Source organism: Clostridium sardiniense (assembly GCF_050584765.1).
GTDB classification, from domain to species: domain Bacteria; phylum Bacillota; class Clostridia; order Clostridiales; family Clostridiaceae; genus Clostridium; species Clostridium sardiniense_A.
Genome location: NZ_JBNOOR010000005.1, coordinates 1 through 57,671, shown reverse-complemented (window position 1 = coordinate 57,671; position 57,671 = coordinate 1). Strand labels below are relative to the sequence as shown.

52 protein-coding genes, 2 tRNA genes, 1 rRNA gene, 1 other RNA gene and 1 riboswitch (1 of these 57 running past the window's edge) are annotated in these 57,671 nt (G+C 29.3%); of the genes, 43 read left to right on the top strand and 13 right to left on the bottom strand.

Going from position 1 to position 57,671, the window contains the following annotated elements:
- The 3 genes from ACQPUW_RS16110 to ACQPUW_RS16100 form a co-directional block, all read left to right on the top strand.
- A protein-coding gene (locus ACQPUW_RS16110) for a sigma 54-interacting transcriptional regulator (protein WP_430838486.1) crosses the window boundary here: on the top strand, positions 1–364 show its 3' portion. It extends 2,426 nt beyond the left edge of the window; the window shows 364 of its 2,790 coding nt (coding positions 2,427–2,790); the start codon falls outside the window, past its left edge; the stop codon is at positions 362–364.
- Between the two features lie 213 nt (positions 365–577).
- Positions 578–1,099, top strand: a complete 522-nt coding sequence (locus tag ACQPUW_RS16105) for a mannose/fructose/sorbose PTS transporter subunit IIB (RefSeq protein WP_430838485.1) — start codon at positions 578–580, stop codon at positions 1,097–1,099.
- Between the two features lie 272 nt (positions 1,100–1,371).
- Positions 1,372–1,473, top strand: a riboswitch (purine riboswitch).
- Between the two features lie 28 nt (positions 1,474–1,501).
- Positions 1,502–2,899 carry an NAD(P)/FAD-dependent oxidoreductase gene (locus tag ACQPUW_RS16100; protein WP_430838484.1) on the top strand — a complete coding sequence of 466 codons (1,398 nt, stop codon included), beginning with the start codon at positions 1,502–1,504 and terminating at the stop codon, positions 2,897–2,899.
- Positions 2,900–3,621: 722 nt separating this feature from the next.
- Here ACQPUW_RS16100 and ACQPUW_RS16095 read toward each other — a convergent pair.
- Positions 3,622–4,416 carry a histidinol-phosphatase HisJ family protein gene (locus ACQPUW_RS16095; RefSeq protein ID WP_430838483.1) on the bottom strand — a complete coding sequence of 265 codons (795 nt, stop codon included), beginning with the start codon at positions 4,414–4,416 and terminating at the stop codon, positions 3,622–3,624.
- 187 nt (positions 4,417–4,603) lie between these two features.
- Complete coding sequence (msrA, locus tag ACQPUW_RS16090; RefSeq protein ID WP_430838482.1) at positions 4,604–5,077, bottom strand: peptide-methionine (S)-S-oxide reductase MsrA; 474 nt, start codon at positions 5,075–5,077, stop codon at positions 4,604–4,606.
- A 162-nt stretch (positions 5,078–5,239) separates the two neighbouring features.
- Here msrA and ACQPUW_RS16085 point away from each other — a divergent pair, with 162 nt between their 5' ends.
- Positions 5,240–6,748, top strand: coding sequence for a YfcC family protein (locus ACQPUW_RS16085; RefSeq protein ID WP_430838481.1), 1,509 nt, complete (start codon positions 5,240–5,242; stop codon positions 6,746–6,748).
- A gap of 46 nt (positions 6,749–6,794) precedes the next feature.
- On the opposite strand, the gene ACQPUW_RS16080 is transcribed toward ACQPUW_RS16085, so the two are convergent.
- Together ACQPUW_RS16080 and ACQPUW_RS16075 are read right to left on the bottom strand one after the other, a co-directional pair.
- Complete coding sequence (locus tag ACQPUW_RS16080; RefSeq protein ID WP_430838501.1) at positions 6,795–7,646, bottom strand: DMT family transporter; 852 nt, start codon at positions 7,644–7,646, stop codon at positions 6,795–6,797.
- Positions 7,647–7,660: 14 nt separating this feature from the next.
- A complete protein-coding gene (locus ACQPUW_RS16075) occupies positions 7,661–8,386 on the bottom strand; it encodes a tRNA 2-thiocytidine biosynthesis TtcA family protein (RefSeq protein ID WP_430838500.1) in 726 nt (241 codons plus the stop codon).
- Positions 8,387–8,899: 513 nt separating this feature from the next.
- Here ACQPUW_RS16075 and ACQPUW_RS16070 point away from each other — a divergent pair.
- A complete protein-coding gene (locus ACQPUW_RS16070; protein WP_430838480.1) occupies positions 8,900–10,249 on the top strand; it encodes an MATE family efflux transporter in 1,350 nt (449 codons plus the stop codon).
- 184 nt (positions 10,250–10,433) lie between these two features.
- Here ACQPUW_RS16070 and ACQPUW_RS16065 read toward each other — a convergent pair whose 3' ends face one another.
- Both ACQPUW_RS16065 and ACQPUW_RS16060 read right to left on the bottom strand, forming a co-directional pair.
- Positions 10,434–11,204, bottom strand: coding sequence for a hypothetical protein (locus ACQPUW_RS16065; RefSeq protein ID WP_430838479.1), 771 nt, complete (start codon positions 11,202–11,204; stop codon positions 10,434–10,436).
- Between the two features lie 151 nt (positions 11,205–11,355).
- Positions 11,356–12,084, bottom strand: coding sequence for a lysophospholipid acyltransferase family protein (locus ACQPUW_RS16060; protein ID WP_430838478.1), 729 nt, complete (start codon positions 12,082–12,084; stop codon positions 11,356–11,358).
- Between the two features lie 138 nt (positions 12,085–12,222).
- Between ACQPUW_RS16060 and ACQPUW_RS16055 the strand changes: the two genes are divergently transcribed.
- The 6 genes from ACQPUW_RS16055 (at position 12,223) to ACQPUW_RS16030 (ending at position 18,619) form a co-directional block, all read left to right on the top strand.
- On the top strand, positions 12,223–13,002 hold the full coding sequence (locus tag ACQPUW_RS16055) for a staygreen family protein (protein ID WP_430838477.1): 780 nt from the start codon (positions 12,223–12,225) through the stop codon (positions 13,000–13,002).
- Between the two features lie 42 nt (positions 13,003–13,044).
- Positions 13,045–13,623: an alpha/beta hydrolase gene (locus tag ACQPUW_RS16050; protein ID WP_430838476.1), complete on the top strand. Its 579-nt coding sequence runs from the start codon at positions 13,045–13,047 to the stop codon at positions 13,621–13,623.
- A 111-nt stretch (positions 13,624–13,734) separates the two neighbouring features.
- Entirely contained in the window at positions 13,735–16,104 is a 2,370-nt protein-coding gene (locus tag ACQPUW_RS16045) for an HAD-IC family P-type ATPase (protein ID WP_430838475.1), read from the top strand.
- Positions 16,105–16,315: 211 nt separating this feature from the next.
- Positions 16,316–16,390: transfer RNA gene (locus ACQPUW_RS16040), tRNA-Arg, on the top strand.
- A gap of 308 nt (positions 16,391–16,698) precedes the next feature.
- Complete coding sequence (locus ACQPUW_RS16035; RefSeq protein WP_430838474.1) at positions 16,699–18,150, top strand: aminoacyl-histidine dipeptidase; 1,452 nt, start codon at positions 16,699–16,701, stop codon at positions 18,148–18,150.
- Positions 18,151–18,379: 229 nt separating this feature from the next.
- A complete protein-coding gene (locus tag ACQPUW_RS16030) occupies positions 18,380–18,619 on the top strand; it encodes a hypothetical protein (protein ID WP_430838473.1) in 240 nt (79 codons plus the stop codon).
- A 79-nt stretch (positions 18,620–18,698) separates the two neighbouring features.
- Here ACQPUW_RS16030 and ACQPUW_RS16025 read toward each other — a convergent pair whose 3' ends face one another.
- Positions 18,699–19,259 carry a hypothetical protein gene (locus ACQPUW_RS16025; RefSeq protein ID WP_430838472.1) on the bottom strand — a complete coding sequence of 187 codons (561 nt, stop codon included), beginning with the start codon at positions 19,257–19,259 and terminating at the stop codon, positions 18,699–18,701.
- 110 nt (positions 19,260–19,369) lie between these two features.
- Between ACQPUW_RS16025 and ACQPUW_RS16020 the strand changes: the two genes are divergently transcribed.
- From ACQPUW_RS16020 to ffs, 8 genes are all read left to right on the top strand, one after another.
- On the top strand, positions 19,370–19,750 hold the full coding sequence (locus ACQPUW_RS16020) for a hypothetical protein (protein WP_430838471.1): 381 nt from the start codon (positions 19,370–19,372) through the stop codon (positions 19,748–19,750).
- Between the two features lie 216 nt (positions 19,751–19,966).
- Positions 19,967–21,445: a 4-alpha-glucanotransferase gene (gene malQ / locus ACQPUW_RS16015; protein WP_430838470.1), complete on the top strand. Its 1,479-nt coding sequence runs from the start codon at positions 19,967–19,969 to the stop codon at positions 21,443–21,445.
- A 200-nt stretch (positions 21,446–21,645) separates the two neighbouring features.
- Entirely contained in the window at positions 21,646–22,896 is a 1,251-nt protein-coding gene (locus tag ACQPUW_RS16010) for a hemolysin family protein (RefSeq protein ID WP_430838499.1), read from the top strand.
- Between the two features lie 64 nt (positions 22,897–22,960).
- Positions 22,961–23,431 carry a nucleoside deaminase gene (locus ACQPUW_RS16005; protein WP_430838469.1) on the top strand — a complete coding sequence of 157 codons (471 nt, stop codon included), beginning with the start codon at positions 22,961–22,963 and terminating at the stop codon, positions 23,429–23,431.
- 27 nt (positions 23,432–23,458) lie between these two features.
- Positions 23,459–24,250: a prolipoprotein diacylglyceryl transferase gene (lgt, locus tag ACQPUW_RS16000; protein WP_430838498.1), complete on the top strand. Its 792-nt coding sequence runs from the start codon at positions 23,459–23,461 to the stop codon at positions 24,248–24,250.
- A gap of 74 nt (positions 24,251–24,324) precedes the next feature.
- Positions 24,325–24,540: a hypothetical protein gene (locus ACQPUW_RS15995; RefSeq protein WP_430838468.1), complete on the top strand. Its 216-nt coding sequence runs from the start codon at positions 24,325–24,327 to the stop codon at positions 24,538–24,540.
- A 288-nt stretch (positions 24,541–24,828) separates the two neighbouring features.
- A tRNA-Ser gene (locus ACQPUW_RS15990) sits at positions 24,829–24,918 on the top strand.
- 3 nt (positions 24,919–24,921) lie between these two features.
- An RNA gene (ffs, locus tag ACQPUW_RS15985) (signal recognition particle sRNA large type) lies at positions 24,922–25,186 on the top strand.
- A gap of 324 nt (positions 25,187–25,510) precedes the next feature.
- Here ffs and ACQPUW_RS15980 read toward each other — a convergent pair.
- The 3 genes from ACQPUW_RS15980 to ACQPUW_RS15970 form a co-directional block, all read right to left on the bottom strand.
- The gene (locus tag ACQPUW_RS15980; protein WP_430838467.1) at positions 25,511–26,002 is read right to left on the bottom strand and encodes a dihydrofolate reductase; all 492 of its coding nucleotides are present in this window, start codon (positions 26,000–26,002) and stop codon (positions 25,511–25,513) included.
- Complete coding sequence (locus ACQPUW_RS15975) at positions 26,002–26,793, bottom strand: thymidylate synthase (RefSeq protein ID WP_430838466.1); 792 nt, start codon at positions 26,791–26,793, stop codon at positions 26,002–26,004. Before ACQPUW_RS15975 ends, ACQPUW_RS15980 begins: the two co-directional genes overlap by 1 nt.
- Positions 26,794–26,892: 99 nt before the next feature.
- Positions 26,893–27,510, bottom strand: a complete 618-nt coding sequence (locus ACQPUW_RS15970) for a hypothetical protein (RefSeq protein WP_430838465.1) — start codon at positions 27,508–27,510, stop codon at positions 26,893–26,895.
- A 298-nt stretch (positions 27,511–27,808) separates the two neighbouring features.
- On the opposite strand from ACQPUW_RS15970, the gene dnaX reads away from it, so the two are divergent.
- The 5 genes from dnaX (at position 27,809) to ACQPUW_RS15945 (ending at position 31,460) form a co-directional block, all read left to right on the top strand.
- Positions 27,809–29,449 (top strand): DNA polymerase III subunit gamma/tau, encoded by a 1,641-nt coding sequence (dnaX, locus tag ACQPUW_RS15965; RefSeq protein ID WP_430838464.1) that lies wholly within the window; start codon positions 27,809–27,811, stop codon positions 29,447–29,449.
- Between the two features lie 148 nt (positions 29,450–29,597).
- Positions 29,598–29,936 (top strand): YbaB/EbfC family nucleoid-associated protein, encoded by a 339-nt coding sequence (locus tag ACQPUW_RS15960; RefSeq protein ID WP_204596165.1) that lies wholly within the window; start codon positions 29,598–29,600, stop codon positions 29,934–29,936.
- Between the two features lie 187 nt (positions 29,937–30,123).
- Complete coding sequence (recR, locus tag ACQPUW_RS15955) at positions 30,124–30,720, top strand: recombination mediator RecR (protein WP_204596162.1); 597 nt, start codon at positions 30,124–30,126, stop codon at positions 30,718–30,720.
- Between the two features lie 196 nt (positions 30,721–30,916).
- Complete coding sequence (locus ACQPUW_RS15950; protein WP_430838463.1) at positions 30,917–31,195, top strand: DUF2508 family protein; 279 nt, start codon at positions 30,917–30,919, stop codon at positions 31,193–31,195.
- Between the two features lie 13 nt (positions 31,196–31,208).
- Positions 31,209–31,460, top strand: coding sequence for a pro-sigmaK processing inhibitor BofA family protein (locus tag ACQPUW_RS15945; RefSeq protein ID WP_430838462.1), 252 nt, complete (start codon positions 31,209–31,211; stop codon positions 31,458–31,460).
- A 67-nt stretch (positions 31,461–31,527) separates the two neighbouring features.
- Here ACQPUW_RS15945 and glsA read toward each other — a convergent pair whose 3' ends face one another.
- A complete protein-coding gene (gene glsA / locus ACQPUW_RS15940; RefSeq protein ID WP_430838461.1) occupies positions 31,528–32,457 on the bottom strand; it encodes a glutaminase A in 930 nt (309 codons plus the stop codon).
- A gap of 520 nt (positions 32,458–32,977) precedes the next feature.
- Here glsA and ACQPUW_RS15935 point away from each other — a divergent pair.
- From ACQPUW_RS15935 to ACQPUW_RS15890, 10 genes are all read left to right on the top strand, one after another.
- A complete protein-coding gene (locus ACQPUW_RS15935) occupies positions 32,978–34,468 on the top strand; it encodes a phosphomannomutase/phosphoglucomutase (RefSeq protein ID WP_430838460.1) in 1,491 nt (496 codons plus the stop codon).
- Positions 34,469–34,771: 303 nt separating this feature from the next.
- Positions 34,772–35,686, top strand: coding sequence for an ABC transporter ATP-binding protein (locus ACQPUW_RS15930; RefSeq protein ID WP_430838458.1), 915 nt, complete (start codon positions 34,772–34,774; stop codon positions 35,684–35,686).
- Complete coding sequence (locus ACQPUW_RS15925; RefSeq protein ID WP_430838457.1) at positions 35,686–36,951, top strand: ABC transporter permease subunit; 1,266 nt, start codon at positions 35,686–35,688, stop codon at positions 36,949–36,951. The genes ACQPUW_RS15930 and ACQPUW_RS15925 overlap by 1 nt, the downstream gene beginning before the upstream one ends.
- A gap of 206 nt (positions 36,952–37,157) precedes the next feature.
- Positions 37,158–37,334: a hypothetical protein gene (locus ACQPUW_RS15920; RefSeq protein ID WP_430838456.1), complete on the top strand. Its 177-nt coding sequence runs from the start codon at positions 37,158–37,160 to the stop codon at positions 37,332–37,334.
- Positions 37,335–37,358: 24 nt separating this feature from the next.
- Positions 37,359–38,855: a carboxypeptidase M32 gene (locus ACQPUW_RS15915; RefSeq protein ID WP_430838455.1), complete on the top strand. Its 1,497-nt coding sequence runs from the start codon at positions 37,359–37,361 to the stop codon at positions 38,853–38,855.
- 657 nt (positions 38,856–39,512) lie between these two features.
- Positions 39,513–41,090: a glutamate:gamma-aminobutyrate antiporter gene (gene gadC / locus ACQPUW_RS15910; RefSeq protein WP_430838454.1), complete on the top strand. Its 1,578-nt coding sequence runs from the start codon at positions 39,513–39,515 to the stop codon at positions 41,088–41,090.
- Between the two features lie 124 nt (positions 41,091–41,214).
- Entirely contained in the window at positions 41,215–42,618 is a 1,404-nt protein-coding gene (locus tag ACQPUW_RS15905; protein ID WP_430838453.1) for a glutamate decarboxylase, read from the top strand.
- Positions 42,619–42,946: 328 nt separating this feature from the next.
- Positions 42,947–44,023 carry a pyridoxal-phosphate-dependent aminotransferase family protein gene (locus tag ACQPUW_RS15900; RefSeq protein ID WP_430838452.1) on the top strand — a complete coding sequence of 359 codons (1,077 nt, stop codon included), beginning with the start codon at positions 42,947–42,949 and terminating at the stop codon, positions 44,021–44,023.
- 22 nt (positions 44,024–44,045) lie between these two features.
- Positions 44,046–44,954 (top strand): D-2-hydroxyacid dehydrogenase, encoded by a 909-nt coding sequence (locus ACQPUW_RS15895; RefSeq protein ID WP_430838451.1) that lies wholly within the window; start codon positions 44,046–44,048, stop codon positions 44,952–44,954.
- Between the two features lie 79 nt (positions 44,955–45,033).
- Positions 45,034–46,275, top strand: coding sequence for a DUF1015 domain-containing protein (locus ACQPUW_RS15890; RefSeq protein WP_430838450.1), 1,242 nt, complete (start codon positions 45,034–45,036; stop codon positions 46,273–46,275).
- Positions 46,276–46,308: 33 nt separating this feature from the next.
- Here the strand turns inward: ACQPUW_RS15890 and ACQPUW_RS15885 are convergent, their stop codons facing one another.
- Entirely contained in the window at positions 46,309–47,004 is a 696-nt protein-coding gene (locus tag ACQPUW_RS15885) for a 5'-methylthioadenosine/adenosylhomocysteine nucleosidase (protein ID WP_430838449.1), read from the bottom strand.
- Positions 47,005–47,188: 184 nt separating this feature from the next.
- On the opposite strand from ACQPUW_RS15885, the gene ACQPUW_RS15880 reads away from it, so the two are divergent.
- The 5 genes from ACQPUW_RS15880 (at position 47,189) to ACQPUW_RS15860 (ending at position 53,291) form a co-directional block, all read left to right on the top strand.
- Positions 47,189–47,953 (top strand): tRNA threonylcarbamoyladenosine dehydratase, encoded by a 765-nt coding sequence (locus ACQPUW_RS15880; protein WP_430838448.1) that lies wholly within the window; start codon positions 47,189–47,191, stop codon positions 47,951–47,953.
- Positions 47,954–48,413: 460 nt separating this feature from the next.
- Entirely contained in the window at positions 48,414–49,346 is a 933-nt protein-coding gene (locus ACQPUW_RS15875; RefSeq protein ID WP_430838447.1) for a GNAT family N-acetyltransferase, read from the top strand.
- A 20-nt stretch (positions 49,347–49,366) separates the two neighbouring features.
- The gene (gene glcT, locus ACQPUW_RS15870) at positions 49,367–50,224 is read left to right on the top strand and encodes a glucose PTS transporter transcription antiterminator GlcT (RefSeq protein ID WP_430838446.1); all 858 of its coding nucleotides are present in this window, start codon (positions 49,367–49,369) and stop codon (positions 50,222–50,224) included.
- 149 nt (positions 50,225–50,373) lie between these two features.
- Positions 50,374–51,039, top strand: coding sequence for a class D sortase (locus ACQPUW_RS15865; RefSeq protein WP_430838445.1), 666 nt, complete (start codon positions 50,374–50,376; stop codon positions 51,037–51,039).
- A gap of 44 nt (positions 51,040–51,083) precedes the next feature.
- On the top strand, positions 51,084–53,291 hold the full coding sequence (locus tag ACQPUW_RS15860; protein ID WP_430838444.1) for an SdrD B-like domain-containing protein: 2,208 nt from the start codon (positions 51,084–51,086) through the stop codon (positions 53,289–53,291).
- 54 nt (positions 53,292–53,345) lie between these two features.
- Here ACQPUW_RS15860 and ACQPUW_RS15855 read toward each other — a convergent pair whose 3' ends face one another.
- The gene (locus ACQPUW_RS15855) at positions 53,346–53,837 is read right to left on the bottom strand and encodes a PTS sugar transporter subunit IIA (RefSeq protein WP_430838443.1); all 492 of its coding nucleotides are present in this window, start codon (positions 53,835–53,837) and stop codon (positions 53,346–53,348) included.
- A gap of 443 nt (positions 53,838–54,280) precedes the next feature.
- Here ACQPUW_RS15855 and nagE point away from each other — a divergent pair, with 443 nt between their 5' ends.
- The 4 genes from nagE to ACQPUW_RS15835 all read left to right on the top strand — a co-directional run.
- Entirely contained in the window at positions 54,281–55,702 is a 1,422-nt protein-coding gene (gene nagE, locus ACQPUW_RS15850; RefSeq protein WP_430838442.1) for an N-acetylglucosamine-specific PTS transporter subunit IIBC, read from the top strand.
- A gap of 218 nt (positions 55,703–55,920) precedes the next feature.
- Positions 55,921–56,529, top strand: coding sequence for a DedA family protein (locus tag ACQPUW_RS15845; protein WP_430838441.1), 609 nt, complete (start codon positions 55,921–55,923; stop codon positions 56,527–56,529).
- A 102-nt stretch (positions 56,530–56,631) separates the two neighbouring features.
- On the top strand, positions 56,632–57,162 hold the full coding sequence (locus ACQPUW_RS15840) for a hypothetical protein (protein ID WP_430838440.1): 531 nt from the start codon (positions 56,632–56,634) through the stop codon (positions 57,160–57,162).
- Positions 57,163–57,434: 272 nt separating this feature from the next.
- Positions 57,435–57,671, top strand: a 16S ribosomal RNA gene (locus tag ACQPUW_RS15835); the annotation flags it as partial.

The following is a 57,671-nucleotide window of genomic DNA, read 5'->3' as shown; positions in this document are numbered from 1 at the left end:
AGAAGAGAGTGTTCATGAAGATATTGTATTAAATAATTTATGTTACGATAGCTTAAAAGAAACTATTACTTATTTAAATCCAGATAAAATTATTAATCTTCTTTTAGAGTTTATAGAAATGTTAGAAGGTGAATTGAAGAGAGACTTTATTAATTCAATGAAACTTAGAATAGCCCTTCATACAGCTTGTGCATTAGAGAGAGTACTTCTTAAAGATGAATTAAAATATATAGATGATAGAGATAAATTTGATTATAATATAGTAAATAAAATTAGAAATGCTTGTTTAATATTCAAAGAATCATTAAATTTAGAGATAAGTGAAGACGAAATATATTACATTACAGAGATGGTATTATTATAGTATCAAAAAATATAAGAAGTATATTAAGATAGTATTAGAACTGTATCAGAAATATAAATAAGCGTATCAATGAGAAATTTGTACAAATTTTTTATAGCCAAATTATAAGGCTATAGTTAGTTTGTACAATTTTTTTGTTTTATAATAAACTTTGGCATGAGTTTTGCTACTAAAATATAGACATAAGAAGTATACTGAGGAGGATGACTTATAATGAAAATAGTTTTAGCAAGAATAGATGATAGATTAATACATGGACAAGTAGCTACAATTTGGAGTAAGCAAACAGGTTGTAATAGGATAATAGTTTGTAATGATGAGGTTGCAAATGATGAAATAAGAAAGACTTTATTAACACAAGTAGTACCTCCAGGAATAAAGGCGCACGTTGTTGACGTTGATAAAGCAGTAAGAGTATACAACGATCTTAAATATGCAAATGATAAGGTAATATTTCTTTTTACAAATCCAATAGATGTTTTAAGAATGGTAGATCAAGGTGTTGATATTAAGAGTGTCAATATTGGAGGAATGTCATTTAAATATGGTAAAAAACAAATTACAAATGCAGTGTCAGTAGATGAACAAGATATAGAAGCATTTAAGAAATTGCATGATAAAGGAATTGAATTAGAAATAAGAAAAATATCATCAGATTCAAAACAAGATATCATTCCATTATTAGAAAAATTACATATTAAAAATTCGAAGAAGGGTAATCGTCCAAACTCATAGACCTCTTATTGCATGTACAGTAATGTGACTTATATTAGGAGATATTACAACAGGCATTATGATAGATGGTTTCCTTGATTAGTTTTCAAAAAATGAAAGAACTCTCTATAAAGTAACACCAAACTTTATAGAGAGTTCTTTTATATAAGAATATAAGAAACACAATTGCTATATACGTATAATAATAAATATAATTAAAATAAAATTCGTAAAAAGTCTTGATTTTTTATCTAGAGTAGATTACAATTTCCATATAAGGGTTAATTAAAACAGAAAAATCGAACATTAAGACCTGTATAAATCTCTAATAAGGGGAGATGTTTCTACCGAGCTTCCGTAAAAAGCTCTTGGCTATAGGATCACTTAATATTATTTCGTTTATGATAAGGGAGATGTTTATTTATGAATTATGAAGTAATAATAGTGGGAGCAGGACCAGCAGGTATATTTACCGCTTTGGAATTAAATAAAAGAGAGCCAAATAAGAAAGTATTATTAATAGAAGCAGGAAGAAGTATAGATAAGAGAAGTTGTCCAAAAGAAAAGACAAATAAATGTGTTTCATGTAAGCCATATTGTCATATAACTACAGGATTCTCAGGGGCAGGGGCATTCTCAGATGGAAAACTATCACTTAACTATGAAGTTGGAGGAGATTTACCAGAGCTTATAGGGGGCAATTTAGTTCAGAAATACATAGATTACACAGATAAGATATATCTTGAATTTGGGGCAGATAATAGGGTAGAAGGATTGGATAATCCTGAAGCAGTAAAAGAAATTAGAAGAAAAGCTATTGAAGGAAATTTAAAACTTGTGGATTGTCCTATAAGACATTTAGGAACAGAAAAAGCACAAGAAATTTATTTAAAGATTCAAGAACATTTATTAGAAAAGGGAATAGAAATTAAGTTCAATACTTCAGTAAAAGACTTAATAATAGAAAATGGAAAAATTAAAGGGGTTAAGGTAACGGATTCAGTAACTAGAACTAAAGATGAAGATATCTTCTCAGACACAGTTGTTGTTGCAACAGGAAGAAAGGGTGCTGACTGGCTTAAGGATATGTGCATAGATCATGATATAGCACATAAAGCTGGAACTGTTGACATTGGGGTGCGTGTTGAGCTTAGAAACGAAGTTATGGAGAGTGTAAACAACGTTTTATATGAATCAAAACTTATAGGATATCCAGCGCCATTTAAGGATAAGGTAAGAACATTCTGCCAAAACCCTGGAGGTTTTGTATCACAAGAGAATTATGATAATAATATGGCGATAGTAAATGGGCATTCATACAAAGATAAGAAATCAAATAATACAAATCTTGCTATACTTAGCTCACACAACTTTGAAGAGCCTTTTAACCAGCCAATAGAGTATGGTAAAAAGGTTGCAGAACTTGTAAATATGCTTGGTAATGGTAGCATACTAGTTCAAAGATATGGAGATATGTTAGCAGGAAAGAGAACATGGCAAAAAGAGCTTGATAGATCAAATGTTAAGTATACATTACCAGATGCAGTAGCAGGAGATTTAACATCAGCTATACCATATAGAACAATGACTAATATAATAAACTTTATAGAGTCATTAAATGTAGTAGTTCCTGGTTTTGCAAGTGAAGAAACACTGCTATATGGACCAGAAATTAAATTCTACAGTAATAAAGTTATAATAGACGAGAATTTTAAAACAAACATTAATGGGTTATACTGTCTAGGAGATTCTAGTGGATGGACTAGAGGTCTTATGATGGCTTCAGCTATGGGAGTAATGATGGGAGAAAAATTAGCTTAAAAAGCTATAAAAGTTGGCAAATTATACATTATAAAAGATCTAGAAATTGGGGGATTTCTAGGTCTTTTTTTATATAAAAAATAAAGTATTAGAATTTACATATGATATTAATAAAGAAATAGATATTCCACTTGAAATGAAAAAGGTAATGAATAAATAAAAAAAGCTGTTTTAAATTTACTTATTAAGTAATTTTAAAGCAGCTTTTTTTATTAAGCATGTAATTTTAGGGATTAAATCTATATAAATTTATATTTAATAAAGGGGGCACAAAATTTATATATTCTTTTGTTCTGTAACCATGATTTAATGATAATACTATATACTTAGAGGTGCAAAATGTATAAAACTAAATATATTCAAATAAAGCTATGAAAAAACTTAATATTAATAATTTAAATGCATTTTAAGTGATAAAATTTCAATAAAAAGGGAAGTTTATTAAGAATCACAGCGGTGGATATTAGGTAAGTAAAAGCTTTGTTACATATTTTGAATTTGTTTGAAGAAAAAGTTATATATTTAAGGTTGCATATGCTAGATGAACGTAGATATAAAGCGAGTTTGGATAAAAATATACAATAGTAATTTTTGAATGAGAATAATAGTTTAGCAACATATGTAACATAAAAGATTTATAAGTGAAGTAAAAATTTACCATAAAATTTATTAAAAAATATCACTATAGAAAATAATTTCTATAGTGATATAAAAAGTAAGTATTATATCTTAATAAATTCCGGTTTCATTTTATCAAACTTACATATATAATTAAATCCAATATCTTTAACTGCATCATATGCAACATCTAATTTATGACCAATCTGATTTGTATTATGTGAATCAGAACCAATTGTTAGTATTTCTCCGCCAAGCTCTTTATATAGCCTTAAAATTGACGTAGATGGAGTTAAATCAGGTAAGTTATATCTAAAGCAAGAGGTATTAACCTCTATACCTTTTCCATCATGTATGGCTGTCTTGAGAATCTGTTCTAATATATCTTTAAAAATACTGTCATCTAAAATAGTATCAAAGTTTCCATAACGTTTTATTAAATCTAAGTGTCCTAATACTGAATAATCTTTATAGTTAGTAATTATACTTAATAATCTTTTATAATACTTTTCATAGGCCTCTTTTTGAGACTTTCCTTTATGGAAGTCTCCAGTAAATAGCTCAAGCCTATCTATTGAGTGAATTGATGCTATTACAAAATCAAATTCATGAGATTTAATATCCCTAGAACATTTATCTAAAATATGATTTTGAAGTCCCATTTCGATTCCTTTTTTTATAGAGATTGTATCTTTATATTTATTTGTATAGTACTCTAAATTATTGAAATACTTAGTATAGTCTACCTTTACGTTTGGATTACCAATTATGTCATAATCAACATGATCAGTAAAACAAATTTCTTTAAGACCAAAGTCTACTGATTTTTCTATCATATCTATCATTGGTGTTTTAGAATCAGCAGAAAAGTCACAATGCATATGGTAATCGTAGTACATAAAAAAGCTCCTTTATAATGTATAAAAAATTTATATTTCAATTAACTTATACAAGTATACCATAGATTTACAGTATAAAATAAATAAAAAAAGTTATAAAATAAATACCTAATACAGATAATAGTTATTATCTATACTAGGTATTTATATAATATATGAAAATTAAATTATTATATATAAAGTTAGGTTAATCTAATTTTATATGACAGTATCCATTAGGATTTTTCTTAAGATATTTTTGGTGATACTCTTCAGCTTTATAGTAGTTTTGTAATGGTTTAACCTCTGTGATGATTTTTTTGCTATATTTTTGTTGCTCTTCATTTATTACAGATTCGATTGTAGGTATATCAGAGGAATCTAAATAATATATACCTGTTCTATATTGGCTTCCTACATCGTTTCCTTGCCTATTAAGAACAGTTGGATCTATTATTTTAAAAAACTCATTTAATAATTCTTTTAAGGATAATATACTTTCATCATATGTAACTTTACATACTTCAGCAAAATAAGTATTTTTATAGCATACATCATCATAAGTTGGGTTTTCTGTTCTGCCATTTGCATAACCTACTTCTGTTTCAGTAACACCTTTAATTCTTGATAGAAATTCTTCTACTCCCCAGAAACATCCACCGGCTAAAACTATATTTTTCATAATGATATCACTCCCTTCAATTCTTTTTTATTATTATAATCTTAATGAATAAAAATTCAAGTAAATTCTTTTTCGTGTTCATGGTTTATTTAATATATTTTGCTATAATTGTAACAATTACATATATATATTAATTTTTATAAAAACTAAGGAGGAGTATTGATGAAGAAAAAGAAAAAATTAAGCTTTCCAACAGCCTTTACAGTTTTGTTTATTGTTTTAATATTATCAGCTGTATTAACTTACATAGTTCCAGCTGGTGCATATGCAAAGCTAAGTTATAATAAAGATGATAATAACTTTACAATAACCACACCTCATGGAGAAACAAGTACTGAGCCAGCGACTCAAGATACTCTAAATAAGCTCGGAATAAAGATTGGCTTAGATAAGTTCGTTGATGAGAGTATAAATAAGCCTATAGCTATTCCAGATACATATGAAAAAGTTGAGCAGAAGCCTCAAGGTATAGCTGAAATAATAGAAGCCCCAATACAAGGTACATATGACACAATAGATATAATAATGTTTATTCTAATAATAGGTGGGGTAATAGGTGTTTTAAATACAACAGGAGCATTTAATGCAGGTATTGCAAGTCTTTCAAAAGCTACTAAGGGTAAAGAATATTTACTAATTATATTATTAAATATTTTAATAGCACTTGGAGGAACAACTTTTGGTCTTGCAGAAGAAACCATAGCTCTGTATCCTATATTAATGCCAATATTCTTGGCGGCAGGATATGATGCTATAGTATGTATAGCTACTATATACATGGGTTCATCTATAGGAACTATGTTCTCAACAGTAAACCCATTTTCATCAGTTATAGCATCCAATTCAGCAGGTATTAACTTTACAGAAGGATTAGTATTTAGAGGAGTTGGATTAGTAATAGCTACTGTAATAACTCTTGTTTATATAGTTAAGTATGCTAATAAAGTAAAGAATGATCCAAGTAAATCACTTATATACGATCAAAAGCAAGAGATTGAAGGTAAATTCCTACATGAATCAGCAAAGGATGTACCTAAGTTTACATTTAGATTAAAATTAATGCTTATTATATTCGCATTAGCCTTTGTTGTAATGATATATGGTGTTTCAATGCGAGGATGGTGGTTCACAGAGATGACTGCACTATTCCTTGTTGTCGGTATAATACTTGGATTTATATCAGATTTGAATGAAAAAGAGTTTGTAAATAACTTTATAGCTGGTGCTGGGGATTTAGTTGGAGTTGCACTTGTAATTGGTGTTGCAAGATCCATAAACTTAATTCTTGAAAATGGAGAAATTTCAGATACATTACTTAATTTCTTCTCAGGATCAGTTAAGGGCATGAATGGATCAATATTTATAATATTAATGCTTGTAATATTTGTTATATTAGGATTCTTCATTCCATCATCTTCAGGTCTTGCTGTTTTAGCTATTCCTATTATGGCACCACTTGCAGATACTGTAGGACTTCCAAGAGACGTAATAGTAAGCTCATACCAATTTGGTCAAGGATTAATATCCTTTATAGCACCAACGGGGCTTATACTGGCCACATTAGCCATGATTGACGTAACCTATAATAAGTGGCTAAGGTTTATAATGCCTTTAATGATTATTATAACTGTATTTGCAGGAGCACTATTATTAGTTCAAGTACATTTTTAGGAGAAATATAAAAACTCATCATCTATATAGATGATGAGTTTTATTTTTAAGCTTTTTTATTTTTTACAATTATGTTTAAGAATGAGGCTAATATAATTACTATGTATCCTATTATTGATAAGATATCTGGAATTTCACTAAATAATATAAATCCATATATTGCAGCTATTATTAGACCTACATAATCAAACATTGATATTTCAGACGCTGGTGCATTTCTATAGGCAAGAGTTAAGAATACTTGTCCAAGAACAAAACAAAGACCAGCAAGTATCATATATATGATATTAGGTGTTGTAAGGCCATCTGTATCAATAAACATAAATGGAGCGCAAACTATTGTTGCAATTCCTGTAAAGGATAGTATAACAGTAAAGAAATCCTCCTTATCACCAATAACCCTAATCATAGTATATGCAAGACCTGCACAGGCAGCAGCTACTATTCCCATAAGTGATGGGATTATTGAAGAGTCAAAATGTGGTTTTATTACAAATAAACTACCACCAAAAGCTAAAAGTAAAAATATTAATTGCTTTCCTGTAATCTTTTCTTTTAGATAAAGAAATGAAAAAATAATTGCAAAGAAAGGACTTAATTTATTTAACATAGTTGCATCAGACAATAATAGATAATCTAAAGAAAAATAAAATGCGCATATAGATATAGTACCCATTATTCCTCTTAAAAATAGATATTTTCTATTGCCTTTATGACCCAAAAATGATGCCTTTCTCTTAAAAATAATTATACAAACAATTACTGTTGCTACAGCATTTGTTAGAAAAGTTTTTTGGTAAGGGGTAACACCAGAAGCGAGCTTACCAAACATATTCATAGTTGTAAAAAAGAAAGAAGCTAATATCATAAAGAATATAGCTTTTCCTTTATTGTTAATTAAATTAGACAAGTTTACATCCTCCTAACTTTGTCTTTATCCCATATAAATAACTGCTCTGAGTTATTTAAACATCCAAACAAGCTCTTTTTAAAGCCAGGTATTTGTTTATCCATATTACGTATAAGCTCTTTTATATCTTGTCTCTTTGTTTTTCCATCAGCAGGGCAAGGGTTCTTTATAACTGGGTAATTATAAATGCGTACAGCCTTTCTTATCATAGATTCATCTATGTATGCCATTGGCCTTATCAGTGTTACATCATACTTTTCCATTGTGCTTTTTGGTGAAAAGCAATTAATTCTTCCTTCATAACTAATTGAAAGCATTAAAGTTTCTATAGCATCATCTTTATGATGACCAAGAGCAACCTTGTTGCATCCGAGTTTTCTAGCATTATCATTTAATGCGCCACGTCTTAAATTAGCACATAAAGAGCAAGGGTTTTTCTCTTTTCTAATATCAAATACAATCTCAGTTATATTTGTTTGAATCTCATGAAATTCAACAGACAAGTCCTCGCAAAGTTTATGCAATGGGCTATTGTCAACATCTCCTGGATTTAAAGTTATAGCAATAAGATCAAATTTTTGTGGAGAAAAACGTTGATATGCTTTTAATATGTGTAATAATGTTAGGCTATCTTTACCTCCAGATAAACCAACAGCTATCTTATCTCCATCTTCAATTAACTGAAAATCATTTATAGCTTGCCTAGTCTTGCTTAAAAGCTTTTGCATTACCATAAAATCACCACCTTTTGTAAAAAATGATTAAAATCAACTAATATATTGTACAGCAATAATTAAAAAAAGTTAAGTGGAAGAGAGGTAGAGGAAGTAAATTAGATTTGAAAATAAAAAAATGTATAAGAGAGCTAATAAATTTGTATAAGAATCATGGAAATATCATATTTTTTCATAAATTTTAAGTAAAATAGTGTTATGAAAATAATATAAAATATGTAAAATAATACAAATGAGTTTTGCTTGTTACTTTGGTAACTGATATAAACTTTCTTTAACCTTAATTCTATAAAAATACATATTTTATATAAAAAGTAATTATATAAATAAAATTACAATTGGTAATATTTAATCAATAAAATATTAATCTTTTATTTACTATTGACATAATTTATTAATTATTAGAAAATAATTAATGGCATAGTTAATAGAATAATTTAGTTAATTTTGAGCAGATGGGCGGCTAGACTACCCGTGTGCTCTTTTTTGTTTAGAAAGGGAGGCAATATGAAAGAAATACTTAAGGATAAAAAGTTTATTAAGACTATGATAACACTAGCATTACCAATAACTTTGCAGAGTTTTATTACCTCTTCATTAAATTTAGTTGATAATTTAATGATTGGAAAGCTCGGGGAAGATGCAATTGCAGCAGTTGGACTAGCTAATCAATATTTCTTTATTTTTATGTTAGCATTAACGGGAATAAACGCTGGTGCTAGTGTATTTATGGCTCAATATTGGGGCAAGAGAGATGAGAAAAATATAAAGAGTATGTTAGGTCTTGATATATCTGTTGGCTTCGTAGCAACAATAATATTTGGAGTTGGAGCTTTATTTTTTGCAGATAAAATAATGGGGATTTTATCAAATGATCCAAGGGTAATAGAGCTTGGTGCATCATATCTTAGGATAGTATCAATGAGTTATATATTTACTAACCTAACTATGGCATTCTCTTCAGCTTTAAGAAGCACAGAACAGCCAAGAATACCTATGTATGCAAGTTTAATTGGGGTTTTAAGTAATGCATTTTTAAATTGGGTATTTATTTTTGGAAACTTAGGAATGCCAAAGATGGGAGTAGACGGAGCGGCGCTTGCAACTATGATAGCTCGTGGAATAGAGATGGTATTTATAATATCTGCTATTTATATAAGGAAAAATAGAGTAGCAGCAAGCTTAAAAGAAATGATTAATTTTGATAGAAATTTTGTTAGAAGATACTTTAATACAGCTACTCCAACAATCTTGAATGAGCTTATTTGGTCTTTTGGAATGACTGCATTCTCAATTGCTTATGCACAAATTGGGACAAGCGCAGTTGCAACTATGCAGATAGCTACTACACTAAATAATATGTTTATGGTTCTTTGTATAGGACTTGCAACAGCTGCATCAATTATGGTTGGAAATAAAATTGGTGCAGATGAAGAAGAGGTCGCTATAGATTATTCTAAAAAAATAGGATTAGTCTCACCTATAATAGGACTAGCTATAGGAATAGCTATATGGGCTTTAGCTAAAGTAATAATTGCACCATTTAATGTAACAGCGCAAACTTATAGTGACACTATGAAGGTACTTTATATAATGGCACTATTCTGTCCTATAAGGTTCTTTAATGTTGTAATGATAGTCGGAGTATTTAGAGGTGGTGGAGATACTACTTATTCAATGTTAGTACAAGCAGGAACTATATGGTGTTTTGCAGTTCCTATAGCATTTATTGGAGCTACATTACTACATCTTCCAGTAACAGTTGTATACTTCTTAATTTGTTTAGAAGAAATAGTTAAGATAGTATTTGAGTTTGCAAGATTAAAGTCAGGAAAATGGCTTAAGGCATTAGTATAGTAGCAACTAAATAAAATGAAATGCTATTAAAAATAATGATTAAATGTTTAATGTGCTAGTATAGTAGTAACTAAATAATAGAAACTTAAAACAAAAAAGGACGAGCTACTTAGCTCCTCCTTTTTTTATAACTAAATATTAAGTTAGTTCTCTTAATACTATTATTTATTATAATTAATTGACCTTATTGTTTTACACATTTAAAGAATACACCATCTTGTAGATACACAAGATATCCATCTTGTATATATAATTCATCAAAGTCACTATTAGGGTTAGTTGAGCTAGTTATATCTAATGCTGTAACTGTATCTCCTTTTAATCCAGTTCCTTTTAATGAATCCATCTTATATCCCTTGCAGAATGCCTTTGCAGGTACTTTAGCAATCAAATATTTAGGCTCATCTATCGTAAATCCAAATGAGTTATTAGTATATTTATCTTTACTTAAAACTATTGTCTTATTAAGAGGTTTAGTATCAGCTGTAGTTAATGCTGTATAGCCAATAACTTTTTCTATACGCCAAGTTCCATAATATTTTGCCATAGCATCTTTAGAGGATTCATCTTTATTTTGTGTTACTCTATCTTTAACTACTTCATTTTTGCTAGGTGTACTAGTTTTTTTAGCAATTTCAGCTTCTTTTTTAGTAGGTTTAGTAGCTGGTTTTACAGTAGTTTCCTTATCTTTAGTTATATCTGAATCTTTTTGGGTTTCAGAAGTTTTTGCGGAATCTTTATTAGTAGAATTATCTGTATTTTCTTTATCATTAGCGTTAGTAGTATCAGTTTGCTTATTTATATCTGAGCTATCAGTATTGCTAGATGAATTATCCTGTACTGTTGATTGCTCAGTTTGAGTATTAGCAGTGCTAGTTTGTGATGATTTATCTGAACAACCAGATACGACTAAGGTGCTTCCTAAAATAAGAATTCCTATAAGTAATTTTTTCATAAATTGTATACCTCCATTATAAGCATAAGTATACCCATAAGTATAAGGGATAAATATGAAAAATATTACCATCAAATATTAACAAAGTGTTAAAAAATAATAGTTTGTTAATTTTTTATACAAAAAAAAGAAGGGATATTCCCTTCAAATTTTATTGTTGTTCTTTAGGTAATTTTGAAACTACTATATTTCTAACCGTATTGTGTAATTCAGCTATTTCTTCCTTTGAAAGATTTGTAACATCTATAGGTTCATGTATATAAACTTCAACATCAGAGGATTTAATTTTACCTCCGTTAGCCTCTAAAAGTTTATATGATCCGTTTATAGTAACTGGGACTATTTTAACCTTTGACTTTAAGGCCAATTTAAAGCTACCTGACTTAAAGTCTGCTACAGGTTTACCTTTACTTCTAGTTCCTTCAGGGAATATAACCATTGAATATCCTGACTTAAGAATTTGGATACCTTGTACAATTGCCTCTGCTGACTTTCTAATATTGCTTCTGTCCATAAACACACAATTAATATATTTCATCCACATACTAATTGCAGGCCATTTTTCTAATTCTTTTTTTGCAATAAATCCCTTAGGTACATCAATTGTACTCATTATTAATGGTATATCAAAATTACTTTGATGATCTGAGACAAATAATACCGCTTCATCTTTAGGAATGTTTTCTCTGCCGTATACTTTCAGTTTAGCACCACTAATCAACATAATGTACTTTGCCCACCTGTGAGTTAGTTTATAAATTGCAGTAGTTCTCTCTGCATCTTTTCCTTTACTTTCTAAATACTTTATCTTAATTAATCCAATAGGTGCAATAATTAAACTGAGAATTATTCCAGGATAGAAAAGTATTGTTCTTAACATAATACCAATCCTCTCTAAGTTTTAAATAAATCATATAAAAAAAGTATATTATAAATTGTAAAAATTTAAAAGAACTAAAAAAAATAGAGTGACATATATTTTAAGTAAGATATTTAAATAGAGAAGGTGATAAGTAATATGAGTAATTTTATGAAAGATAAACTTAATGTAACCTTTATGAAAGGGCTTACTAAAGAAGAACCTATAATCCCAAGGTGTTATACTCTTACTCACTCAGATGAAACGGGTGATTTGTATTTAGATATAGGACTAAAATTTGCATATAATAAGATTACATCTACTAGAGATGAAGTATTAGCAGAATGGTCAAAGATGGGGAACAAATATATTCTAAAAATTGATTTGCATGTTGATGGGCCATTGAATGGACTTGATATAAGAAAACGGGATCAAATATTTAGAAAAGAACTTAAATTAGCCATAGAAAGTATTGTTTACGGCGATAAAATATTTTTTTATAAACATAATATATTAGATGAATCTCCAATTGTAGTGTACTTTAATTCAAAAGAAGAAGAATTCAATAAAATAGAATGTTGGGGAATAATTAAAGATTATATGAAAAATGACTATATAGATGAGGCTAAAAAAGATATAGATGATGATTTAAAAAATGAATTAGAATGTGAAAGTATAGAAGATGGGTATGGGGGGCAAGTTATAATAACGCTTTTGCTACCATACATCGATAGAGCTATATATTATGAAACAAAAAATAGAAGAAGGTTTTCAAAAAAGGACGTTGAATTAATTAATATAGAAAAAATAAATGATTATAGAAATTTAGATGATTATAAAGTAAAAGTCAAGGCTTACTATAAGGATGAAGAAAGCTTTAATATGGAGTTTATAATTAAATCTAGCAGAATAGAAATAAAAAAAGTAGAAAAAATATAAGGGTTTTTGGCAATAATACTTAATAAGATAGGGGTGAAAATAATGAAAAAAGTTTTTCCTATGATACTTACAAGTATTATTGTCATTTTGTTTTTAGGGATATTTATTTATTCTAAACAAAATTATTCACAGGCCAGTATGGAAAGTATAGCAGGATTTGTGGATAACAGATTAGTAACTGTTAGTAATTTTAAAAACAGTATATTAGTAAAGCCAAAAGAAAGAGAGGCTATGGTAGGGTATATATTCTATCCACAAAATAATATAGATGAGAAATCTTATATTCCTGTTATGTCAGAAGTTGCACAAAGAGGATTTAATATATATATAATAAAAACTCCTCTTCATTTAAATTTAAATACAAATAAGCTTGGAGAACAAATAGTATCTACAAATCAATATATAAAAAAGTGGGTTATTGGAGGAGTCGGTGAAGGTGAGAAATCTGCGAGCGATTTTCATGATAAAATAAAGGGAACTGGAAATGCTGAACTGTTATTATATAATGATGTTATGCCAGTATTAGATGGAACTAATTATTATTGCGATAGAGATTATAAAGAAAATGTGTTAGAGAGTAGCAAAAACTTGCTTAAATATTTGAATAAAGTTAGGAATTAAGATGTCTTAAGGATAAATTTATTATATATTTGCAAAAATTTAAGAGTAAATTAAGATTAGTGAATTAAACTAGTATTTATATGAAATACGGTTTGGTAAAGGAGTTATGTGATGGAATGTAGAGAAGATTATGATATAGGAAAAAATGAAAAAATAACAGGGTTAACAGAGGAACAGGTAAAAGAGCGAATTTTAAGCGGAGAAACAAATAAAATTCCTAAAGCTCCATCAAAGACCTTTCCACAAATTTTAAGATCTAACTTTTTTACTATGTTTAATGCACTAAATCTTGTTCTTGCGGCAGCAGTAATAATTGCAGGTTCACCTAAAAATGCAATATTTGCAGGTGTAATAGTTGTAAATAGTTTAATTGGGGTTATACAGGAAGTTAAAGCAAAGAACATAATAGAAAAGCTTTCAGTAATTAGCGAAGCTAATTGTAATGTAATAAGAAGTGGATCTATTAGAAGAATAGGAATAGAAGAGATAGTAAAGGATGATATAGTATATGTTACATCCGGAGATCAGATTTTGGCTGATGGAGTTTTAAGTGAAGGAAATGAGCTTGAAATAGACGAATCAATGCTTACAGGAGAAGCAGATCCTATTCATAAGAAAAAAGATGATAAAATTCTTTCTGGTAGTTTCGTTGTAGCTGGAGAAGGATATATGAGAATTACTAAGGTTGGAGCTAATACATATTCTTCAAAACTTGCAAATGAGGCAAGAAAATTCAAAATAACAAATTCAGAATTACAAAATTCATTAAATAAAATATTAAAAGTATTACTTTTCTTAATAGTTCCGATAGGGATAATACTTGCAACCACTCAACTTATATTTATAAAAGCTAGTTGGCAAGATGCAGTAATAGGAACTGTATCAGGAATAATAGGTATGGTACCAGAAGGTTTAGTATTACTTACAAGTGCAACGTTTATTGTTGCAATAATAAAGTTATCTCAATATGACACTTTGGTTCAAGAGCTTTCAGCAACTGAAGTTTTAGCAAGAGTAGATGTTTTATGCGTAGACAAGACTGGGACAATAACAGAAGGTACTTTAAAATTAATAGATGTAATAAACTTATCAGATTATGAAAACAAAGAAATAGATGATGTATTATCATCTATAGCACATAATTTACCTAGTAAAAATCCAACTCAACAAGCAGTACTAGATAGATATAAAGAAGATTCAGGACTTGAGATAATAGAAAAAGTTCCTTTCTCATCAAAAAGAAAATGGGGAGGAATAGTAACTAAAGATAATGGGGCTTGGATATTTGGAGCTCCAGAGATAGTAATGGGAAATAAATATCTAGAAATTAAAGCTAAGGTTGAAGAAGAAGCTATGAAGGGTAGAAGAGTCCTTATACTTGCAAAATCAGATCTTAACTCATTAAGAGGAGAAAAGCTTAAAGATGTAGAAAAGGCTGCATTAATCTTAATTGAGGACATAATAAGACAAGACGCTCCAGAAACTTTAGAATTCTTTAAGAATGAGGGAGTAAAAGTTAAAGTAATATCAGGAGATAATCCTGTTACTGTATCTTCAGTTGCAAAGAGAGCTGGAGTAGAGGGTGCTGAAAATTATATAGATGCAAGAGAACTTCCAGAGGATATGGAAGAACTTAAAAAAGAAGTTGAAAAGTATAGTGTATTTGGAAGAGTTACTCCTCATCAAAAGAAAGCACTTGTAATTGCACTTCAAGAAAATGAGCATACTGTTGCCATGACAGGTGATGGAGTTAATGATGTTTTAGCACTTAAAGAAGCTGATTGCGGAATAGCTATGGCAAATGGATCAGATGCCACAAAAGCAGTATCACAACTTGTGCTTATGAAATCAAACTTTAGTGCATTACCTAAGGTTGTTGCTGAAGGAAGACAGCAAATAAATAATTTAGAGAGAGTAGCGCAGTTATTTTTAACAAAGACAACTTACTCAATAATACTTGCAGTTGTATTTTCAATACTATTACTTCCATTCCCAATACAACCAATACAACTTTCATTAATAGGAAGTTGCGCAATAGGAATACCAGCACTATTCTTAGCATTACTACCTAATAGAGAAAGAGTTAAAAAAGGCTTCCTTGGAAGAATACTAACAGCTAGTATACCAAATGGTGTCTTGATAGCAATATTTGTTTCAGCTACCTTTGTCATATCATATAACTATGCAGGTGCATCTATTGAAACAGCAAGAACACTTGCAGTACTTATGCTTGCAGGAGTAAGTATGGTAATACTATTTAAGGTTGCCCTACCACTTACACCATTTAAAGTTGTATTGGTATTTGTAATGATGGGCATAGTATTACTTGGATTTATTACTCCAATAGGAAGATTAATATTTACTTTAAATAAACTTACAACAATGCAATGGATCTTATCAGGAGCTACAATAGCAGCATCAATACCTATACTTGCTGTGGTAGTAAGTTTAATTAGAGTTAGAAGACATGTTGAACAATAAAAGAATATAAAACACTAGTAGAAGCAGTTAATCTGCTTCTATTTTTATATTTTTAATTATTTTAGTAAGAAGTTTTACAATAATATTTTGAGGGGAATATTGAAAATAATTACGAATAAGCTTTAGGATAAAGTTTATAGAAAAATATTGGTGGTATTTTCCATATAATGTTTGACATATAGATTATATTGTAATAAAATTAATGTGTTACGCCCCTATAGTTTAATGGATAGAATAGTCCCCTCCTAAGGGATAGATACAGGTTCGATTCCTGTTAGGGGTGCCATATACAGTAAAGAAATGGCTTAACCATAAGGGTTAAGCCATTTTATTTTGCTTTAAAAGTGATGAAAAGGTGACTAAAAGTTTTTTGCGAGAACTTAGTCACCTTTTTTATTAGATAAATTATCTAATAATCAAATAAGATAAGCACTATTAGTATTCTAGTCTTAAAGTATTGCAAAAGAATGGTCTATTGAAAGTAAATAAATAAATGATATTCTTATATAAGATGTATAAATCAAAGAAAAACTGAATTAATGATTAAATAATTCTATAAGTAATTATCAAATATTGTTTAAAGGAGAGTGCAAAATGAGAGTATTAGAAAATTTAGAACCTAAAAAAGTATTTGAATTTTTTGAAGATTTAACAAGAATACCTCATGATTCTGGAAATGAAAAAGAAATTAGTGATTATCTTGTTAAGTTTGCAAAAGTGAGAAATCTTGAAGTTACCCGAGATAAGGCCTTAAATGTAATAATTAAAAAGCCTGCTACAAAAGGGTATGAGAATACACCAGGGGTTATAATCCAAGGTCATATGGATATGGTATGTGAGAAGCTAAAGCATAGCAATCATGAATTTGAAAAAGATCCATTAGAATTAAGAATTATTGATGATGAATTTGTTTATGCAACAGACACGACTTTAGGAGCTGATGATGGTATAGCAGTAGCATATGGACTAGCTATATTAGATTCTGATGTAATAGAGCATCCAGCAATAGAGTTTGTAGTAACTACGGAAGAAGAGACAGTTATGGGTGGAGCTAATGCATTAGACACTTCAGGGCTAAAAGGAAAGGTTCTTTTAAATATAGATGCTGAAGAAGAGGGTGTATTTATTTTAGGTTGTGCCGGTGGAATTTTGGCTTACCCAGAAATAAAAACAGAATTTGAAAATTTTAATGGAGAGTCTTTGAAATTAGAGATTGCAGGACTTAAAGGTGGACATTCTGGAATGGAGATTCACAAACAAAGAGGAAATGCTAATAAGTTAATGGGAAGACTTTTATATACGTTAGGTAAAGAAGTTAACTTTAATATTGCAGAAATTAATGGTGGCTCAAAACATAATGCGATATCTCGTTCTTGTAAAACTATAATTAGTGTAAGAAAAGAAGATATAGAAAAAATTAAAGAAATCTGTGCTAATTTGGAAAGTGATTTTAAGAATGAATATAGATTAGAAGATCCAGATATTCATATTATAGTTAAAAGTGATGAAAAGTTAGAGAAACAATTAACTAAAAAGGTTACGGATAGTTTAATAAAATTCTTATTTGTAGTTCCAGATGGCATACAATCTATGAGTAAAGAAATACAAGGGCTAGTAGAAAGTAGCTTAAATGTTGGGATAGTAGAAACTTTAGAAGATAGAATTGAATTTATTATTGATATAAGAAGTGCAGTTAGAAGCAAAATGTATGAAATTATAAATAGAATAGAGGCTCTTTGTGATGCTATAGGAGCTACCATGGACAAAAATGGTGAATATCCAGAGTGGCAATATGAACCAAAATCAAGAATAAGAGATTTAAGCATAAAAACCTATAATGATTTATTTGGAATTGAACCACAAATAACGGCTCTACATGCAGGGCTTGAATGTGGAATATTTAAAGAAAAACTACCATCTGATGTAGAAATAATAAGTTTTGGACCAGATATATTTGATGTACATACTGCAAATGAGCATTTTAGGATAGAATCTGTTGGACGATGCTATAAATTCTTAACTCAGTTGCTAAAGAATATGAAATAATAAATTTATTTTATGGCATGAGTTATAGTTATCATAAAAAATAAAATTACTATTAAAGAGTTAAATAGATCTTTAAATAATAAGTATCCCTCTATGTTAAATTTAAAAAACATTAAATTTGTTATATATAGTAAGATAAGTTTATCATATAATTTTATGGTATAATTTACTATATAAATAAAAAATAAAAAATTTTACATATAAAAAATTAGAGGTGAAGAAGGAATTTATGAGTAAAGAGGAAGCACTCAGTAAGTTAAGTAAGGAAGAGGTGGCAATTGTATTTAAGCATTCTGCACTCGTTACAATATTGTGTAGTGCCATCTATATTTTATTATCTTTTATGGAATTTGAGCTATTTAGTTCTATATGGATAGAGATACTATCTGCAATAGTATTTTTCGCTCTTCAGTTTACATTTTTGTATTTAGCAAAATCGTTAGATAAAAAATTAGAAGAATTAAAATAGTTAAAAGAATAGAAAAGAGATAGGTGTATATTAAAATATACACCTATCTCTTTGTTTTAATTTATGCTTAGGATTATCATTAATCTAATTTCTTATATATTATAGGATCTTCAAATCCAAATGTTCTTTTATCATCTTTTTTAAATACTTCACTAACTTCTAGGATACCATCTGACATTCTTTCTTTTAATATAAATGTTGTACTAGGAGTAAAATAACTTATACTTTCTCCAATGAAGCTACCATCTTTATAAGAATATACCATTGGGGTGAATTTAGGAGATACTTTTAACTCATTAAAATCCATAATTAAATCTGTATTATCATTTCTAAAGTCTTCTTTTGCTATACCTTCAGGTAATTCATAAGATTCTAATACTACATTTCCTTCTTCATTTAATTTAAATGAGAATAAATGAGGAAGAATATTTTTGAAATTCCCCATATCATAATAACTTTCTTCTATGACAAAGTAACCATTAAAGCCTTCAGGAATATTTTTAATTTTATCATTACATACTCCATTTATATGATGAGCTTTTGGATGAATTATTTTTCCTAAAGCTTTTTCTTTAGATATTTGTTCATCATTATTGAATTCTCCGCATAGATTTTTAATAAATAGCTCTAATTTTTCCAAAATAAACACCTCCATAAAAGTTTATAAGTTAATTATAGTACTTTTATTTCAGGATAAACGTTAAAATTTTATGATTTAATGAAAATAATTTAAGTATTTAGGGGGAACGTATGGGAATACAAGCAAAACTAATAAAGAAATTAATAAAAATAAAGGTGTACGAGTGTTTAAAAGGGCAAGTGGTAATAGAGATGAAGTGCTTAAAGATGCTATCAGAGGAGTATAGAAGTTATGAAGTATTTTTAGAAAAGGCTCTTACTAAGCTAAATGGTATTACAAGAATAGATGTTGATATATCCAAAGGATTTATAACTATAAATTATGATGATAATAAGCAAAGTGAAGAGAATGTAATAAAGTGGGCTTATAAAGTTAAAGATATTGGAATAGATAATTTTGATTTAATAAAAACAGAGGGAGAGAAAAATCTAGAGAATGTAGTAAAAGTTATAGAAAATAAGCTTGATAAGGAACTAAAAGATTATTGTTAAAAATATAACACGCAAAGTTCGACAAAGTCCAACACCTTGATAATACAGGCTTTGACAAGGTTTTTAAGTGCTTAAAAAATAGGTGTATGTTAAAATATTAACAAATGGATAGAATAAGGTTAAAAATTTAACGAAGTGTAAAGTTAAAAGGTGTTTTTAGGTCGTAGAAGATATCAGATATATTTATAAAAAAATATTAAATCTAAAGGAGGAAAAATGAGAAGAAGTAGTGGAATATTGATGCATATATCATCATTGCCAGGAGATTTTGGAATAGGAACTTTAGGGAAAAAGGCATATGATTTTATTGACTTCTTAAAGGTGAGTGGACAACGTTATTGGCAAATCCTTCCCTTAGGTCAAACTAGTTATGGTGATTCTCCTTATCAAAGTTTTTCAGCCTTTGCGGGTAATCCTTATTTTATTGACTTTAACCTACTAAAGGATGAGGGATTATTAAAGGAAGATGACTATATAAATGAAAATTATGGAGAAGATAGAGAATCCATAGACTATGCTTTACTTTTTACTACTAAATATAAAGTTCTAAACAAAGCCTATAAGAATTTTAATAAAAATAATTTTAAAGATTATGAGGAATTTGAAAGAGAAAATAGATTTTGGTTAGATGATTATTCTTTATATATGGCTATTAAGAAGAACTTAGCATTATGTAGCTGGAGAAATTGGGATAAAGGAATAAGGATTAGAGAGGAAAGGATACTTAAAGAGTGTAGAGATAAGCTATCCTATGAAATAGATTTTTGGAAGTTTGTTCAATACGAATTCTTTAAACAGTGGATAAGCTTAAGATCATATGCAAATAAAAATGGAATTAAAATAATAGGAGATATACCTATATACGTAGCAGAAGACAGTGCTGATATATGGTCTAATACAAAGCTATTTAAAACAGATAAAGATTTGAACTTAGAAGTTGTCTCAGGTTGTCCTCCAGATGCCTTTACAGAAGATGGACAGTTATGGGGCAATCCTATATATGATTGGAAAGAGCATGAAAAGGATGGGTTTAAATGGTGGATATCTAGGATTAAAGAGAGCTTTAAACTATATGATGTGGTAAGGATTGATCATTTTAGAGGTTTTGAATCTTATTGGGAAGTGCCTCATGGGGAAAGTACTGCAAAGAATGGTAAATGGGTTAAAGGACCTGGTATTAAGCTCTTTAATGCAATTAAGAGTGAACTTGGAGAGCTCGATATAATAGCAGAAGATTTAGGGTTTTTAACTGATGAGGTAAGAAAATTTAAAGATAAAACAGGATTCCCAGGTATGAAGGTGCTGGAGTTTGCATTTGGAGAAGAGAATAGTGAGTATTTGCCACATAATGTAGATGAGGATTGTGTTTATTATATAGGAACTCATGATAATGAAACTATAGTTGGTTGGTATAATAATGTTAAAAATAAAAAAGACAGTGAAATGGCTAAGGATTACTTTTATATAAATGAAGAAGAGGAAATAAACTTTGGATTTTTAAGAGGGGTACTTTCAAGTAGAAGTAAACTTGTTATAATACAAATGCAGGATATATTAGGGCTTGGCAATGAAGCTAGAATGAATGAGCCATCAACACTAGGGCGTAATTGGAGATTTAGAATAAAAGAAGAAGATTTAAGTAATAATCTTAGCAAAAAACTTTTAAAGATGACTAAAATATATAGTAGATTTTAGATTTTGATTAAATAGCATAAAATCCTTTAATATAATAAAGGGTTTTATGCTATTTTTATTTATATAATGACTGTATATTAAGGCTTTTTTATGGCATATAATAAGGCGTAGAAATATATAAAATTTTTTTAGTATATGATATAATGGAAAATAATATAATAAAATAACTAAAATTGTGAATTGTGGGAGAGTGATAATTGTTGGACTCTAGTTATACGGGGCAGATGATTTTATTATTAGTACTTCTTGTTTTATCAGCGTTCTTTTCTATGTCAGAGACTGCGCTTATGTCATTAAGTAAGATTAGAATAAGACACATGGTTGAAGAGGGAGTAAAAGGAGCTAAGTTAGTAGAAAAGTTAATAGAGGATCCAAATAAGCTTTTAGGAGCTATTTTAATAGGTAATAATATAGTAAATATAGGTGCATCAGCTATAGCTACATCACTTGCTGTTAAAGTATCAGGTGGAAGCGAAAGCGCTGTTGTAGTTGTAACTGCAGTTATGACTGTTTTAATTCTAATTTTCGGTGAAATTACTCCAAAGTCTATTGCAAAGCAAAAGTCAGAAGAAGTATCTTTAAAGGTTAGTAAACCTATAAAGTTATGTGTGTTTATATTCAAGCCTTTTGTAGCAATATTTACTGTTATTTCATCAGTATTTATTAGATTATTTGGAGGAGATCCAAAGGCAACAGAACCATTTATTACAGAAGAAGAACTTAAAACAATGGTTGGTGTAAGTGAAGAAGAGGGTGTCCTTGAAGATGTTGAAAAAGAGATGATTTTTAATGTTTTTGATTTTGCTGATCTTCAAGTTAAAGATGTAATGGTTCAAAGAGTAGATGTTACAGCTGTTGACGTAAATGATTCATATGAGGATTTATTAAAGATCATAAAAGAAGATCAATACTCAAGAATTCCTGTTTATGATGATACTATAGATGATATAATTGGAGTACTTAATGTTAAGGATCTTATAATAGCAGGATATAAAGGTGGAGAATTTAAAGTAACTGAATATATGCGTGAACCTTTATATACATTTGAATTTAAGAAGATAACTGAACTTTTCAATGAAATGAAAAAATCAAGAAATCATATGGCAGTTGTACTTGATGAATATGGCGGAACTGTTGGTATAGTAACAATTGAAGACTTAGTTGAAGAAATTGTTGGTGATATTCAAGATGAGTATGATAAAGAAAGAGATATGATTGAAGTAATAAAGGAAGATGAATATGTAGTGGACGGAAGTGCCAGACTAGATGATATAAGTGATCTTATAGGAGTTAATATGGAATCAGAAGAATTTGACTCTGTAGGTGGGCTTATTATAGGTGCACTTGGAAGGATTCCTGAAGAGCATGAAGAAGTAGTAATAGATAGAATTAGATTTGTCGTTGAAGAAGTTGAAAAAAATAGAATAATGAAAGTAAGGATATATACTTAAAATTAAAAGGACGGCAGGGTGCTGTCCTTTAATTATATAATTTTATAATTGAAGTGGTGATTTTATGAATTACATAGATTTAGCATTAGAAGAAGGAAAAAAGGCACTAGAAATTGGAGAAATACCAGTTGGAGCAGTAATTGTAAAGGATAATAAAGTTATTGGAAAGGGATATAATTTAAAAGAAAGTAGGAAAAGTATTATTGCACATGCAGAGATAATTGCCATAGAAGAGGCGTGTAAGACTATTGGAGATTGGAGATTAAATGGGGCGGAAATGTATGTAACTTTAGAGCCATGTCCAATGTGTGCAAGTGCTATAATACAGAGCAGAATATCAAGGCTTCATATAGGTACATTTAATAAAGATATGGGGGCTTGTGGATCTGTTATTGATATTGTGAACAATAGATATTTAAATTCTTATATACATATAAATTGGTTATATAACGAAGAATGTAGCAAGCTTATAACTAATTTTTTTAAAAATAAAAGAAATGAGAAAAAACTTTATAAAAAAGTAATGAAGAAATAACCATTATCTGTTATATTATAGAAAAACATAAGGAGGTACGAGATGAACAATCCAGTGGCATTTGAAATTTATGGCTTTAAGGTTATGTGGTATGGAATTCTTATAGGATTAGGTATAATTCTAGCATTTATATTAGCTTATAAAAATGCTAAGAAAAAAGGATTAGATTTTGATGTATTAATAGATGTATTCTTAATTTCTTTTCCTTGTGCAATAATAGGAGCTAGAGCATATTATGTAATATTTGAGTGGAGCAATTATAAAGATAACTTATCAGATATATTTAGGATAAGAGAGGGTGGTCTTGCAATCCATGGAGGGCTTATTGGTGCATTTTTAGCTGCGTTCATATACACAAGAATTAAGAAAATAAACTTCTTAGCATATGCAGATTTAGTTGCACCATCAATTATATTGGCTCAAGCTGTTGGTAGATGGGGAAACTTTATGAACAGTGAAGCTCATGGTGGGCCTGTATCACGTGAGTTTATATCAAAATTCCCTGAATTTATTCAAAATGGTATGTATATAAATGGACAATATTATCATCCAACATTTTTATATGAATCAATATGGGACGTCTTAGTTTGCATAATATTAGTTATCATACTATATAAAGTCAAAAAAGGATATGAGGGAGTAGTAATAAGTTCATATATGATATTATACTCAATTGGAAGATTCTTTATTGAGGGGCTTAGGACAGATAGTCTTATGTTTATGGGACTTAGAATGGCACAACTTATATCACTTGCAGGAATAGTGATCGGGATAATATTTATATTTATTATAGTAAAGAAGAATAAAAATAGAATCTAGTTTATAAGCTCTTAAATATTTAGAATTAGGTATTTAAGAGCTGTTTTATTATAATATATATTAGAGGTGATTGTATGTTTTCAAATAAACTTACGCATATATTGAGCGCTATTGAGATAATTGGACTAATATCAATGATATTTATTCATAACAATGTAATTAGAATAGCCATATTTGTATTATTAATGCCAATATTTTTAATAAATGGACAAATAAAAAAGCAATTGTATGCTGAAGAGAGAGAGGCTAATAGTAATAAAAAGAGTGATGATAAAAATATTAAAAAATAAATTTTATAAAAAATAAGTATTATATTATCTATAAACATACAAAAGGTAGATGTATTTATCTAATTTTTATATGTTTATTATAATTTAATAAGTAAAATTAAAGTGAATTAAAAAATATTGCAACAATAAAAATATAAGCATTTTAAGGGTAAATCTTTCTATTGAACTAAAATAGTATTTATGATAGAATGAAAAAGTATCAAAACTAAATATCGTTTTATAACGGATTTAGTATATTAAGTTTAATTGTAGGTAAAACTATTTAAGCTTAATAATTAAATACTTTATGGAGAGATGTCCGAGTGGTCGAAGGAGCACGCCTGGAACGCGTGTGTAGGGGAAACTCTACCGTGGGTTCAAATCCCACTCTCTCCGCCAGAACCGTGCTAGATGGGGAGTTAGCGGTGCCCTGTAACCTGCAATCCGCTACAGCAGGGTCGAATTCCTCGGGGAGGCTTTAGTTTGTACGGCCTGCCCTATGTAAGTGGTGTTGATGGCTGGGTCCCACGCAACGGGAGCCCATGAATCTTGTCAGGTCCGGAAGGAAGCAGCAATAAGTGGATCCTTTCGTGTGCCGTGGATAAATCTGGCCTGAGCTAACTGCATAGGTAACGCGTATAAGCTACTGTCGAAGCGAGGTGCACGGTTTTTTAATGTTAATTTTGAATATTAAAGTACATATTCAATAAAATAATTTAATTCGGTTACTCTTCAATAGGATTAACAATATAGGACAAAAACAATAGGATAAGAAAGTGAGGGAACTTTGCAAGCCAAGAAGTAAAGAGCCCTCTTTTTCTTGTTAAAGATAAAATAAATCTATACAAAATATTTATAACTATATATTTTGTATAGATTTATTTATATAATGAATTAATTTTTTTATATTTATTCTACTAAAGATTAGATTATTATGGTTGATTTATATATAAAAATAAAAAAAGCTACCTCATTTTTAGAGGTAGCTTTTTTACTTTCTAATAAGATCTATAAATTCAAAGATTAATCCACTTTTCTCATCAGTTTTATCACCAGATTTGTGGATAACTTCCCAGTTATTCATATCAATCTGTGGAAAGAATGTATCTGCATCAAAATCTTTCTTAACTTTTGTTAAGTATAACTTATCTGCATAAGGCATAAGTAAATTATATATCTCCCCGCCACCAATTATAAATATTTCTTCAGCTGAGTTTTTATAATTACTTATAACTTCATCTAAGTTATGAATTACAGTTACTTTATCAGAGTCTACGCTGAAATTTATATCTCTAGTAAGAACTATATGTGGTCTGTTTGGAAGTATTCCAGGAAGAGATTCAAATGTTTTTCTTCCCATAAGTATTTTATGACCAGAAGTTATTTCTTTAAATCTTTTAAGGTCTTCTGAAATATGCCATAAAAGAGAATTATCTTTACCTATTGCATTATTTTGAGCAGTGGCAACTATTATTGATAACATTAAACTGATACCTCCATTTTTATTGATGGGTGATACTTATAGTCTTCTAATTTAATGTCATCAGGTGTAAAGTCATAGAAGTCCTTAATCTCTGGATTAATCCAAAGCTTTGGAGCCTCATAAGCTTCATTTCTTCTTGTTAATTGAAGTTTCATTCCCTCAACTTGGTTTTCGTAAATATGTGCATTATTTATAACATGAGTAAATAATCCTGGTTTTAATCCAGTAACTTGAGCTATAAGGTGAACAAGAACTGCATATTGAGTAGTATTAAAAGGCACTCCAAGTGGAATATCTCCTGAACGTTGTACAAGCATACAGTTTAATCTATCATCTGTTACATCCCACATAGTAAGGAAGCAGCATGGATGAAGAGCTCCAGTATCTAGATATGGAATTTGCCAAAGGTTAATCATCATTCTTCTATCTTGTGGATTATTTTTAAGTGCATCTATTAATTTATCTAATTGATTAAATTTTTTAACAACCCAACCGTATGATGTTCCTATTGTTCCATCATCCATCATCCATTCGTTCCAAATCTTAACGTTTTGTTCTTGCAATTTCTTAACGCTGTTTGATTGATCTTTATATATCCATAAAAGCTCCTTAACAGCTGTCTTAAAGGCAACAAATTTAGTTGTTAATATAGGAAATTCTCTTTCTAAGTCAAATTGAAGTATTTGATGAGGAATTTTATATGTAGCAACTCCAGTTCTATTTTGATCGTAATATCCGTGGTCTAGAATTTTCTCTACAATATCAAGGTATTGTTTATCATATAAGCTCATTTAAAATTCTCCTTTCATTTTATCAGCATATTATTATCATATTATTTTAACATATAAAAAGGATTATTTGTGACAGAAAAAAAAGCATTGATTTATAAATTAAACCAATGCTATGTGTAGACACATTAATATTATAAATATTATTCCTAAAACTTTGTGTACATGAATAACCTTATTAAATATTCTAAACATACCTGTTATAAGCATGAATATTAAATCTATAAGTGCTAATATTCCTAATATATATCCTATAGTCCATTTAAATCCTAAATACAAAAAGATATATGCATGTATCAATATTATGGATATTGCTAATACAGCTATTGGTACATGAAATTTCTGAAATATCTTAGATATAGATACAATAAAAGATTTAGTTTTTTTAAAGATAACACTGCTTAGAAAACTATCTTGTTTTTCATGTGGAATATCTAATTTAAATTTGTTTAAAAATGAGTTTAATATTTTTAGTCCATTACTATTAAGGGATTTAATTATAAATCTTAAAATAAATAGCCCTATGGCTAAGAAAAAGCAAATTTCTGCAAATGTAGCTAGATTCTTGGCTATATCCTTTAAATATTTATTATTAAAACCACCTAAATAATTATTTGTAGTTGAATAATATATAAAATATAAACTAAAAGATATTAGTATTAATCCTATAAAAAAGAATAATAAGTTTCTTTTTTGAAAAGGTAATAATTTCTTTTTCATATAAATCACCTTCCTAAGTTTTTATAAAATAGTTCTTTAAATTATTCTACAATAATAAATATTTGAATGTTTGAATATGTATTAAAAGTTTAATTTTATTATTATAGTTTTAACAAGTTATAATAGATTAGATTTGATTAAGAATTAATAAGTATATAAATATTAATTTAAGACAAGTAGAGTCAATTTAAGAAGTATTAAGTGAAAGAGTCATTATATTTATAAATTGTATAAATAATATGCTTATTAGTGTATAATTAATATAGACTTTAACTTTAGAAAAAGAGGTGACAAAACCTTGGCATATACAGCGTTATATAGAGAATGGAGACCAAAGACATTTGGAGATGTGGTAGGTCAAGAACATATAACTACAACACTTAAAAATCAAATATTAAACGAAAGAATAGCACATGCATATCTTTTCTGTGGTACAAGGGGAACTGGTAAAACATCAACAGCTAAGGTATTTGCAAAGGCTTTAAATTGTACTGATTTAAGAGATGGAGAGCCATGTAATGAATGTGAAATGTGCAAAAAGATAAATGAAGGGCTTGCAATAGATGTTACAGAACTAGATGCAGCTTCAAACAATGGGGTAGATAAAATAAGAGACATTATAGATGACTCCAAATATCCTCCTCAAGAGGCTAGATATAAAGTTTATATAATGGATGAGGTTCATATGCTTTCAACAGGAGCCGTTAATGCATTCCTTAAAACTTTAGAAGAGCCACCTGCAAATGTGATATTTATTCTAGCGACAACAGATCCTCAAAAACTTCCTATAACAATACTTTCAAGATGTCAAAGATTCGATTTTAAAAGAATTAGTAATAAAGAAATTACAGCAAGACTTAGAGAAATTGCTGAAAATAAAGGAGTTTTTGCAGAGGATAAGAGTTTGGATCTTATTGCAAGAGTATCAGATGGTGCTATGAGAGATTCACTTAGTATATTAGATCAAGCAATTGCTATGGGTGATGGTAATGTAGATTATGATGAATTAGTATCGATGCTTGGATTAGTTACTAATGAATATCTCTTTGAAGTAACTTCAGCTACTATAGAGAGAAACATTGAAGATGCGATGACTATAATCGATAAGATAGTTTATGCAGGTAAAGATGTATTCCTATTTATTAAGGATTTGATAGCTCACTATAGAAATCTTCTTATGATTAAAGTTACAAATAATCCAGAAGAAGTACTTGATATGTCTCTTGAAAATATTGCTTTAGTAAAAGAGCAAGGAGACAGAATAAGAGTTGAAGAAATAATGAGAAGTATAAGAATACTTCAAGAGGCTGAAGGCAATGCTAAGATGTCAAAGCAAGCAAGGCTTTACTTAGAGCTTGCTATAATAAAGATATGTAAAATTGAGTATGATACATCAAACGAGGTTATACTTGGTAGATTGAATAGATTAGAATCAGCCTTAAAATCAGGAAAGATAAAAGTTGCAACTTCTAATCAAACTACAAGTACAGATGGAGCAGCTAATATTAATGATTTAAAAAGACAAGTAGCAGCTAAGAATCAAAACAATAGTCAATCTGTAGAAAATAACATTAAACGAGATGAAAATCTTTCAACTAATGTAAGTATTCAAAGTGTAAAATCAGCTTGGAAAGATATATTAGAAGAATTAAAAAATAGAAGAGCAATGATAGTATATGCATCAATAACAACAGGAAAACCTGTTGATTGCAAAGATGGAGTTATAACGGTTCAATATACTGATCAGTACTCATTTAATAAAGAGAGATTAGAAAAAGCTGAGAATAATAAATTAGTAAATGAAGTATTCTCAGAAGTTTTAAGAAATAATGTAAGAGTTAGATTTACAGTTTCTGATGAGCAAAAAGAAAATGCAGCTCCAGAGCAAGTTCTAAGTGATGTCATTGGAGCAGATTTTTTAGAGATTATTGATGAATAAAGACTAATACTATTTGGTACACTATAAAAATTTAAGGCATAAATTATATAATAAACATATAGATAAATACTAATAGGTTATGTATAGTAAAGTTATAAAAAATACTATATAATTAAAATTAGATTTTATTATTAAGGAGGACATATATATGGCAAAAGGTGGATTCCCAGGCGGCATGGGAGGAATGAATAACTTAATGAAACAAGCGCAAAAGATGCAAAAGCAAATGGAGCAAATGCAAAAAGATCTTGAAGAACAAGAATTCGTTGCATCAGTTGGAGGCGGAGCTGTAACTGTAACTGCAAATGGTAAAAAAGATATATTAGCTATTAACATAAAGCCAGAAGTTGTTGATGAAGACGACGTAGAAATGTTAGAAGATTTAGTTCTAAGCGCAGTAAACGAAGCATTAAGAAAAGCAGAAGAAGAAACTGCAAACAAGATGGGTAAAGTAACTGGTGGAATGAACATACCAGGATTATTTTAATTAATATATATTTTGAAAGACCAACTTTTAGTTGGTCTTTTTTTTACTAGATATAAATATAGACTCTATAATAACTTAATGTTTATTTAATCTTTATTAAGTTGTTAAATAATATAAACTATATTAAACTACTATTATAGTTTTTAGTGATAATTATTGAAAATAGAGATTTGAAAGGAAGAGGGTTATGGAATTTTATCCAGTTGCGATAGAGAAATTAATAGAGGAATTTGCTAAGTTGCCAAGTATAGGTCAAAAGACGGCACAAAGGTTAACGCTTCATGTATTAAACTTACCAGAGGATGAAGTAAAAGAATTTGCAGAAGCATTAGTAAAGGCTAGAGGAACAATTAAATATTGTTCAGTTTGTGGTAATTTTACTGATTCAGATCCTTGTGCTATATGTGCAAATCCAAATAGAGATAAGAGTACTATATGTGTAGTAGAACAACCAAAAGATATAATGACTATGGAAAAGGTTAAAGAATATAATGGAGTTTATCATGTTCTTCATGGAAATCTTTCACCAATGCAAGGTAGAGGACCACAAGATATTAGAATAAGAGAATTAGTTTCTAGAATGAGAGAAGAAATTAAAGAGGTTATTATAGCTACAAACCCTAATATAGAAGGTGAGGCTACAGCTATGTATATAGCAAAAATACTTAAACCTTTAGATGTTAAGGTAACAAGAATAGCTGCTGGTATACCAGTGGGTGGAGATCTAGAGTATGCTGATGAAGTAACTCTTTCAAAAGCATTAGAGGGAAGAACTCAAATATAAAAAGAAGGACTCAAAAAAATTGAGTCCTTAATATAGATGGGAGTTAGAAGTTTTGTTTGAGAATGAGTGAAAAGCTTCTTATGATAATAATGTATGATGATATTTGAAAATGTGTTACTAAATTTTTAATAGCTTGCATACTAATTACAATTTTTGGATAAAATTTAATTATAAATGAATTTTAAGGGGTTAGTATATGAATAAAAATTTTATAGTTAAATATCTTAGGGGAGTAATTGGTTACAGAAGTGAAAAAAGGGACTTGCTAATGGCAATTGAAGGTGCAAAGGCTGAAATGGAGATTGCAAATAGTATTTTTGAAAATGTAGAAGATCCATTACTTATAGAGGTGGCTATATATGCAGAGCAAGCCGCTAAAAAAAGATATGCATATTTGGTGGATCAAGCTAAGAAAAAAGGAATTAAAGCTAACAGAAGATATATTATAAATAAAAATCTAAGACTAGCAGAATAAAGAGGTGTTTTTAATGGTAGATGCTAAGTTACTTGTATATGGGCTTATTGGATTAGTAGTTTTATATGTTATTATAAGATTATTAAAATGGCCAATTAAATTGTTGTTAAACGGAATATTTGGAGTTGTATTATTATATATAGTCAACGTAATCGGAGCAGGGTTTGGATTCCATATAGCTATTAATATTATTACTGCATTAATTGCTGGTATATTTGGAATACCTGGTGTAGCAGCTCTTATATTATTTCAAATGTTTTTATAGAAAAGAACCAAGCTAAATTAATTTAGCTTGGTTCTTTTATCTTAATTAAATCTTTAATACCTCTTGCTTATCTAAAGATATCTAATTTTAATTTAGCGTTGATATCATTAAGTAATTTAATACTAGCAACACTATTTCCAGGCACATCTAATGCAGGACTAAATAATCCAATACCACATTTACTTGGAACTGCTGATAGTATTCCGCCACCTACACCACTCTTTGATGGAAGACCAATGTGAACTGAGAAAGTACCAGATTCATCATATAATCCGCAAGTAGTCATTAAAGATTTAACTACTGTAGCTGTTTCAATTGGGAATAATCTTTCATTATTCCAAGGGCATACACCTTCATTTGCAAGAACAGCACCCATTCTAGATAGACCAACTGCTGTTACTTCCATAGAACATTGTCTAAAGTATGTGTCTAGTATATCAGGAACATCTCCTTCAATCATGTTATTACCTTTCATGTAATAAGCTAATGATCTATTTATATCTCCAGTTCTTTTTTCTGATAAGTATATCTCAGTGTTTAATTTAACGCCATCATCACCCATGATTTTCTTGAAAAATTCTAAAATTCTAGCTGAACGCTCTTCAGTATCTTTTCCTTTTACTAAAGATGTTGTTGCAATTGCTCCAGCATTTATAAATGGATTTGTTGGTTTATTTCTATGGTTTATTTGCATATTTAATATTGAATTAAATGCAAAACCAGTAGGTTCAGTATCAATTTTCTTAAATACTTCTTCTAACCCATTATCTAAAGTTGCAAGTATAAGAGTTGGAACTTTAGAGATACTTTCGATAGCAAATCTTGCATTATAATCACCAGCAAAATATTCTTTATTGCTTTCTAAATCATAAATTGCAACACCTAATTGATTAGGGTCTACTACTGCAAGACCAGGAATGTATGTTGCTACATGACCATCCTTAATATACTTTTTATTCTTTTCTACTAATTCTTCTAAGTCATTATTGTTAATCATAAAATCACCCCGTAGTATTAATTTTCTAGTTATTCACATCATCTTAAATCGCTTAACCAAAGCATAGCACTTTGAATTTTGCTATTCAATAAACGCTTTATGAATATTTGCATATATTTGTAAAAATAATAAGAATGAGGATTTTACCTATATTTAAAGCAATATTAAAGGTAAAATAATTTTAGTATTTTCATGGAAAAATTATTTGAAATTTATACTGAAAAAAGAACTAGAGTATACTCTAGTTCTTGTTGTTATAGTTATTTTATACAGCTAGTTTGCTTTGGATTTATGTATTTAAAAATTAATAATTTAATAATAAAAAGTATATGCTATTAACAAATAGAGTAGAAATTTTTTTAATTAAATGTTTACAGCAAAAATTTAAAAAGTATTATATATTATTTATTGTGATAAGCCTTTATACAGCTTGTGTAAAGGTTTAGGCAGTGTAACAAAAGATTAGATAGAAATTATATATTATCTTAAGGTAGTAATAGTTTAAATATAAGGAGTAGCAATGAACAAAAGGTTAGAAGAATTAAAAAGCGGAACTGATATAAGAGGTATAGCAATTAAAAATAGATACAAAGAAGTAAACTTATCTAAAGATGAAGTAAGAGAAATAGCAACAGGATTTTATAATTGGCTTGTAAAAGAAAAGGATTCAAATTCTTTAAAAGTAGCTATAGGATGCGATTCAAGATTATCAGGAGAAGAGTTAAAGGCAGTATTTATAGACACAATAAGAGAATTAGGTTGTGACGTTTATGATTGTAGTATGGCTACAACACCAGCTATGTTTATGTCAACTGTAATGGATGGATATAAATGTGATGGTGCAGCAATGATAACAGCAAGTCATTTACCTTTCTATTATAATGGAATAAAATTCTTTACAGATAAAGGTGGAGTAGAAAAAGCTGATATAGATGAAATAGTAGATTTATCAGAAGTTAATAAAATCACTACAAAGAATATAGGTAAGCTAGAAAAAAGAAATCTTATTGATGATTATTCAAAAATTTTAGTAGATAAAATAAGAATTGGCGCAGATAGTAAGAGTAATTTTGATAAACCTCTTGATGGATTAAATATAATAGTAGATGCTGGAAATGGTGCTGGTGGATTCTTTGCAGAAAAGGTACTTAAAGAATTAGGGGCAAACACATCAGGAAGTCAATTTTTAGATCCAGATGGCAATTTCCCAAATCATATTCCTAATCCTGAAAATAAAGAAGCTATAGAGTCAATATGTGAAGCTGTAAAAAGAAATAACAGTGATATTGGAATAATATTTGATACAGATGTTGATAGAGCTGCAATCGTGGATAAAAATGGGAATCCAATAAATAAAGATGCACTTATAGCATTAATATCAGAAATAATTCTTAAAGAGTATCCAAATAGCACAATAGTTACAGATTCAGTTACAACTGAAGGTCTTGGAAGATTTATTGAAAGTAAAGGTGGAAGACATCATAGATTTAAAAGAGGATATAAAAATGTAATAAATGAGGGTATTAGATTAAATAAAGAAGGCGCAGAATGTCATCTTGCAATAGAAACTTCAGGTCATGCAGCTATAAAAGAAAATTATTTTTTAGATGATGGAGCATTTTTAGTATCAAAAATATTAATTGAAGCTTCAAAATTACATGAAGAAGGAAGAGAGATTGGAAGCCTTATAGATAATCTTGAAGAGCCTTTAGAAAAAGTCGAGTATAGAATAAATATAGAAAAAGATAACTATAGAGAGTTTGGAGAAGGGATTCTAAAGGATTTAGAGGAACTAGTTAAAGGCCATATTTCATGGAAATTACCTGAGAAGAATTATGAGGGAGTAAGAGTTATGTGTCCATCAGAAAAAGAAGATGGATGGTTTTTATTAAGATTATCCCTTCATGAACCACTATTAGCATTAAATATTCAATCAGATGCAGAAGGTGGAGCTGATGCGATGGTAGAATCAATAAAAAGATTTTTAGAAAAATATAATATGAAATTTTAAATTAGGATATAACAAATAACTCAAAATAATATATAAATAATTAAAGCTTTAGGTAGTTAATTTTAAATATTAATTACTTAGAGCTTTTTTGTATATCTAAGTTTATTCCATTAGAAATTTTGTATTGTCTTTACAATGTAATATTAGAGGGTATTGAGTTACTCTTAATAATTATGGGTAGACTTTTTACAATTCTATTTGGATAATTAAGGAATTATTAAGAAATTAATAAGAAAATACTCCTCTTTATATTAAGATTTAATGTTTAGAATTATATTATAGTAATCACTGGAGGGGTAGTTAATGAATGTTTTAGAGGTGAAAAACCTTAAAAAGGTTATTGGTAAAAGAGAAATAATAAAAGATTTAAACTTTACAGTTAAAGAAGGGGAGATATACGGCTTCTTAGGGCCTAATGGAGCTGGTAAGACAACAACAATTAGAATGTTAGTTGGTCTTATATCACAAACATCAGGTGAAGTTAGAATTTGTGGAGCAAATCTTAAAGATAATAAAGAGAAAGCATTAAAGGATGTAGGGGCTGTAGTTGAAAATCCTGAGCTTTATAAGTATCTTTCAGGAAGAGAAAATCTTATGCAAATTGCAAGAATAAGAAAAGTATCAAAGGAAGAGGTAGAAGAATTAATAAAGCTTGTTGGATTAGAAAACAGAATAAATGATAAAGTAAAGAAATATTCTCTTGGTATGAAACAGAGATTAGGTCTTGCTGCAGCACTTATCGGAAATCCAAAACTTTTAATATTAGACGAACCAACAAATGGACTTGATCCATCAGGAATTATAGATTTTAGAAACATAGTAAAGAGCGCTTCAAGAGAAAGAGGAATGGCTGTATTTGTATCTTCACATATATTAAGTGAAGTTCAACAACTTTGTGATAGAGTAGCATTTATTAATGATGGTGTTATAAAAGCAGTAGAAAATATGAATGAAGCTGTACAAGGAACAGAAAAAGAAAGTCTTACATTAGTTGCAAAGAATGATGATGAAATAGTACTTAAGGTGTTGAGGAATCAACCATTTGTATTAACTTCAGAGAAATCAGAAGACGGAATAAATATTGTTATAGACTCAGGAACAACTCCAGAACTTGTAAAAGCCTTAGTAAAAGAAGATATTTTAATTGAAGAAATATTTAAAAACAGAGAAGGCTTAGAGCAAAGGTATATGGAGCTTGTTGAAGGAGGTATAAGATAATGATATTTACTCTAATAAAAAATGAACTTATTAAGATAACAAGAAGGGGTAAGACTTGGGTAGTATTTGGACTATTTGCATTAGCTATGGTAGGATTTATATTTATGGCAAAAATAAGTGCAAATCAAATGGCTTATTGGCAATCACCTGAAGGTCAGATTGAGAATATAGACAACCAATTAAAGTGGAGAAAAGACGATTTAAAATATAATGAAGAGCACTTAAAGGAAATTGAGAAGAACTCATCTTCTGCAGCAGATATAGAAAATGCTAAAAGTAATATAGAGTATACAAAAGATGATATAAAAAGATTAGAAGCTGACAGAAAGATACAAGAGAAACTTATAGGTCAAGAAACTCCAGATTGGAGGATTGCAGTTAAATCAGAGATTGCTAGCTTAAAGAGTGAATTAGAAAAAGCAAAAGTAGAAGGTTATGCTAGTAAAGAGCATACAGATAGTACCAATAAGCAAATTGAAAGAAACCAATATTTCTTAGACAATGATATAAAGCCAATACAATCATGGGAGTTCTACCCTAGTAATTTTGGAATACAAGTTATGATGATGCTTGGTATGGTTATACTAGTTGCAGGAATTGCAGTATTTATGAGTGATATAATATCAGGGGAATGTACTCCAGCAACACTTAAATTCTTATTAGTTCAACCAATTTCAAGAGGAAAAGTAGTATTATCTAAATTTATTGCTATAATAATAACTGTAGTAAGTATGATATGTGGACTTGAAGTCGCAACATTTGGTATAATTGGAGCTTTCACAGGATTTGATGCAATGAAAATGCCAGTTGAATTGGCTTTAAAATATCAGATTAATCAAGAGGTTTTAATTCAGCAAGGATTTAAGCAATTAGATTTAGTTGCAAATTCAGGATATAACTCAACAATGGGTGAGTTTGTACTTAAGAGCTTTTTACTGCAAGTATTATTTATTATTGCATGTTGTGCATTTATATTTATGATATCTGCTTTATTTAAAAGTAGTATGATAACAATGGCAGTTTCAGTAATTGTTTCAGTGGCAGCTACAATGTTACCTATGATGAGCCAAAAGATTGGAGAGTATGCACATCTTATATTCTTAAATTACGGTAATACACCAAGTATAATTCAAGGAGATATAGCATACAATTATTCCAACGTAAACTTTACACCGCAACTTGGTGCTATACTTATGATTGGAACTATAATAGTTTCATATATAGTAGCCCATGTAGTATTTAGTAAGAGAGATATGCTTGTATAGTATATTTGAATATAAAAAAGTTAGAGATTGATCTCTAACTTTTTTAGTTTATATTTCTTATAATTAATTCATTTAAATCTTTACGCATATTAGAATATTCTTCAGCTTCTAAACTATTTATAAATATTAATATACTTACTATAAGTAGAGAAGAGTTGTATTTCTTTGATATAATAAATTATATAAATCAAAAGAGGAGTGTTTTTATGTCAGCAGGAATTGCAGTAAATTGTGTAGATTGTCCAGAAAAAAGAGATGGAAATTGTGATGGAAAGGATCTACAATGCGTTTGTTTTAAGTGTCCAAGAAAATTAAGTGAATGTATAGTAACTAAGTATTGTAGGGAAACTGAATCTGTATTATATTTTGGACCTGAATATTAATTTAAAGGAGATGAATTGGGGCTTATGAGAGAAGCAAAGTTAAGGGAACTTAAAAGTTATATTGAAAGTATTTCTAAAATGAATTCAGCTTTAGAGCTTATTTATTGGGATATGCAAACTAAAATGCCTAAAAAGGCAATAGAACAACGTTCAGGTATTATAGAACATTTATCTGGAGAGATATTTAGGATGACAACTTCTGATAGAATGGGAGAACTTTTAGACTACTTTGTTTGTAATGTAGAGGGTCTATCAGATAAAGATAAGGCTATAATAAAACATGCTAGAAAAGAGTATGATGAAACAAAGAAGATTCCAGAAGAGAGATATAGAGAATTTGTAATAGCGCAAGCATTATCAGAAGGTGCATGGGAAGAAGCTAAAGAGAAAAAGGATTTTGAAATATTTAAGCCGCATCTAAAAAAGATGATAGATTTTCAAAGGGAATTCGTAGAATACTGGGGCTATAAGGATAATAAATACGATACACTTTTAGATAAATATGAAGAAGGCTTAACTGTAAAAAAGCTTGATAATATATTTAGTGAGCTTAAAAAAGGAATACTAAATATATTAAGCAAAATAGAAAAAAGTGAAAAGAAGATTAATAGAGACTTTTTACTTGGAAAGTTCGATAAAAAGTCTCAGGAAAAGTTTGCTTTATTTATTCTAAATAAAATGGGATATGATCTTCAAGCAGGGAGACTTGATGAAAGCGTACATCCATTTACTATAAGTTTTGGGAATAAAGATGTAAGAATCACAACAAATTATGATAATGAAGATTTTACATCCGCTTTATTTAGCTCCATACATGAAGGTGGTCATGGCATATTTGATCAAGATGTTCCAGAGGAACTTCAAAGAACAGGTCTTGATACATCTCTTTCAATGAGTATTCATGAATCACAGTCAAGATTTTATGAAAACATATTAGGAAGAAGTAAAGAATTCTGGGAATACTTTTTCCCTTTTGCAAAGTACGAATTTAGTGAATTTAAAGATGTAAGCCTAGAAGAATTCTATGAAGCAATAAATTATGTTGAGTCATCACTTATAAGAACAGAGTCTGATGAGCTAACATATAGTCTTCATATAATAATTAGATATGAAATAGAAAAGGCTCTTATAAATGGAGATTTAGATATTGATGATGTTAAAGAAGAGTGGAATAAGAAATATAGAGATTATTTAGGAGTAGAGCCTAAAAATGATAGTGAAGGAATACTTCAAGATGTTCATTGGTCAGATGGTTCCTTTGGATATTTTCCAAGTTATGCATTAGGAAATATTTATGGAGCTCAGATGCTACATGTAATGAAAAAAGAATATAATGGAATGTATGATGATATAAGAAAAGGTGAATTGGGTGGAATCCATATGTGGCTTTATGAAAATATCCATAAGTATGGAGCTATATATTCACCTAGTGAACTTATAAAAAATATTAGTAATGAAGAATTAAATTGCAAATATTTCTTAGATTACTTAGAAAAAAAGTACTTAAATATATATAAATAGATAGATAAATTTGTTAAGACCGACATTTGCTTTTATATTAAGGTTAGTGTATTGGTCTTTTTTTTATGCTTAAATGGTATGAATTTAAGTGCAAATGGCAAAAAGAGAAAAAATATAAGAGAAAAATAGTATATATGAGTAAACGACTATGAATACTAGGACATTAACTATTAATAATTAACCCAATAAATGAGTTAAATGTATAAAATTGTAACCATATATAAAAGAAAGTGAAGTTTTTAAATAAAAAGTAATTATTAGGTATAAATTGATTATAATGAAATATTAAGGTAAACGTTTAACGTAAGTAATATAGCCATTACTTAAAATTAATAATTATATGAAATTTATTAATTATATGCGTGAAGTGGCTATTTTAAAGGCTTTGAGGGGTACTTGTAAAATTTACAGAATGAATTTGGTAAGAAAACTAAGAATAGGTAAGAATGCGAGATTATTTATAGGGATTTATTCCTGTAATCAAAATTTATAGTTGATTTGAATATTTTGGGTTTGAAAACAGCGTTTTACATAGAAAATGACAGTTGTTATACTTTAGCCATGGACAGGAACAAGAAAAAAGTTCCTGACTTGCTTAATTTTGTCGACAATATTAAGGGTTTTAATAAAAACAAAATATTGAAGGGTCGTGAAATTATGGATAAGGGTTCAAAGCCAAGTACCGCTAAGTCATTGAGCTTATTCGGATTCTTTGCAATAACAGCATCTATGGTAATGACTTCATATGAATATCCAACATTTGCAACATCCGGATTCAGTTTGGTATTTTACTTATTAGCCGGTGGTATATTATGGTTTATACCAGTAGCTTTATGTGCAGCAGAGATGGCAACAGTAGAAGGATGGCAAACAGGTGGTGTCTTTGCTTGGGTTGGAAACACACTAGGAGAGAGATATGGATTTGCAGCAATAGCATTCCAATTCTTTGAGATATCAATCGGATTCATAACAATGCTATATTTCATATTAGGAGCATTGTCATATGTATTTGATTTTCCAGCACTTAATACAAATCCAACAGTTAAATTTATTGGTGTATTAATTGTATTCTGGGCATTAACATTTACTCAGTTAGCAGGAACAAAATATACAGCAAAGATTGCTAAAGTAGGATTTATAATAGGTATAGTTATACCATCATTAATTTTATTTGGATTAGCAATTGCGTATATTGCACAAGGAAATCCACTAGATGTAAAAATTAGTGCGGGAACATTCTTCCCAGACTTTACTAAGATAAATACTTTAGTTGTTTTTGTATCATTTATATTAGGATATATGGGTGTTGAAGCATCAGCTACTCACGCTAATGAAATGAAAAATCCTAAGAGAGATTATCCATTAGCAATGTTACTTTTAGTAATTTGTGCAATAGTATTAGATACTATGGGTGGTTTATCAGTTGCAGCAGTTATACCACAATCAGACTTAAATTTAAGTTCTGGTGTCATACAAACATTTGCAGCTTTAATAGGTCACTTTACTTCTCATGGAACTTGGATTGTAAAAATTATATCATTAATGATTGCAGTTGGAGTTATGGGAGAAGTTAGTTCTTGGGTTGTTGGTCCATCAAGAGGATTATATGTAGCAGCTCAAAAAGGAATATTACCAAAAACATTTAGAAAAGTTAATAAACACAATGTTCCAGTTCCATTAATTATGGTACAAGGTGTTTTATGTACAATATGGGCAGCAGTTTTAACATTTGGAGGCGGTGGTAACAACGTTTCATTCTTAACTGCAATGTCACTTACAGTTGTTGTTTACTTAGTTGGTTATTTCTTATTCTTTATAGCTTACTTTAATTTAGTATTAAAGAAGAAACAGTTGAAGAGAGGTTACCAAATACCAGGTGGAACAGTCTTTAAAATGATAGTTAGTATTGTAGGTTTTTTAATGTCAATATTTGCATTCGTTATATCCTTCGTACCACCAGCATCATTAGATGCGGCAAGTGCTAAGCAATATGAAACAATGCTTATAATATGCTTCATAATAGTTCTTATACTTCCATTTGCAATATATGCACTTCATGATAAGAGTGCACATAAGAGTATTAAAGAACCAGTTGCATTAAAAGCTGATGAAGTTAATAAATTTGTTCCTCCTATTGCAAGAGGACAACATCAAATCAATCCAGATCCAGAAGATATTATGGATCAAGAAGAAAAACTTCTTCCACCGGGAGATAGTTCAGGCAACAAGAAATAGTATAAAGCGAGTAGCTTTGTTCACCCAATGGCAAGACTATCAAAAAAACCAAAGCCTACCTGAAGATGAACATGTTATAAATATAAAAAATATAAAATAATTAACAATCAAGGGAGGTCTTACTATGTTATTTAGTAGAGATGATAAAGAATTAAAAGATACTTATAGAACACCAATATTTGGTACAGAAGAAGAAGATGTGGAAATGCCAAGATACTCAATTGGCAAGAAGCCTATACAACCAAGAGTTGCATACAGATTAGTTAAAGATGAATTAATGGATGAAGGTAACGCAAGATTAAACTTAGCTACATTCTGTCAAACTTATATGGAAGATGAAGCTACAAAATTAATGGCTGAAACATTAGAAAAAAATGCTATTGATAAGTCAGAATATCCTCAAACAACAGAGCTTGAAAATCGTTGTGTAAATATAATTGCTGATTTATGGAATGCTCCAAAGGATATGAAGTTTATAGGTACTTCAACAGTTGGATCATCAGAAGCTTGTATGTTAGCTGGTATGGCTATGAAGTTCAGATGGAGAAATAGAGCTAAGAAGCTTGGTATGGATGTAATTAATAAGAAACCAAACTTAGTAATATCATCAGGATTCCAAGTATGCTGGGAAAAATTCTGTGTATATTGGGATATAGAAATGAGATTAGTTCCATTAGAAGAAAATCATATGAGTTTAGATATGGATAAAGTAATGGATTATGTTGATGATTATACTATAGGTATAGTTGGAATACTTGGTATCACTTACACTGGTAAATTTGATGATATTAAGAAATTAAATGATCTTGTTGAAGAATACAATAAGACTGCTAAATTATCAGTACCAATTCACGTTGATGGTGCTTCAGGTGGATTATTCACACCATTTATAGAACCAGATCTTGAATGGGATTTCAGATTAAAGAATGTTGTATCAATAAGTACTTCAGGTCATAAATACGGACTAGTTTATCCAGGTATCGGTTGGGTAATGTGGAAAGATGAACAATTCCTACCTAAAGAATTGATATTTGAAGTAAGCTACTTAGGAGGAAAAATGCCAACAATGGCTATAAACTTCTCAAGAAGTGCAAGCCAAGTAATAGGACAATACTACAACTTCTTAAGATACGGTTTCGAAGGATACAGACAAATACATCAAAGAACAAAAGATGTTGCAATGTATTTAGCAAAAGAAATCAAGGACATGGGATTATTTGAAATCTACAATGATGGATCAAACTTACCAATAGTTTGCTACAAATTAAAAGAAGATGCTAATGTAGAATGGTCATTAGATGATCTAGCAGATAGATTATTAATGAAGGGATGGCAAGTACCTGCTTATCCATTACCAGAGAACTTACAAAATGTAAGAATCCAACGTATCGTATGTCGTGCTGACTTAGGTCATGCAATGGCTGAACAATTAGTAAATGATATTAAGGCTGGTATAAAAGCTCTTAACAATGCGCATGTTTTAGAAAAGAATGAACAAAATAAAGGTGCACATGGTTTCACACACTAATCAAAAAAAGATTATTAGATAAACAATAGTTCAATTCACTATATATCGCTTAAATTATTTTTAAAAAAGTCCTTTATCTATAAAATTTATAGATAAAGGACTTTTTTTATTATAATATAATGAAATTTTTTCATTCTAAATCATATTATTAATAAGTAAAGGATAAAAAATGTTTAGGGTAAAAAGTGTATTTGTAGTATAGACACTTTTATTGAAAAGTATTTTACAGTAAAAACCATTAAGGATATTTGAATTTTATGGAAGATAATAGTAAAATGTACGGATAATCAATAACGAAAAAAGGAATTTAATAATAGGGGGGATGTAAATGCATAAAAAGTTGTTTATTCCAGGTCCTGTAGAGGTTCGTAAAGATGTATTAGATCAGATGACAAAGCCTATGATAGGTCATAGAAGTAAAGATGCATCAGTTCTTCAAAGAAGAATAAGTGATAATCTAAGAAAGTTATTTCTTACAGAAAGTGAGATTTTATTATCAACAACTTCTGGAAGTGGTCTTATGGAAGGGGCTATAAGATCATGTACATTAAAAAAGGCTGCTGTTTTTTCTTGTGGGGCATTTGGGAGAAGATGGTACAATATGGCTATTAACAATAATGTACGAGCGGATATTTTCGAAGTCGATATGGGCAAAGGTATAACAAAGGAAATGGTTGATAATGCATTAAAAACTGGTGAATATGATTTAGTTGCAGTAACGCATAATGAAACATCAACAGGAGTTATGAATCCTATATATGAAATTGGTGAAGTTATTAAGAAATATCCAGATGTAGTATTTATTGTCGATGCAGTAAGTTCAGCGGCAGGAATAAAAATAGAGGTGGATAAAATCGGTATAGATGTATGTATTACATCTAGTCAGAAAGCTTTAGGACTTCCTCCAGGACTTGCTGTATGTACTTTTTCAAAGAAGGCAAGGGAAAGAGCTGAGAAGGTTCCAAATAGAGGTTTCTATTTAGATTTACTATCACTTTATAAGTATATTCAAAAGAAGGATTATCAATATCCATCAACACCATCTATTCCTCATATGTATGCACTAGACTATCAACTAGATTATATATTAAATAAGGAAGGTCTAAAAAATAGATTTAATAGACATTTAGAGATGGCAAAAGTAGTTAGAGAATGGGGAAGGAAGTATTTTGAGCTATTCCCAGAAAAAGATGAGTTATTATCAAATACATTAACGACTATAAAAAATACTAGAGGAGTAAGTATTGCTGATTTGAATAAGGAGCTAGGAAAAAGAGGATTTACTATATCTAATGGATACGGTGATTTAAAAGAAAAAACATTTAGAATAGCTCATATGGCAGATTGTCAGGTGGATGATGTTAGAGAATTATTAGATAATATTGAAGAGATATTGGGGTTATAGTTTAAGTTAAGGGGGGTATTTTATGTATAGAATTTTAACTAATGATGGTTTGCAACAAAGTGCTATAGACAAGTTGGAAGCTCTTGGTATAGAAGTTGTAAACACTCATTATAATCAAGATATATTAGGAGAAAAACTTAAGGATTTTGATGTAATAGTAATTAGGGGTGCTACAAAGCTGACTAAAGATGTTTTAGATGAAGCATCAAAAGGGAAGCTCAAACTTGCAATAAGAGCAGGGGTCGGAATAGATAATATAGATGTTAAATGTGCTGAGAATCTTGGGATAACTGTTAGGAATACTCCAAATGCAAGTTCAGATTCTGTTGCAGAACTTGCCATAGCTCATATGTTTTCAGTTGCTAGATTTTTAGGTGAATCTAACTCAACTATGAGAAATGGTGAATGGAATAAGAAAAAGTATCAAGGAACTGAAATTTGTGGTAAGACCCTTGGGATAATAGGGATGGGGAGAATAGGAAAAAGTTTAGCTAAGAAAGCTGAAGCACTAGGTATGAAGGTAATATATTATACAATTGAAGGAAAGTATGATGAATTACACTATGAATTTTTAAGCTTTGAAGAGGTATTAAAATCTTCAGATTTTTTATCAATTCATGTTCCTTATGATAAGGATACGGAATCATTAATTGGAGAAAATGAATTTAATATAATGAAGGATGGAATATATATTGTAAATTGTTCAAGGGGCAAGGTTGTAGATGAAGATGCATTATTAAGAGCGCTTGAAAGTGGAAAAGTATCAGGAGCTGGAATTGATGTATTTGCAAAAGAGCCAACAGCGAATAAAGAATTAGTAAATCATCCAAGAGTTAGTGTAAGTCCCCATATAGGGGCATCAACTAAAGAGGCTCAAGATAGGATTGGAAAAGAAGTAGTTAGTGTAGTAAAAGAATTTTTAAATTTATAAATAGCATTAAAATAAGGAAGCTTTATAAATGTATAAAGCTTCCTATAAATTAAAGTTTTGAATTTGGGGAGGTATTTTTATGGCAATTGTTAAGCCTTTTAAGGCAATTAGACCAGTAAAGGAATTAGTTTCAAAGATAGCAGCATTACCTTATGATGTTATGAGTAGTGAAGAAGCGAGAGAAATAGTTAAGGATAATAAATATTCATTTTTACATATAGATAGAGCTGAGATAGACTTAGATATTGGAATTGATGCTCATGATAAAAGGGTTTATGAAAAAGCTAGGGATAATCTAAATAGAATGATTAAGGATGGAGAATTTATTCAGGATGAAAGTCCATACTTTTATATATACAGGCAAATAATGAATGAAAGAGTGCAAACGGGACTAGTATGTACAGCATCAATTGATGATTATGTAAGCAATGTTATTAAAAAGCATGAATTTACAAGAGCTGATAAAGAAGAAGATAGAATTAATCACGTAGATTATTGCAATGCAAATACAGGACCAATATTTCTAACTTATAGAAAGAATAATAATATCTCAGGTATTATAGATAAATATACTAAAAAAGATCCTGAATATGATTTTCATTCAGAAGATGGCGTAGGGCAGAGCGTATGGGTTATAGATGAATACAAGGATATAGAAAGATTAGAAAAATTATTTAAGAATATAGATAGTATGTATATTGCGGATGGTCACCATAGATGTGCATCAGCAGCAAAAGTTAGTGAAATGAGGAGAAAAGAAACCCCAGATTATACTGGTGCTGAAGATTTTAATTATTTTTTAGCTGTAGCTTTTCCAGATCAAGATCTTTATGTCATGGATTATAATAGGGTAGTTAAGGATTTAGGAGAGCTTAGTAAGGATGAATTTATTGATAAGGTTTCAGAGAACTTTGAAATAAGTAAGTATCAAGGAGAAAATGGATATAAGCCAACTAAAAAGCATACATTTGGTATGTATTTAGATAATGAATGGTTTATATTAGAAGCGAAAAAAGATAGTTTTGATGAAAATGATCCTATAGAAAGATTAGATGTATCAATACTTCAAAAAAATTTACTTGAGAAAGTTTTAAATATTAAAGATGTTAGAACGTCAGATAGAATAGATTTTATAGGTGGAATAAGAGGAATTAAAGAACTTGAAAGACGAGTTCAAGAGGATATGAGAGTCGCTTTTTCTATGTATCCAACAGATATTCATGATGTTATGGATGTTGCAGATATTAATAAAGTTATGCCACCTAAATCAACATGGTTTGAGCCTAAATTACGAAGTGGGTTATTTATTCATAAATTATAAGTTAAAATAAAAAAAGTCCTAATGGACTTTTTTTTATTTTAACTTATTAATCATACCTTTAAGGATTGTTGTTGAGTTTCTAACTCCGATTGGAGTAAACTTTTCATAATCCATGTGCGCTCCATTATTAGCGTTATCTGAAATTGATCTTATAACTACAAATGGAATGTGGTTTAGGTAACAAACGTGAGCGATACTTGCTCCTTCCATCTCAACAGCTTTAGCATCGAATTCTTTTTCAAGCCATTTAATTTTATCTACACTAGCTACGAATTGATCTCCTGAAACTATTCTTCCTGAGAAAGTATTAAATCCGTCGATTTCATCACAAGCTTCCTTACAAACTGATACTAAGCTTTCATCACATTTGAAATCAAAAGTATCTAATCTTGGAATTTGACCATGTTTATCTCCAAATACTGTTGTATCCATATCGTATTGAACTAAGTTTTCGGCTATAACGACATCTCCAGGATATATATCCATTCCGATACCACCAGCAACTCCAACGTTAATTACTGTTCCAACATTATATTCTGAAATTAATATTTGAGTACATATTGCTGCATTAACCTTACCTATTCCTGAAACAACTGCTACAACATCCTTATTCCAAAGCTTACCTTTGTGGAAAGTCATGTTTGCTTTAACGTTTTTTTCAGTAACATCCATATCTTTTAGAAGAATTTCTAATTCTTCACTCATTGCACTTATTATTCCAATTACCATAATCTAATCCTCCGTAAAACAATTAGTTATCTTAAAAATAGATAACTTATACAATATTATAGACTCAATAGAATGTATAGTAAACATAAGTGAAGATTTTACCGGAGAAAAAAACCTTGTATAAGGGAATAATATAAAATAAAATAGAAATAAATATTTTGAGATAACAAAGGAGATAAAATATATGGCGCAGCATTCATTGTCAAGAACGGAATTACTTATAGGAAAAGAAGGTTTAGATAAATTAAAAAGTGCTAAGGTAGTTGTATTTGGAGTTGGAGGAGTTGGAAGTTTTACAGTTGAAGCATTAACTAGAGCTGGAGTTGGAAATCTAGTTTTAATTGATGATGATACAGTATGTCTTACTAATTTAAACAGACAAATCCATGCAACATATAATACAATAAGCAAAGTTAAAGTTGATGTTATGAAGGAAAGAGTTTTAAGTATTAATCATAAATGTAATGTAATTACTCATCAAACCTTTGTAACTCCAGATAATATAACAGATTTTATAACAGATGATGTTGATTATGTAGTTGATGCAATAGATACAGTAACTGCAAAGATTGCTCTTGCTAAATATTGCTATGAAAATGATATAAAAATAATTAGTTCAATGGGAACAGGTAATAAATTTGATCCAACTCAATTTAAGGTAAGTGATGTATTTAAAACAAAAGTTTGTCCTCTTGCAAAAGTAATGAGAAGTGAGCTTAAAAAAAGAGGAGTTAAAAAGCTTAAGGTTGTATACTCAGAAGAGCAACCAACTAAGCCAAGAACTGAAGATGTAGTTACATGTAAAACTGGATGTGTTTGTACAGGTGGAACTAAAAAGTGTGCTGAAAAGAGACAAATTCCAGGAAGTATATCATTTGTGCCTCCAGTTGCAGGTATGATAATTGGTGGGGAAGTTATAAAAGATATAATTGGAATGAATGATAAGTAATTTATGTGGATAACTTTTAAAGTTTGAAAAGTGTTTACAAAAATTGGATAAAATATGACTTTTGTCGATTAAGTTAGCCAAAAAAATATAATATGCAACAAGTCTCGAAGCACAATATATTGTGTGAAAATAAAAAGTTATCAACAACATGTTGATAAAATTGGGGATAACTTTATTTTTGAGATTTAATTACAATAAAGTTTATATATATATTAATCTAAAGACCTCTTTGAATAAATTTAAAGAGGTCTTTATTATTATTCTAGATAAAAAGTAATTCTATTTAAAATATAAATTTTTACTTATCAGATAAATAAAAATTATTTAAATACACTTTAAGCATAATATTATTTATAAATTAAACATAATATTATTTATAAATATAATCAGTTAAACCTTGTAAACGTAGAAGTATAATATATAATATTCTTATAAGACTTTAATTTTAGGAGAATTTAATATGTCACCAAATTACAATATAAATATAGCTTTAAATAAGGGAAGTAATAATGAATATCTTATTAGGGATAAAAACAGCATAAACATAGGAAGATTTTCCATAGAAGAATTAGATCAAAGTAATAAAAGATGTAATATTGATTTAAAATTTTATAGAGAATATGATTATAGCCTATTAAGAGAAACTTTAGAGTTATTATTAATGGCGACTTTTAAGGATAAGAATATTTTTAAGGTTAACATAAAAGTAATTGAAGGACTTAGTCTTTCGCCATTTCTTGATTTAGGATTCATTTTAGAAGGTATATTATCGGATAATATATATTCTAATGGAATCTATAAGAATGAACTTATGTTAGGAATTAATAGAGAAGATTATATATATAAAAACTGTGCATCTATGATTCAATTGGAGGGTAAAAATATTACATTAAGAAATTTAACTCCAAATGATGATAAAGCATTATTAGAATACTATACTAAAAATAAAAAGCATCTTGAAAAATTTGAGCCTACAAGAGATAAAGAATTCTATACATTAGAATCACAAAGAAACTCATTGAATGAAAGTTACAAGCAATTCTTAAATGGAACCTCAATAGATTTAGCAATTATAGATAATGACAAAATAATAGGAAAGCTTAGATTATCCAATATAGTATATGGAGTATTTAAAAGTGCTATACTGGGTTATTGTATAGATGAAGATTATCAGGGAAAAGGTTACATGAAAGAAGCTGTAAACTTGGTTGTAAATTATGCTTTTAAAGAATTAGATCTTCATAGAATAGAAGCATCAGCGCTTTTAGATAATGAGAGATCAAGGGGGGTACTAATTAGTACCGGGTTTAAAGAATTGGGAATAAATGAAAAATATCTTTTTATAAATGGAGTGTGGAAAGATCATATAACATATTACAAAGTAAAGGGTTAAAATGTAAGTGAGGGGAAAGAATGGGTATAGGATTAAAGGACGATGTGGTGGTAACTAAAGTTTTTAACAATAGTATAGTTTTAGTAAAGTCTGAAGGTAAAGAAAAAATATTACTTTCAAAAGGTATAGGGTTTGGAAAGAAATTTGGAAATATAATTTCAAAAGATACTGAAGTAGATAAGATTTTTAAAATTGAAAATGAGGACAATATAAAGAACTTTAATAGAATAATTTCAAAGATAGATGATGATTTCTTTGATTTATGTGAGGAAGTTATTTATGATATATCAGAGAGTCTTGGGGAAGAGCTTAGTGAAAATATTCACATAGGACTTATAGATCATCTATTTTTTGCTACGAAAAGATTAAAAAATAATGAAGAGATTCAAAATCCTTTCATTATAGAGATAGAGACATTATATCCTAAGGAATTTTTACTTGCAGCAGAAGCAGCTAAAAAGATAGGAAAATCAATTAATATAAATATACCAGATGGAGAGATTGGGTTTATAGCACTTCACATACATTCATCTAGAAATAATGGGAAGCTATCAAATACTATAAAATGCAGTTACTTAAGTAGTTCTATAATCGAATATGTTGAAGAAGCTTTAAATATAAATATAAATAGAAAATCATTAGATTATGCAAGATTCTTAACACATATAAGGTTTGCAATAGAGAGAATAATGACTAAAAGTCCCATAAAAAATGATTTGATATCAGTGATAAAAGAAAAGTATAAAAAATCATATAAGATAGCAATGGGAATAGGCGAATTCTTAGAAGAAGAACTAGATAAGGAAATAGTTGAAGATGAAATTGCTTATTTGGCAATGCATATAGAAAGATTTAGATATTCTATAAAAGTAGAATAATAATTAAAATTTAGAATTACAAAAGATTTGTAAATACAACTGATAAAGGGTAAAAATACTAAATGTGTAATTACAAGAATATTATTACACACAAATAGTTAAATATTTAGGTTATAATTAAAATGTTGCTATTAGGGGAGTGTTAGAAAATGAGAAAAAAAAGGGAAGAGGAAGAGGGTAAAAAAAGCCCTAAGAAAAGAAGTAAGCTTCTTACTATATTTGGAGTTGTATTCATTTTAGGTGGATTACTACTTATAGCATATCCTTTTATAGAAATTGGGTTAGATAAAAGAGATATATCAAAGAATATAAACGAATGGGACAAGCAAAGAACAGAGGCACTTAAAAATGATAAGGATAATTCAAATAAAGAAGATACAAAGAAAGGGAATAAAATAAAATACCCTATTGTAAAAGTGGACGGAAAAGATATAATAGGAAAGCTTGTTGTTACTAAGACAGGTGAGCAAATTCCAATACTTATGGGAGCAACAGAAGAAAATCTAAGAGGTGGTGCAACTCTTTATGATAACGGGATATATCCAGGGGATAAAGGCACTGCAATTATATTAGGTCATAGAGAAACTACTTTTGGATTCTTAGAAAATATAAAGGATTCAGATATAGTTGAAGTACAAAGTTTAAATCACACATATAAATTTAAAGTTAAGAAGACATATATAACAAATCCAGAAGATGAATCAATACTTGCTCAGGAAGAAGGTCCAAGTATGACTTTAGTTACTTGTTATCCTTTTAGATATGTAGGACCTGCACCTGATAGATTTATTGTTAAGCTTGATTTGATTGAATAAATAATTAATAAAAAATACACGAGAAAAAACAAGGTGATAATAGTATGAAAAGCGATAAAAATATTGGAAGGTGGCTAAGTTTGGTTTTAGTCACTGTAGTAATATTACAGCTCTTGCAAGCAGTTGGAGCAAATAATGTATATGCTAATGAGAATAATGGTGATAGCGTAGCCATAAAAAACAATAATATTAAAGGTGTTCAAGGTACAGAGGACCTATATTATTCATATCCATATTTAAGAGAACTTAAATATCATATAGCACCTGATGCCTATAAAAAAGAAAGATTGAATTCATCAGATGGTAATTCAATAACAATAGGCGATTATAAAAGTGTATTGGCACAACGTATTTTAGAAAATTCCGGAACGGATAATGAAAATACAACACACTATTCAGCAATAGGCGGAAAAGTATGGCATGATATCAATGGTGATGGAATACAAGAAGATAATGAAATATTAATAGAAGGAATAGATGTATATCTTTTAGACGGAAATAAAAATATAATAAATAGCACTAAAACAGATGCGTTTGGTAGATATGAATTTGATGATTTACATGCAGGAACTTATTATGTAAAGGTTAATAAATCTGATGAGTTTAAGTTATTTACGAAAAGACAGGGAACAGATGATACTAATCTAGATAATGATTTTGATAAAGATGGATTTACATCCAAAATAGAAATAACAGATAAAGCGGAAAACTTTAGTATTGATGCTGGAATGACAAAGGCTATAACTATAGGTGATTTTGTTTGGAATGATATTAATTGGAATGGCAAGCAAGACGAAGATGAGCCTGGAATCCCAGGAATTCTTGTTAAATTATATAAGGATGGTGAGTTAAGTCTTGAAACAAGAACAGATGAAAGTGGACATTATTCATTTAATAATCTTGAGCCAGGTGAATATAGTCTAAAATTTGTTGATTTAAAAGATATATATGCACCAACTATAATATTGAATAGTGACAGTAGTTCATCTAATGTAATAGATGATAGTGGTTTTACAAAAATATATAATTTATTATCTGGAGATGAAAAAAAGGATATTGATGTAGCCTTTCATAAGGCTAAGATAAAGAGTAATATTTTTGAAGATAAGAATTTTAATGGTAGACAAGATGCAGGTGAATCCGGAATAAATGATGTTATCGTAAAACTATATTTAGAGAATGGAACATTTGTAAAAGAGACTAGAACAAATAACTTAGGTATATATGAATTTAATAATTTATTGCCTGGAAAATACTATATTAAGGTGGAAAAAGCAAAAGGATATAATTATTTTTCCCCTAAAAAGGTAGGGGTATCTGCTAAAAGTAGTGTAGTAAATGAAGATGGAGTATCAGATGTTTTTAATATAAATAAAGGTCAACGTTATATTTATCTGAATGCTGGTATGACTTTTTTTGGAGAAGTGAACGCTAGAGTTTTTGAAGACAAAAATTATAATGGTAGAAGAGATAAAGATGATAAACTCATAGAAGGTACTAGAGTAAAATTATTAAGTGCTAATGGTGATGAAGTTAAAGATATCTATGGAAATAGTGTTGAAGATCAAATTACGGATAAGTATGGCAGGGTTTATTTTAAAAATTTACCGAAGGGTGAATATAAGATTAGTGTATCAATGCCTAAAGGATATAGTAGTTTTACAAAGCAAAGTACTGATATAAGTTCAAATTTTAGTAATGTAAATACTGGTGGATTTAGTGAAAATATAGATGTCAAAAATATAGACAAGGATAATGTAATTAATGCAGGTGTTATAAAGTCAGGCAGCATTGGAAGTAAAGTTTGGAATGACAACAATAAAGATGGAAAGCAGAATGATAATGAAGAGGGCGTTGAAGGAATAGATGTATTCCTTTGTGATTCAAATGGTAAATTACTATCAGTAACGAATACTGATAAGGATGGTAATTATAAATTTGATAATTTAGATCCTGGTAAGTACTATGTTTTATTTGAGACACCAAAAAACCTAGGTGTAACTAATTTAAAAGATAATGGTGCACAATCACATAAAAGCAGAGATATAAATCTATCATCAGGAGAAGCTAATAATAGTATTAATCTAGGTGTTTATGTAAAGCCAGATTTATCAAAAGAAGTGAAAGAACTGCCAATTACAAGCAAACAAGGATTTAATGATGTGCTAGGTGGAAGTGCTTTAATTATACTTGGAATATCAGTTTTAGCATATAAAAAAAATAAGAGTTACGGGAACTGTAAAGATGAATAGAAGATAAAATAGAAAAACTCATTGCATAATAGCAATGAGTTTTCTTGTTATTTATTAAACAGTATATTCTAAAACTACAGTTTCACCAGCTACTACGTCCATGCCAGTTTTAACATCTAGTGATTTAACTGTATCTGGGTTAGTTATAAGAACTGGAGTAACTAATGATAGTCCTTTGTTCTTAATGAATTCTCTATCTATTTTAATGATAGGAGTTCCAGCTTTAACTCTTGTTCCTTGTTCTGCTAATTGTTCAAAACCTTCTCCATTTAAGGATACAGTTTCTATTCCTATGTGAACAAGTACTTCGATTCCGTTGTCTAAAGTCATAGCAAATGCATGCTTAGTTTTAAATACTAAAGTTAATTCTCCATCACAAGGTGCTACGATTATATCTCCTGTTGAGTCAATTCCTAATCCTTCTCCAGCCATCTTTTGAGCAAATACTGGATCTGGAACTTCTGATAAATCTACAGCCTTTCCGCTAACTGGAGCTACAAAATTTAATGATTCTTCTTTTTTATTCTTTTTAAATAATCCAAACATAATTTTCAAGTCCTTTCTATTTTACAAATGTTTTAAATATCAATAATTAGGTTGTTTAAATTTTAAATATAGTATACCATATGCACTTTAAAATAAAAAAAGGCATAAGTTTAACAAATAAACTTATGCCTGATCTAACAGTTACACGTCTTGATATTATTATAACTTTAATAATAATAAGTGTCAATTTAATTATTTGTAAAAATATTAAAATTTATCACTTGAAATCGTTGACAGAATAGTAAAAATATATTAGAATAGGATTACAAAGTAAAATATGCTTATTAATTCGGCGTGTTACCATTAATAATTTGGGCATTAGCTGGAAGGAATATAACTATAATTATATTCTTTCCGGCTTTTTTTGTTTGTTATTATTTATTTTCTGTATTATTATAAATACCGATTCATAAGCATAAATAATTTATATTGGAGGGAATTATATGTCAAAAGGAAATAATAAGGTTCTTGGCGCATTACAAAAATTAGGTAAGGCACTTATGACACCTGTTGCTTGCTTGCCGGCAGCAGCAATTTTATTAAGACTTGGAGCGCCGGATGTTCTTGGAATTGTTTGGATGGAAAAAGCAGGGGGGGCAATATTAGATAATTTAGCAATTTTATTTGCAATTGGTATAGCAATTGGACTTGCTAAAGAAAATAACGGAGTTGCAGGACTTGCAGCTGCTGTTGGTTATTTCACGCTTACAAATGTAGCAGGCGCATTTGATGAAACAATTAATATGGGAGTTTTAGCTGGTATTCTTTCAGGGGTTGTTGCAGGATTACTTTATAACAAGTTTAAAGATATTCAGCTTCCACAATTTTTGGGATTCTTTGGAGGTAAGCGTTTTGTACCTATAGCTACAGCTTTTGCTTGTCTAGCATTAGGAGTTGCTGCAGGATATATTTGGCCACCTATCCAAGGTGTGTTAAATGATTTTGGTAACACAATGGCAGCAGCTGGAGCAATTGGAGCATTTGTTTTTGGTGTCTTAAACAGATTACTTATACCATTTGGTTTACATCACGTGCTTAATACAATATTCTGGTTCCAATTTGGTACATTTACTAAACCTGATGGAACAGTTGTTACAGGAGATATAAATAGATTCCTTGCTGGAGACCCAACTGCAGGAGTATATACAACTGGGTTCTACTTTATAATGATGTTTGCATTACCAGCAGCTTGTTTAGCTATGATAGCAGCAGCTAAAAAGCGAAATAGAAAAGCAGTAACAGGTATGTTAGTTAGTATAGCAGCTACTGCATTCTTAACTGGTATTACAGAACCAATTGAATTTACATTCATGTTCTTAGCACCAGTACTATATGGATTCCATGCGATTATGACAGGAATTGCGCTGGCCGTTGCTAATATATTTGGAATGAAGATGGGATTTGCCTTCTCGGCTGGTTTTATAGACTATGCGTTAAATTATGGAATATCAACAAAAGCATTAATGATTATTTTAGTAGGCTTAATATTTGCTGCAATATACTTTGTAGTATTCTACTTCGCAATTAAGAAATTCAATTTACCAACACCAGGTAGAGAAGACGATGATAATTTTGAGGACATAGTTGAAGATGATGCTCAACGTGGAGTAGTTAAAGGTAAATCATCAATAGATGAAAAAGCGGCAGGGATTTTAGAAGCATTAGGTGGAAGCTCAAACATTGAAAGCATAGATGCTTGTGTAACTAGAATCAGATTAACTGTTAAAGATTCAGGAAAAGTAAATGAAAAAGAATTAAAGAGATTAGGTGCTACTGGAATAATGAAATTAGATGCTAAAAATCTTCAAGTTGTTGTAGGAACTTTAGCAGATCCAATAGTGTCACATATAAAGAAAATGATGTAATAAAATATAAACAAAAAGGTAGATTTAATATCTACCTTTTTTTGTTTGTATAAAATTGATTAATAGGGATATAACTATACAAATAAAAAGGTAATCATACTATTTAACTTAGATTTAATATTGAAGATTAATAATTAACATAAGTAAGATTGAAGAAAAGTTGTTTTGCTGATATATTCTAAAATAATCATTAGATATATAAATTAGGGGGGATGTTTATGAGTTTAGAAGAAGTTATAAGAGAATTTGTAGTAAACTATGGAATGATAAGTGTATTTGTTCTTGTTTTATTGGAATATGCAAATTTTCCATTACCTAGTGAACTTGTATTGCCGCTTATGGGTATAGTTGGGGTAGTAAATGGTGTAAGTTTTATTGAGATATTAGTTGTTTCTGTAATAGCAGGAGTATTAGGCTCTATATTAAATTACATAATAGGTCTATATTTTGGGCCTAAAGCGGTGGATTATATAACTTTAAAATTTCCTAAGACAAAAAAATCAGCAGATGCAGCATATAGCTGGCTAAATAAATATGATAATATTGCTGTATTACTATCAAGGTTAGTGCCACTTGCAAGAACTTTTATATCCATTGTAGCAGGAGTTGTTAAAATGAAACCAATAGCTTTTATTGGATATTCGGCGATAGGAATAACTATTTGGAATTCTATACTTATTGGACTTGGATTTGTATTTGGAAATAATAGTGAAGTTATAAACTTAATATTAAAAAGATATTCTTTAATAGTTGGATTAATAATATTACTAATATCAGTGGTTTTAATTATTAAGAATAAAGACAAAATAAAAGAGAAGTTATTCTAAATTAACTTCTCTTTTATTTTGTCTTTAATATAATGTATTTTTGATATAATATTAAATTAAAATATGAGGATTTTTGATACTGGTTTAGGAGTGGGGTTTAGAATGAGAAGTTTTGATAAAAATACATTTATAAATAGTGTTGAGGTAAGACCTAATAATATATTAGAAGGCTTTGATAATTATAATAATGCCATAATAACAACAGAGTTTATTACTAATAACGAGGAAGCGGAAAATTGTTTTATTGAATTTTTTAGACATATATTTGAAGTAAATAAAAATAGTATATTAGATTATTATGGAAATACATTAATGGATGATGAGTTTAGCAGAATGATATGTACACTATCCAAGGATGAAAAAGATATACTTATACAGATTAGAGAAAAATCAAATAATGAGGGTATTTACTTTAAAATAGATGATATGAAAGTTTTAGATATATTAGTAAAGATATCAGCAAGAGGGATATTATTTAGTACTTTTTATATAATTAATGATGGAGTTACTATTTGGAGCAATTATGATTATAAGTTTGTTATGTTTTTTAAAGATAAAAACATAATTCATCATTATGAAAATATAGCTAAAAAATATAAATTAACAATAAAAGATGTAAAAATGATAGTATAATATATATATAAATGCACAAACTATACCTAGTGTATCAGTATGAGATATAGTTAGTAATAAGCAGTAAATTGGAGTAATATAGTTATAACAGTTATATACAAGAAAAATAAAGTCGAGAGATGTCGTAAATGTGTATATAATAAGTCTTGTCGCTTGAGTGCGACGGACAAAAATTAAATGGTCTTTGAAAATTGAACAGAATATATAAAACATTTAAACAACCAGCAATTCTTTTTATTAAAGTAAGTTTTATGAGTGAAAAGATTAAACTTTTTATTGAGAGTTTGATCCTGGCTCAGGACGAACGCTGGCGGCGTGCCTAACACATGCAAGTCGAGCGATGAAGTTTCCTTCGGGAAACGGATTAGCGGCGGACGGGTGAGTAACACGTGGGTAACCTGCCTCATAGAGGGGAATAGCCTTCCGAAAGGAAGATTAATACCGCATAACATTGCAGTTTCGCATGAAACAGCAATTAAAGGAGCAATCCGCTATGAGATGGACCCGCG

Excerpts from the sequence above, each read along its gene's own strand:
- ACQPUW_RS16105 (WP_430838485.1), top strand. The coding sequence starts at position 578 with ATGAAAATAGTTTTAGCAAGAATAGATGATAGATTAATACATGGACAA.
- ACQPUW_RS16100 (WP_430838484.1), top strand. The coding sequence starts at position 1,502 with ATGAATTATGAAGTAATAATAGTGGGAGCAGGACCAGCAGGTATATTT.
- ACQPUW_RS16095 (WP_430838483.1), bottom strand. The coding sequence starts at position 4,416 with ATGTACTACGATTACCATATGCATTGTGACTTTTCTGCTGATTCTAAA.
- msrA (WP_430838482.1), bottom strand. The coding sequence starts at position 5,077 with ATGAAAAATATAGTTTTAGCCGGTGGATGTTTCTGGGGAGTAGAAGAA.
- ACQPUW_RS16085 (WP_430838481.1), top strand. The coding sequence starts at position 5,240 with ATGAAGAAAAAGAAAAAATTAAGCTTTCCAACAGCCTTTACAGTTTTG.
- ACQPUW_RS16075 (WP_430838500.1), bottom strand. The coding sequence starts at position 8,386 with ATGCAAAAGCTTTTAAGCAAGACTAGGCAAGCTATAAATGATTTTCAG.
- ACQPUW_RS16070 (WP_430838480.1), top strand. The coding sequence starts at position 8,900 with ATGAAAGAAATACTTAAGGATAAAAAGTTTATTAAGACTATGATAACA.
- ACQPUW_RS16065 (WP_430838479.1), bottom strand. The coding sequence starts at position 11,204 with ATGAAAAAATTACTTATAGGAATTCTTATTTTAGGAAGCACCTTAGTC.
- ACQPUW_RS16060 (WP_430838478.1), bottom strand. The coding sequence starts at position 12,084 with ATGTTAAGAACAATACTTTTCTATCCTGGAATAATTCTCAGTTTAATT.
- ACQPUW_RS16055 (WP_430838477.1), top strand. The coding sequence starts at position 12,223 with ATGAGTAATTTTATGAAAGATAAACTTAATGTAACCTTTATGAAAGGG.
- ACQPUW_RS16050 (WP_430838476.1), top strand. The coding sequence starts at position 13,045 with ATGAAAAAAGTTTTTCCTATGATACTTACAAGTATTATTGTCATTTTG.
- ACQPUW_RS16045 (WP_430838475.1), top strand. The coding sequence starts at position 13,735 with ATGGAATGTAGAGAAGATTATGATATAGGAAAAAATGAAAAAATAACA.
- ACQPUW_RS16035 (WP_430838474.1), top strand. The coding sequence starts at position 16,699 with ATGAGAGTATTAGAAAATTTAGAACCTAAAAAAGTATTTGAATTTTTT.
- ACQPUW_RS16030 (WP_430838473.1), top strand. The coding sequence starts at position 18,380 with ATGAGTAAAGAGGAAGCACTCAGTAAGTTAAGTAAGGAAGAGGTGGCA.
- ACQPUW_RS16020 (WP_430838471.1), top strand. The coding sequence starts at position 19,370 with ATGGGAATACAAGCAAAACTAATAAAGAAATTAATAAAAATAAAGGTG.
- malQ (WP_430838470.1), top strand. The coding sequence starts at position 19,967 with ATGAGAAGAAGTAGTGGAATATTGATGCATATATCATCATTGCCAGGA.
- ACQPUW_RS16005 (WP_430838469.1), top strand. The coding sequence starts at position 22,961 with ATGAATTACATAGATTTAGCATTAGAAGAAGGAAAAAAGGCACTAGAA.
- ACQPUW_RS15995 (WP_430838468.1), top strand. The coding sequence starts at position 24,325 with ATGTTTTCAAATAAACTTACGCATATATTGAGCGCTATTGAGATAATT.
- ACQPUW_RS15980 (WP_430838467.1), bottom strand. The coding sequence starts at position 26,002 with ATGTTATCAATAATAGTTGCCACTGCTCAAAATAATGCAATAGGTAAA.
- ACQPUW_RS15975 (WP_430838466.1), bottom strand. The coding sequence starts at position 26,793 with ATGAGCTTATATGATAAACAATACCTTGATATTGTAGAGAAAATTCTA.
- ACQPUW_RS15970 (WP_430838465.1), bottom strand. The coding sequence starts at position 27,510 with ATGAAAAAGAAATTATTACCTTTTCAAAAAAGAAACTTATTATTCTTT.
- ACQPUW_RS15960 (WP_204596165.1), top strand. The coding sequence starts at position 29,598 with ATGGCAAAAGGTGGATTCCCAGGCGGCATGGGAGGAATGAATAACTTA.
- recR (WP_204596162.1), top strand. The coding sequence starts at position 30,124 with ATGGAATTTTATCCAGTTGCGATAGAGAAATTAATAGAGGAATTTGCT.
- ACQPUW_RS15950 (WP_430838463.1), top strand. The coding sequence starts at position 30,917 with ATGAATAAAAATTTTATAGTTAAATATCTTAGGGGAGTAATTGGTTAC.
- ACQPUW_RS15945 (WP_430838462.1), top strand. The coding sequence starts at position 31,209 with ATGGTAGATGCTAAGTTACTTGTATATGGGCTTATTGGATTAGTAGTT.
- glsA (WP_430838461.1), bottom strand. The coding sequence starts at position 32,457 with ATGATTAACAATAATGACTTAGAAGAATTAGTAGAAAAGAATAAAAAG.
- ACQPUW_RS15935 (WP_430838460.1), top strand. The coding sequence starts at position 32,978 with ATGAACAAAAGGTTAGAAGAATTAAAAAGCGGAACTGATATAAGAGGT.
- ACQPUW_RS15930 (WP_430838458.1), top strand. The coding sequence starts at position 34,772 with ATGAATGTTTTAGAGGTGAAAAACCTTAAAAAGGTTATTGGTAAAAGA.
- ACQPUW_RS15925 (WP_430838457.1), top strand. The coding sequence starts at position 35,686 with ATGATATTTACTCTAATAAAAAATGAACTTATTAAGATAACAAGAAGG.
- ACQPUW_RS15920 (WP_430838456.1), top strand. The coding sequence starts at position 37,158 with ATGTCAGCAGGAATTGCAGTAAATTGTGTAGATTGTCCAGAAAAAAGA.
- ACQPUW_RS15915 (WP_430838455.1), top strand. The coding sequence starts at position 37,359 with ATGAGAGAAGCAAAGTTAAGGGAACTTAAAAGTTATATTGAAAGTATT.
- gadC (WP_430838454.1), top strand. The coding sequence starts at position 39,513 with ATGGATAAGGGTTCAAAGCCAAGTACCGCTAAGTCATTGAGCTTATTC.
- ACQPUW_RS15905 (WP_430838453.1), top strand. The coding sequence starts at position 41,215 with ATGTTATTTAGTAGAGATGATAAAGAATTAAAAGATACTTATAGAACA.
- ACQPUW_RS15900 (WP_430838452.1), top strand. The coding sequence starts at position 42,947 with ATGCATAAAAAGTTGTTTATTCCAGGTCCTGTAGAGGTTCGTAAAGAT.
- ACQPUW_RS15895 (WP_430838451.1), top strand. The coding sequence starts at position 44,046 with ATGTATAGAATTTTAACTAATGATGGTTTGCAACAAAGTGCTATAGAC.
- ACQPUW_RS15890 (WP_430838450.1), top strand. The coding sequence starts at position 45,034 with ATGGCAATTGTTAAGCCTTTTAAGGCAATTAGACCAGTAAAGGAATTA.
- ACQPUW_RS15885 (WP_430838449.1), bottom strand. The coding sequence starts at position 47,004 with ATGGTAATTGGAATAATAAGTGCAATGAGTGAAGAATTAGAAATTCTT.
- ACQPUW_RS15880 (WP_430838448.1), top strand. The coding sequence starts at position 47,189 with ATGGCGCAGCATTCATTGTCAAGAACGGAATTACTTATAGGAAAAGAA.
- ACQPUW_RS15875 (WP_430838447.1), top strand. The coding sequence starts at position 48,414 with ATGTCACCAAATTACAATATAAATATAGCTTTAAATAAGGGAAGTAAT.
- glcT (WP_430838446.1), top strand. The coding sequence starts at position 49,367 with ATGGGTATAGGATTAAAGGACGATGTGGTGGTAACTAAAGTTTTTAAC.
- ACQPUW_RS15865 (WP_430838445.1), top strand. The coding sequence starts at position 50,374 with ATGAGAAAAAAAAGGGAAGAGGAAGAGGGTAAAAAAAGCCCTAAGAAA.
- ACQPUW_RS15860 (WP_430838444.1), top strand. The coding sequence starts at position 51,084 with ATGAAAAGCGATAAAAATATTGGAAGGTGGCTAAGTTTGGTTTTAGTC.
- ACQPUW_RS15855 (WP_430838443.1), bottom strand. The coding sequence starts at position 53,837 with ATGTTTGGATTATTTAAAAAGAATAAAAAAGAAGAATCATTAAATTTT.
- nagE (WP_430838442.1), top strand. The coding sequence starts at position 54,281 with ATGTCAAAAGGAAATAATAAGGTTCTTGGCGCATTACAAAAATTAGGT.
- ACQPUW_RS15845 (WP_430838441.1), top strand. The coding sequence starts at position 55,921 with ATGAGTTTAGAAGAAGTTATAAGAGAATTTGTAGTAAACTATGGAATG.
- ACQPUW_RS15840 (WP_430838440.1), top strand. The coding sequence starts at position 56,632 with ATGAGAAGTTTTGATAAAAATACATTTATAAATAGTGTTGAGGTAAGA.